Raw genomic sequence first — 56,880 nt, 5'->3', positions numbered from 1 at the left:
CCCGCAGGCGGCAGCGAGCGCCCCGCGGGCGAGGCAGACGGCGACGGATGACCAAGCGCGACGGCCCAGACGACGGCGACGGCCACCCACGGCCGTCCCGCTGGGCCGCGCGCAAGTGGCACGAGGACAGCGGCCGCCGCACGCCCAGCGGCAGGCCGACCGGATCGGCGGGCCGCTACCCCGGCCCGCGGCAGGACCCGGCCGACGGGGATCGGCGGGGAGCGGGGGGACGCGGAGTGAGCGGACGCGACGGCACCAGCGGCGGACCTGGCGCGGGTGAGGCCCGCGGCGCTGGTGGTTCGGCCGGTGAGGGGCCCGGTTCGGGCTCCGGACGTGGCCCTGGTGAGCGGCGCGGTGGGCCGGGTGGCGGTAGTGGGCGGCGCGGTGACGGGCGTGGTCAGAGTGGGTGGCGCGGTCCGGGCGGGGGCGGTGGGCGGCCTGTTCCTCCGTGGCGTGAGTCCGGGGAGCGCGCTGAGGACTACCGGCGTGGTGGGGCTGCCGGATGGATGGCTCCCGAAGGTCGGGCAGGTGGACGGCCGCAGGGCGGAGAGGCCCGGCGGGCGGGCGGTGGGCGTGGTGACGCGCCGTGGCGAAGCGGGGCGAGCGCGACCGGGCGTGGGGCGGCCGGGACTGGTGGACACGGGACTGGTGGACACGGGACGGGCGGGCGTGGGTCGGGTGGAAGCGGCGGGCGCGGGCCTGCTGGGGCCGGGCGTGGAGCGGGTGGAACCGGCGGGCGGGGGGCTGGTGCGCGGGCGGCCGGTGGGCGGTCTGGCGCGCTCAGGCCGGGGGACAGCTCTGGTGGGCGTGGGTCCGGTGGGCGCGGCGGGGCCGGGCACGGGGGAGCGGAGTCCGGAGTCGCGCCGGGGCGGATGCGGCGGGTGCGCAAGCGGGCGCAGGGGACCGACCACCGGGTTCGGGTGGTGGTCACCCGGTTCCTGCTGATCGGGGCGCTGCTGGCCGCTGGGCTCAAGTTGGTGCAGGTGCAGCTCTTCCAGGCCGAGGCGCTGGCGGAGAAGGCGCTGCGGCAGCGGGTGACGATCATCCCGATCCCCGCCGCGCGCGGGTCGATCGTGGACCGCAACGGGGTGGAGCTGGCCTTCAGCGTGGAGGCGCGGGCGCTGGCCTGGCAGCCGCGTGCCCAGCGCAAGGCGATCGCCGAGCACAACGCCAAGCAGGACGAGGCCGTCAAGGCGGGCAAGCAGGGGGCCGCGAAGCTCGACTACGACGCCGACACCGCCGAGCTGGCCAAGCTGATGGTCAAGGTGCTCGGCAGCCAGGTCGACGAGGCCGACCTGCTGGAGAAGCTGCGTTCGGACAAGGGTTACGTCTACCTCGTCAACAACGTCGAGCCCGGCAAGGCGCGCGTCATCAAGGACAGCTTCCCCGCGCTCATCGAGGAGTACCGCGCGCTGCGCGAGTACCCGGGCGGGGAGCTGGCCTCCAACGTCGTGGGCGTGGCGAACTGGCGTATGGAGGACCCGGTCCAGGCCAACCACAACCTGCACGGCCTCGTCGGCCTGGAACTGCTGCGCGACAACGCCCTGTCGGGCAGGCCGGGGTCGGTGACGGTGGAGACCAAGGAGGGCGGCAACGTCGTCATCCCGGGCAGCGAGCGCAACCAGCAGCCCGCTGTGGACGGCTCCGACATCGAGCTGACGATCGACGCCGACCTGCAGTACTTCCTGCAGCAGAAGTCCGCCGAGTACGGCAAGCGCAGCGGCGCGAAGTCGGTCAGCGCGGTGGTCCTCGACGCCAAGACCGGCGAGGTCTACGCGCTGGCCAACGATCGCACCTTCAACGCCTCCGGCAGCGGCTGGGACCCGAAGCTGATGCAGAACCCGGCGGTCACCACGCCCTACGAGCCGGGGTCGGTGAACAAGGTGGTCACCGCGATGGGCGCCATCGAGCACGGCATCACCACGCCGAAGGACGTCCACTCGGTGCCGGGCTCGATCCGCGTCGCCGACCGCACGATCAGCGACGCCTGGGCGCACGGTCGGCTGAACATGACCACCGCGGGCATCTTCGGCAAGTCGTCCAATGTGGGCACGCTGATGCTGGCCGAGCAGCTGGGCCCCGACCGCTTCGCCGACCTGCTCAAGAGGCTGGGCATCGGCCAGCGCACGGGGGTCGGCCTGCCGGGGGAGAGCCCGGGGTCGCTGCTGCCGCAGAGCCAGTGGTCGGGCAGCACGTTCGGCAACCTGCCGATCGGGCAGGGCCTGTCGATGACGGTCCTGCAGATGGCGGGCATCTACCAGACCATCGCCAACGGTGGCGTCCGCGTGCCGCCGCGCATCGTCAAGTCCGTCGTCGGCCCGGACGGCGAGCGCCAGGACGAGCCGCGCCCGGAGGGCGTGCGCGTGGTGTCGGAGAAGACGGCCCGCACCACTGTCGACATGTTCCGCGCGGTCGCCCAGGACGGCGAGGGCATGAACGACGGCACCGCTCCCAAGGCGGCCCTGGTCGGCCACCAGGTCTCCGGCAAGACGGGCACCGCCCAGCAGTTCGACCCGGAGATCGGCCGCTACAGCAACTCCAAGTACTGGATCACCTTCGCCGGGATCGTCCCCGCCGACAATCCCCGCTTCGTCGTCGGGATGGTCTACGACCAGCCGAAGTACGGCACCCCCGACGGCGTCTCGGCGGCCCCGTTCTTCCACGACGTGGCCTCGTTCCTGGCCCAGCACTACAACATCCCGCTGTCCAAGGAGCCCAGTCCCGTCGTGCCGCTCGTCGTGCCCTGACGGCTTCTACCCCATGGCGACGCCCGCCCCCCGGCCCAGGGGTGCTTCGGTAGCACTGCGTGCGCGGGTAGCCTCCCCGACGTGCCCGCCAAGCTCGTAGGCAAGGCTGTCACGGCGCCGCCTCGCCCCACTCGCATCCCGCCCGTCGCGCTGGCCGAACTGGCCTCCCGCGCCCACGCACGCCCGGACCCGGATCTTCCCGGGCTGTCCGATGTGGCCGTCACGGGCGCGACGCTGCGCGCCCAGCACGTGCTGCCCGGAGACGTCTTCGCCGCGCTCCCCGGCGCGCGCGTGCACGGGGCCGACTTCACCGCCGACGCCGTGACCGCCGGTGCCGTCGCCGTCCTGACCGACGCCGCCGGGGCGGCCCGACCCGCCGTGCGCGCGGCGAACGTGCCCGTCCTGGTGCACGAGGACCCGCGCGCCGCGCTCGGCCCGCTGGCCGCCCGTATCTACGGCGAGCCGTCCCTGGCTCTCAAGATCATCGGCGTGACCGGGACCTCGGGCAAGACCACCACCACCTACATGATCGACGCGGGCCTGGCCGCCGCGGACGTGACGACCGGCCTGATCGGCACCGTCGAGACCCGCATCGCGGGCCAGCGGCTGGCCAGCGCCTTCACCACCCCCGAGGCCCCCGACCTGCAGGCCCTGCTCGCCGTGATGCGCGAGCGCGGGATCACCCACGTGCCGATGGAGGTCTCCAGCCACGCCTTGGAGCTGGAGCGCGTCGGCGGGACGCACTTCACCGTCGGCGCGTTCACCAACCTCTCCCAGGACCACCTGGACTTCCACGCCGACATGGAGGAGTACTTCCAGGCCAAGGCCCGCCTCTTCGACGGCCGCTCGGACCGGGCCGTCATCTGCGTCGACGGCGACTGGGGCGTCCGCCTGGCCACCCCCGAGGCCGTCACCGTGGCGATGACCCGCGACGCCGACTGGACCGCCGCGGGCCTGACGACCTCCCGCTCCGGCGAGCAGTCCTTCCGCATCCGCACCCCGCACGGCACCGAGATCCCCGTCGTCCTGCCCATGCCCGGCCTGTTCAACGTGGCGAACGCCCTGCTGGCCGCCGCCTGCCTGAACGCCGCCGACATCGGTGACGAGGCGATCGGCGCGGGCCTCTCCCAGGTCCAGGTGCCCGGCCGCATGGAGCGGGTGGCCGTCGGCCAGGAGTTCACCGCGGTGGTCGACTACTCCCACAAGCCCGAGGCCGTCGCCCTCGCCCTGGACGCCGTCCGCGCCCGCACCGAGGGCAGGGTGATCATCGCCCTGGGCTGCGGCGGCGACCGCGACACCGCCAAGCGCCCGCTGATGGGCCAGGCCGCCGCCCGCCGCGCCGACCTGCTCGTCATCACCGACGACAACCCCCGCAGCGAGGACCCGGCCGCCATCCGCGCCGCGATGCGCGAGGGCGCGCTGAACACTTCCGGCCGCGGCGAGGTGGTCGAGGTCGGCGACCGGCGCGAGGCCATCGCCACCGCCGTGCGCGCCGCGCGGCCGGGCGACGTCGTCGTCATCGCGGGCAAGGGCCACGAGACCGGCCAGGAGATCGCCGGCGTCGTGCACCCCTTCTCCGACCGCGACGAGCTGGAAGCCGCCATCCGGGCCCACCTGGGAGAACAGGCATGATCCCGCTGACCCTCGCCGAGATCGCGCAAGCGACCGGCGGCAGGCTCCACCGCGCCGACGGCACCGAGGTCGTCTCCGGCCCGGTCGAGTTCGACACCCGGCAGCTGCGGCCCGGCGGGCTGTTCATCGCCATGCCGGGCAGCAAGGTCGACGGCCACGACTTCGCCGCCCAGGCGCTCGCCCAGGGCGCGGTCGCCGTGCTGGCCGCCCGCGAGGTCGACGCCCCCGCCGTCATCGTCCCGGCGGTGGACGAGGCGCACCGCCGCTCCGTGGCCCTGCTCGGCGACCGCGACGGCTCCGGCGCGGCCGTGCTCGCCGGGCTGGCCCGCCTGGCCCGGCACGTGGTCGACACGCTCGACGGCCTCACCGTCGTCGGCGTCACCGGCTCCTCCGGCAAGACCTCGACCAAGGACCTCATCGCCCAGGTCCTGACCCCCCTGGGCGCCACGGTCGCCCCGCCCGGCTCCTTCAACAACGAGCTGGGCCACCCCTGGACGGTGCTGCGCGCCGACGCCGACACCCGCTTCCTCGCGCTGGAGCTGTCCGCGCGCGGGCCGGGCCACATCGCCGCGCTCTGCGACACCGCCCCGCCGCGCATCGGCGTGGTGCTCAACGTCGGCACCGCGCACGTCGGCGAGTTCGGCTCCCGCGAGGCCATCGCCCAGACCAAGGGCGAGCTGGTGGAGAAGCTGCCCGCCGACGGCGTCGCGATCCTCAACGCCGACGACCCGCTGGTCGCCGCGATGGCAGCCCGCACCCAGGCGCGCGTGGTGCTGGTCGGCGAAGCCCTCCAGGCGCACGTGCGGGCCGTGGACGTCCACCTGGACGAGCAGGCCCGTCCGAGCTTCACCATGGTCACCCCCAACGGCTCGGCCGATGTGACCCTGGCTCTGCACGGCGCCCACCACGTGGGCAACGCGCTCGCCGCCGCCGCCGTCGCCATTGAACTCGGCGCGACCCCGCAGGAGGCGGCGGCGGCGCTCTCCGGCGCGCAGCGCGTTTCCGCGCGCCGCATGGAGGTCACCACCCGCGCCGACGGGGTGACCGTCCTCAACGACTCCTTCAACGCCAACCCCGAATCCATGCGCGCCGCGCTCAAAGCGCTGGCGACCATGGCGCGCGCGGGCAACCGCAGGCGGTCCTGGGCCGTCCTGGGGGTGATGGGCGAACTCGGTGACGAGTCCGTGGCCGCGCACGACGAGATCGGGCGGCTCGCCGTCAGATTGGACATCAACCGCCTGGTGGTGGTCGGCGAGCAGGCCGCGCCCATGCACCAGGGGGCGAGCCTGGAGGGCTCGTGGGGAGAGGAGTCGGTGCAGGTGCCCGATGTGGACGCCGCCGTCGCGCTGCTGCGCGCCGAGCTGGCCCCCGGTGACGTCGTGCTGGTGAAGGCTTCCAAGGCGGCGGCCCTGTGGCGGGTCGCCGACGCGCTGCTCGCGGAGGACACGCAGTGAAGTCCATCCTGATCGCCGCGGCGATCGCGCTCATGGCCTCGATCCTGATCACGCCGTACCTGATCAGGGTGTTCTCCCGGCAGGGTTTCGGCCAGGAGATCCGCGAGGAGGGCCCGGAGGGCCACAAGTCCAAGCGCGGCACCCCGACCATGGGCGGCGTCGCGATCATCCTGGCGATGTGGGTGGGCTACGGCTTCGCCCACATCTTCAACGCGATGAGCGACGACAACGCCAACCTGCCGACGGCATCGGGCCTGCTGGTGCTGGGCCTGGCCACCGGCCTGGGGATGGTCGGCTTCCTGGACGACTTCATCAAGATCCGCAAGCAGCGCAACCTCGGTCTGAACAAGACGGCCAAGCTGGTCGGCCAGCTCGCGGTGGCGATCATCTTCGCGGTCCTGGCGCTGCGCTACCCGGACGAGAACGGCCTGACGCCCGCCTCGGACCACCTGTCGTTCGTGCGCGACATCTCGATCGTCAGCTTCGGCACGATCGGCTTCATCGTCTTCTGCTACCTGGCGGTCTCGGCCTGGTCGAACGCGGTGAACTTCACCGACGGCCTGGACGGCCTGGCGGGCGGCTCCTCGGCGATGGTGCTCGGCACCTACGTCGTCATCTCGTTCTGGCAGTTCAGCCACGACTGCTCCCGGGTGACGGAAGCGGGCTGCTTCGACACCCGCGACCCGCTGGACCTCGCCGTCGTCGCCGCCGCGGCGATGGGCGCGTGCATCGGCTTCCTGTGGTGGAACGCGGCCCCGGCCAAGATCTTCATGGGCGACACCGGCTCGCTGGCCCTCGGCGGCCTGGTCGCCGGCCTGTCCATCGCGACCCGCACCGAGCTGCTGATGATCGTCATCGGCGGTCTGTTCGTGGTCGAGATGATGTCGGTGGTTCTCCAGATCGCGGTCTTCCGCACCACCCGCCGCAGGCTCTTCCGCATGGCGCCGTTCCATCACCACTTCGAGCTTGCCGGGTGGGCGGAAACCACGGTGATCATCAGATTCTGGCTGCTGGCCGGGGTCTGCGCGATGTTCGGCCTCGGTCTCTTCTACGCCGACTGGCTCGCCCTCGGCGGCGGTCAGTGACGCTCTTCGAGGGCCGGAAGGTCCTGGTGGCGGGTGCGGGTGTCGCCGGGACCGGTGTCGCCCGCGCCCTGCTGGGCCTGGGCGCGCGGGTCACCGTCGCCGACGGCAACGCCGAGCGCCTGGCCGCGCTCGACCTCGACGTGCGGACCGCGCACGCCATCACCGAGGTGCCCGAGGGCATCGACCTGGTGGTGACCAGCCCCGGCTGGCGTCCGGACAGCCCGCTGCTGGCGGGCTCGCCGGTCGAGGTCATCGGCGACGTGGAGCTGGCCTGGCGCATCGCCGAGACGCTGCCCGAGCCGCCGCTGTGGCTGGCGATCACCGGCACCAACGGCAAGACGACCACCGTCGGCATGCTGGAGTCGATCCTGCTCGCCGCCGGACTCGACGCCGTGGCCTGCGGCAACGTCGGCCTTCCGGTGGTCGACGCCGTCCTGGCCGGGCACAAGGTGCTGGCCGTGGAGCTGTCGAGCTTCCAGCTGCACTGGCAGTCCTCGCTGCGCGCGCACGCCGCCGCCGTCCTCAACATCGCCGAGGACCACATCGACTGGCACGGCTCCCTGGCCGAGTACGCCAAGGCCAAGGGCCGCATCTACACCGGGGTCAAGCACGCGGTCTACAACGCCGCCGACCCGCTCACCGAGGAGCTGGCCGCCGAGCACGAGACCCGGCGCGTGCCCTTCGGCCTGGACACCCCGCGCCCCGGCGGCCTCGGCCTGGTCGAGGACCTGCTCATCGACCGCGCCTTCACCGACGACCCGGTCAACGAGGCCGCCGAGCTGGCCACCCTGGCCGACGTGCGCCCACCCGGCCCGCACAACGTCGCCAACGCCCTGGCCGCCGCCGCGCTGGCCCGCGCCGCCGGGGTCTCCCCGGCCGACGTCCTCGCCGGGCTCACGGCGTTCACCCCCGGCCGCCACCGCGCCGAGGTCGTCGCCGAGGCGGGCGGGCTCACCTACGTCAACGACTCCAAGGCCACGAACCCGCACGCCGCGGGCGGCTCGCTGCGCGCGTTCGCCAAGGTCGTGTGGATCGCGGGCGGGCTGCTCAAGGGCGCCAGCGTCGACGGCCTGGCCCAGGAGGTGGCCGGGCGGCTGCGCGGGGTCGTCGTGCTGGGCGCGGACGGCGAGGCCATCGCCGCTTCGGTGGCGCGACACGCACCGGATGTCCCCGTCGAGCGGGTGCCGCCGGGAGACGATGAGCCCATGATCGCAGCGGTTCGCGCGGCACGCGCCCTGGCAGGCCCGGGCGACGTCGTGCTGCTCGCCCCCGCCGCGGCCTCCCTCGACATGTTCCGCGACTACGCCCACCGCGGCGACGCGTTCGTCGAAGCCGTGCGGCGGCTCACCGGGGAGGACGACGGCGGCACCGGGGCGACCTGATGTCCACCGAGGCGCCCGCCCCCGCGGCCAAGCCCAGGCCCAAGCGCGGCGTGCGCGCGGGCGGCAGGCTCGGCGCGGCCAGCACGGCGCTGACGGCGTGGCTGGGCAGGCCGCTGGCCTCCTTCCACCTCGTGCTCGCGGTGTTCGGCCTGCTGACGGTGCTGGGCCTGGTCATGGTGCTCTCGGCGTCGTCGGTGGTGTCCTTCGCCACCGGTGACGGCCTCTACACCGTCTTCCTCAAGCAGCTGATCTACGTGGTGGTCGGCTCGGTCGCGTTCTGGCTGGGCGTGCGGCTGCCGCTGGCGACGATCCGCTCGTGGAGCCCCGGCGCGATGGTCGGCAGCATCGTGCTGCTGATGCTGGTCATCACCCCGCTGGGCGCGAACATCAACGGCACCAGCAGCTGGTTCGTCGTCGGCCCGATCTCCTTCCAGCCGATCGAGGTCGCGAAGGTGGCGCTGGCCCTGTGGGGCGCGCACGTGCTGGTGGTGAAGAAGGCCGTCCTGCACCGCTACCGGCACCTGCTGGTCCCGGTGATGCCGGTCGCGCTGCTGATGTGCGCGCTGATCATGCTCCAGCCCGACCTCGGCGGCACGATCACGCTGGTCGTGGTCGTGGTGGCGCTGCTGTGGTTCGCGGGCGCGCCGCTGCGGCTCTTCGGCGCGCTGGCCCTGGGCGGGGCGGCGGGCATCGCGCTGCTGGCCGTGGGCACCGAGTACCGGCTCGACCGGGTGCTGGGCTTCCTCAACCCCGGCGACGACGCCCAGGGCAACAACTACCAGGCCGTCCAGGCGCAGCTGGCGATCGCCGACGGCGGACTGTTCGGCCGGGGCCTCGGGCAGGGCCCCTCGAAGTGGAGCTACCTGCCCAACGTCCACAACGACTTCATCTTCGCCCTGATCGCCGACGAGCTGGGCCTGCTCGGCTGCGCGCTGGTGCTCGGCCTGTTCGTGATGCTGGCGATCGTCGGCCTGCGCATCGCGACCCGCAATATCGACCCGTGGATCAGGATGGTCTCCGGCACGATGACGGTGTGGCTGGTCGCCCAGGCGGCCATCAACATCGGCTACGTGGTCGGCCTGCTGCCGGTCACCGGCATCACCCTGCCGATGATCTCCAGCGGCGGGACGTCGATCGTGGTGACCATGCTGGTGTTCGGCATCCTCGCCAACTGCGCGCGCAATGAGCCCGAAGCGGTCTCGGCGCTACGCTCTCAGGGGCCGGGCCGCTTCGGCCGGATCATGCGCCTCGCCGCGCCGGACCCGTACCAGCCGCCGAAGAAGCGCAGGCCCGCCCGCCCGAGCGCCCGACCCAAGGCGACGGGCAGGCCTGCGGGCGTCACCGCCAAGCGGGTGCCCCAGGCCAGGCAGAAGGCGAGCCGCGCCGCGCCCCGCGGCGCCAAAGGTGGAGGAGGACGTCGGTGAGTTCAGGGAGTCCCTGCGTAGTGGTCGCGGGTGGCGGGACGGCAGGGCACATCGAGCCCGCGCTGGCGCTCGCCGACGCGGTGCGCAGGCTGCGCCCGGACGTCCGGGTCGTGGCGCTCGGGACCGAGCGCGGCCTGGAGAAGACGATCATCCCGAACCGCGGCTACCCGCTGGAGATGATCCCCCCGGTCCCGATGCCGAGGAAGCCCAACGTCGACCTGCTCAAACTGCCGCTGCGCGTGCGCTCGGCGATCAAGCAGACCCGCGACGTGCTCGACCGCGTCGGCGCGGACGTGCTGGTCGGCTTCGGCGGCTACGTCGCGCTGCCCGCGTACCTGGCCGCGCGCGGCCGGATACCGATCATCGTGCACGACTCGAACGCGCGCGTCGGCCTGGCGAACAAGGTGGGAGCCCGCTTCGCCGACCGGGTCGCGGTCGCGGTGCCGGACTCCGGCCTGCCCAACGCCGAGGTCATCGGCATCCCGCTGCGCGAGTCGATCATCCGGCTGGACAGGGCGGCCCTGCGCGAGCAGGCCCGCCGCTTCTTCGGCCTGCACCCCGCCGCCCCGACGCTGCTGGTCTTCGGCGGCTCGCAGGGCGCGCGCTCGATCAACACGGCGGTCTCCGGCGCGGCGAAGGCCTTCGCCGAGGCGGGCGTCGGCGTGCTGCACGCGCACGGTCCCAAGAACACCCTGGCCGTGCAGGAGTTCCCCGGAGCGCCCCGGTACGCGTCGGTGCCGTACCTGGAGCGCATGGATCTGGCCTACGCCGCCGCGGACGCGGTGCTGTGCCGCTGCGGCGCGATGACGGTCGCCGAGGTCTCCGCCGTCGGGCTCCCGGCGGTGTACGTGCCGCTGCCGCACGGCAACGGCGAGCAGGCCCTCAACGCCGAGCCCGCCGTCCGCGCGGGCGCGGCCCTGATGATCCAGGACGACGCGCTCACCCCGGAGCGGGTCGCCTCCACGGTCGTGCCGATGCTGGCCGACCGCCAGCGCCTGGCCGCGATGTCGGCGGCGGCCTCGGGCAGCGGCCACCGCGAGGCGGCCGACATCCTGGCCCGCATGGTGCTCGACAGCCTCAAGGAAACCCGCGCGATCAAGGGCGGCGCATGAGCCTGGAGAGAGCCCACCTGGTGGGCATCGGCGGGGCGGGGATGAGCGGCATCGCGCGCATCCTGCTCGCCCGGGGCATGGCGGTCTCCGGCTCCGACGCGAAGGAGGCGCGGGCGTTCCTCGTGCTGCGCGCCCAAGGCGCGAAGATCGCCGTCGGCCAGGCGGCGGAGAACCTGGACCTGCTCGACGGCGCTCCGACGGCGGTCGTGGTGTCCACCGCGATCAAGGAGGACAACCCGGAGCTGGTGGCCGCGCGCGAGCGCGGGATTCCGGTCGTGCACCGCGCGCAAGCGCTTGCCGAGCTGATGGCGGGCCAGCGCGCGGCCTGCATCGCCGGGACGCACGGCAAGACCTCCACCACCTCCATGCTCACCGTCGCGTTGCAGCACTGCCGGTTGGACCCGTCGTTCGCCATCGGCGGCGACCTCAACGAGTCCGGCGCGAACGCCCACCACGGCACCGGCGGCGTCTTCGTCGCCGAGGCGGACGAGTCCGACGGCTCCTTCCTCGTCTACGCCCCGGCTGTCGCGGTGGTGACCAATGTGGAGGCCGACCACCTCGACCACCACGGCACGGTGGAGAAGTACACGGCCGTCTTCGACGAGTTCATCGCCCGCATCGAGCCCGGTGGCGTGCTCATCGCCTGCGCCGACGACCCGGGCTCGGCCGCCCTCGCCGAGCGCGCCGAGGCGCGGGGGATCAGGGTCCGCCGCTACGGCAGGCGGGCCGAGGACGCCACGATCCTGGACTACCGCCCCGAGGGCACCGGCAGCGTGGCGCGGGTGCGCGTCGGCGGCGAGGAGTTCGAGCTGCGGGTGGCCGTGCCCGGCGAGCACATGGCGGGCAACGCGCTCGCCGCGCTGCTGGCCGGCGAGGAGCTGGGCGCGCCGCGCGCGGAGCTGCTGGAGGGCATCGCCCTCTTCGGCGGGGTGCGCAGGCGCTTCGAGTTCAAGGGCCGCTCCGGCGGGGTCCTGGTCTACGACGACTACGCCCACCACCCCACCGAGGTCGACGCGCAGCTGCGCGCCGTGCGCCCGACGGTGGGCGACGGCCGCATCGTGGTGATCTTCCAGCCGCACATGTACTCCAGGACGGCGGCGTTCTCCACCGAGTTCGCCACCGCGCTCGGCCTGGCCGACGAGGTCGTCGTGCTGGACGTGTTCGGCGCGCGCGAGGAGCCGGTGCCGGGCGTCTCCGGCGCGCTCATCGCCGACGCGGTCCCGCTGGGCCCCGAGCACGTGCACTACGAGCCCGCCTTCGACAAGGTCATCGTGAAGGTCGCGGATCTGGTGCGCGACGGCGACCTGGTGATGACGATGGGCGCCGGCGACGTGACGTCGCTGGGCCCTGAGCTGCTGGCGGAACTGGACCGCCGTGCCTGAAGCCGTCCGGACCCGGCCGCGCCGCGCCCCGGCGCGGCCGGTCCGCCGACCCGTGGACCGCAAGTTCGTCCTGCGTCGGCTGACGGTCATCTCCGTGATGCTGGTGATCACGGCGGTGGTGTACATCGTCATGTTCACGCCCATGCTGGGGGTGAAGGAGGTCGCGGTCAGCGGCGCCAAGGACCTGACGGTGGAGGAAGTGCGCGCGGCGGCGGCGGTGGAGATGGAAGCCCCACTGGCCCGTGTGGACACCGCCGAGATCGCCGCGCGGGTGCTCGAACTGCCGCGCGTGGCCGAAGTGGACGTTCGCAGGTCGCTGCCGGGGACGGTGGAGATCGCGGTCGTGGAGCGCACCCCGGTGGCGTATGTGGTGGCACAGGACGGTTTCCACCTCGTGGACGGCGGGGGAGTCGACTACGCGGTGAAGAAGAAGGCCCCGCCCGGCTTGCCCACGCTGAAAGCGACCGACCAGCGCGCCGTCGAGGCTGCGGTGCAGGTGCTGGCGGCGGCTCCGGCGAAGCTGCGCGCGACGGTGAAGGCGGTCACCGCCGACACCGTCCACGACGTGCGGCTGACGTTGAAGAACGGCAAAGTCGTGAAGTGGGGCGGGGTTGAGGACTCCGCGCGCAAGGCCGCCGTGGTCGGCGTCCTGCTCACCCAGCCCGGCAAGGTGTACGACGTCGCCGCGCCGGAGTTTCCGACCATCGGGTGACCTGCCGATTTCCGCCTCCGCAATGCCCGGACGGTAGCCGGTTGGTTACGGCATGCTTGGGAAATGGGAGGCGAGCGCAGACCACCACAGGGCCGAGACCGGGCGATCGGCGCGCAACTGCGTGCGATTCGGTTGAAGTACACCGATCTGACCGCCGATCAGGCGGCCAAGAGAATGAGTTGGACCGGGCCGACGCTCAGCCGCACTGAGAACGGTAAGCGCCACATCACGAGCGAGGACGTCGCCGCTCTGCTGATGGTCTACAAGGTTCCGCGCAAGCTGCGCGAGCAGATGATCGAGAACGCCAAGATCGGCTGCCAGACCGGCTGGTGGTCGGCGGACATGCCCGGAGTGCTCCCCGACGCCGGTGCTCTCGCCAGCTACGAAGTCGACGCGCGGGCGATCACCGACTGGGCGTCCAACCTCGTTCCCGGTCTGCTCCAGACTCGCGAGTACTCGGTGGCGTACATGCTTGCCGATGGCGTGTCGCCCGATGATGTCGAACGTCGGTGGCAAGTTCGGGAGATGCGCCAGAGTCGGCTGTCGCACATCGATTACACCGCCTTCATCTACGAGCCAGTGCTACGCAAGCCCCTTGGTGGACGTGAGGCGTACCGAGAGCAGCTGAAACACCTCTGCAACGCGTATGACCGAGGCATCGGCGTGCGGATCGTTCGGGACATGAGCCCCGCGTTGCTCCATTCGTGGATGCTGCTTGAGTTCCCCCGGGCAACTCCCATGGTGCATGTCGAGCTGCTTCGCAGCAGCGTCTTTCTCTACGATCAAGAAGTTGGGCCCTATCTCGATGTCCATGCCAGAATGGCAAGCAAGGCGATGTCGTCCCTGGAGAGCAGGAACGCCATCAATGGCATCTTGGAGAGGTTGTAGGCATGGAGTGGCGCAAGTCCTCTCGGTCCGGCAGCACGAGCAACTGCGTTGAGCTGCGGCAGGACCTGTCCGCCATCCGCGACAGCAAGCGTCCGGATGTGGCCCTCCCGCTCTCCCGCTCGGCCGTCCGCCACCTCGTGACCACCCTGCGGTAGCCGCCCGCAACCTGGCGTCACCGTTCTTTGCGGTTGTGTGACGCCCTTTTCGAGCCCGCCTGCCCTCGGCCGCCAATCCGCCACAATCCCGCCGTGCGCACCAAGGCCGGCTTTCGCGGGATGGACCCCTGGCCGGTCGACGCCGGCATGGTCGAGTGCACCGGCACTGCCTTGGGCGACGTCGACCTGCACAGCGACTGCGCCGTCCTCCGCGTGTCCGTGGACCTGCACGCCCGCGCCTTCACCGTCCTGCTGCGCCACCTCCCCACCGGCCACCGCGCCCGCCTGCGCTTCACCGGCGCCAAGGTCGTGCGCATCGACACCGTCCCCGGCGGCGCCGAGGACACCCTGCACTCCATCGACCACTACCCCGACCCCCTCACCGCCCGCCCCACCTTCGCCCTGGACCTCGGCGCGGTCTGCGCCGTCCTGCGCGCCTCCACCGTCACCTTCGCCCTCCTCGCCCGCTGACCGCCGCGCCCGCGTGTCCACTAACCCGCACAGTCGGAAACGGTCGAGTCCACTTTCATTCCGGTAATCCCCGCCATTCACCGCGCAATAGGAAACCCGGGTTCACCTTTTCGGGGCACGACTCCTCTCTTTTCGGCTCGTACCGTGTTCACTGTCGAACATCGGGAGCAGGGGGAGATAATGCGCATGTCAACGAGAATCGGGTCCAGACGGTTAGCCAGGCTGGCCGTCCTCACCGCGACCACGTCCGCCATCAGCCTGGCCACGCCCGTGAGCAGCGCCCAAGCCGCCGCCGACGCGCTCGCCCCGGCGAAAGAACTCGCCCACCTCGCGCAGCAGTTCGTCGAACGGCGGACCCAGGCGCTCGTGGCGGGCGCGGCCCCGCAGATAGCCGCTCTCGACAACGGAACCGCCTACGAAACGCGCGCGGTGTACGCGGCGGAATCGGTGGGTGTGGAGAAACTCGCCGGATACCGCGACGCCCTGCGCGGCATCGGCGAAGCCTATGCGAAGCACGAATCGTCGGTCACCATTGTCGGCGTGGAGGTGTCCGGGCGCACGGCCGTCCTCACCGTCGATGAGGACTCCACGCTGCACTACGCCCGGATCAGGGGCGCCGAGCCCACCGTCACCTCCTGGCTGGCCCCGCGCGAGTTCACCTACGAGCAGCGCGGCGCGGGCTGGGCCCTGACCGGCCAGCGCCTCCTCGGCGGCGGCGTCCCCCCGGTCAACGACCCGCCCGCCGTCACCGCCGAGGAGGCCCGCAAGGCCCTCGCCGAGCTGCCCGCCGCCGACCTCGCCGAGCGCGCCGCCGTGCAGAGCGGCCCGGCGATCACCGGCACCTTCAACCGCTCAGCGGCGGCGGCCTACGCCACCCGGCACGCGAAGTCCTACAACACCGCCTACCGCCGCTTCTCCGACGTGGGCGGCGACTGCACCAACTTCGTCAGCCAGTCCATGCGCGCGGGCGGCTGGCCCAACGACCTCGGCTGGTACCGGGACGCCACGAACTGGTGGTACAACGCCGGCGGCGAGACCTGGTCGTGGGTGAACGTCGCCCACTGGCACTCCTTCGCCGCCGTCCACAGCAAGCGCACGACCCTCATGAGCGGCGCCCGCAGCCTGGTCGCGGGCGAGGTGCTGCAAGCCGACTTCACCAACAACGGCAGCAAGGATCACAGCATGATGGTCACGCTCAGGCAGAACGGCGAGGTCTACCTGTCGTATCACACCACCGACACCCTGAACCGCAGCTACGCCAGCATCGCCGCCGCCTACCCCCGCGCCCGCTGGCTCCCCCACTTCGTGAAGACGACCTACTGATGCCACCGACACCCCGCCGGATGACCCCCAAGGCACGGCGAGCGCTGGGGATCACCCTGGCGCTCGCCGCCGTGGCCACCCTCGCCGCCCTCGCCCTCACCACCACCTGGCGCACACCCCCGCCCCGCCCCGACGACCCCGGCCCCGCCGCCGCCGAGCAGTACGCCCGCGACTACATCACCGCCCTCAACACCGGCGACCCCACCACCCTCGCCACCCTCATCGGCCGAGCCCCCGACTCCCCCGAAGTGACCACCCTCCTCACCACCCACGGCAACCGCTCCCTGACCGACGTCGCCATCCGCGTCAAAGAGGAGTTCCGCAACGTCTACCTGGTCTGGATAGACGCCACGACCTCCACCGGCGAACCCGTCCACCTCTACGAACAACTCGAATGGGACCGCGACCGCTGGTGGCTCGCCCCACCCGCCACCCCCTGACACCGCCGGTTCCGCCCGTCGCGGGCGGGCTGACCGTCGCCTTGTCTTCCGCCCCCCGCCCCGCCCGGCAGCTACCTCGTCTCGATCAGCGCGACCGCCGAGGACGAGCAGATCCAGTTCCTTGAGGTGCTGGAGTGGAGCCAGGACCGCTGGTGGCTCGTCACCCGCGGATAGGTGAACTCGCCGCAAGCGCTGTCCCCCGCACGTCATCAGTCCTTGGTGACGATGCGCTCGGCCTCGTCGTAGGCGTCGCCGCCCGGAGGTGAGGTGCGGGTGATATTGAGGCGGATCACCCGGTTGTCGGTGCACCTGATCTCGATGTCCTCGAGACCGCTGTTGATCGTGTAGCTGCCGACGCTGGCGATACCAGGGTGCCCGCTGTTGGCGAGAAGGTCGCGCACGTGTTCCACAAAGCGTTCGCGGCGCATTCAGATCACCGATTCGGGGATCTCGTAGGGGTGATGGTTGGGCACGCCGGGTCCGCTCACTTCACGAATCGTGATCGTGGCGACCGCGCCACTGGCGAACTCGACGCGAACACGGCTGTGCTGCTTGTCGAGCGGGACCACCTTGGCGATCTCCGGATGATCGTGACTCAGTAGATCAACTAGAAGTTGATCCAGTTCGCGGATCTGCACCGGGCCATCATGCCCTCCCGCTCAGGCGCGGCGCAGGCAGACTGCCGTCACTCTGCCGCTACCAGGTCAACCGGGGATCGAGGTCTGTCCGACACCGGAGCATGGGTTGCGGGTACCCGGCTCCTGATGGGGGCCGACCGTCTGGCCGGCGGAAGACGTGGCGCGAGCACCACACACGGGGCAACACCCTCCACCAGTCATGGTCAAGAACTCCTCTGGATGGAATGTCCGGGGCGCCAACTGGTCATCGCGTGCGCATCCATCGTACGTCTTGTCACAGCCCCGACCGCCGAATAACCCGGTGCGCTTGTCGGTCCTCCTTGCCACACTCCGCACCCATGACTGCCGCCACCCGCACAGACCCGCCCTACACCGGCTCCGAGCTGGCCCAAGCCGAAGGCTTCCTCGACTACCTCCGCGCCACCGTCGTCATGAAGGCCGCCGACCTCTCCGAGGACGACGCCCACCGCTCCGTCCTCCCCTCGGAGCTGATGACCATCGCGGGCCTCCTCTCCCACCTGCGCTGGGTCGAGGCCTACTGGTTCCGCACCGTCCTCTGCGGCGAGCCCGACAAGGCCCCCTACAGCAAGGAGCGCCCCGACGGCGAGTTCGAGGACGCCGCGCACCTGCCCACCGCCCAGCTCATCGCCGAGTACGAGGCCGAGTGCGCCAACTCCCGGGCCGTCACCGCGCGCCTGCCGATCGACCACGCCGTGCCCTTCCGCAACGGCGGCGACGTCAATGTCCGGTGGGTCGTGCTGCACATGATCGAGGAGACCGGGCGGCACGCGGGGCACCTGGATATCATCCGGGAGTTGCTCGACGGGACGACCGGGGAATGACCCCGGCCCCGCTCACGCCGGGTGACGAACATCCGGTTGCTTTCTCGGCGTGGCGGCTGGATCGGTCGTCGGACTGTGCCTACCGTCAACAGACGTAGGTCCGGGGTTGACACAGCTCTGACTCTCTGGTTGAGGTCGAGGGTTTCGCCGGGCGGTAGTGCAGGTCCAGCGAACAGGAAGGCGGCTCCATGACGCCCCCGCACAACTACCTCGCCGTGATAAAGGTCGTCGGCATCGGTGGCGGCGGCGTGAACGCCGTCAACCGCATGATCGAGGTCGGGCTGAAGGGCGTCGAGTTCATCGCCGTCAACACCGACGCCCAAGCGCTGCTCATGTCCGACGCGGACGTGAAGCTCGACATCGGCCGCGAGCTGACCAGGGGCCTCGGCGCGGGCGCCAACCCCGAGGTCGGCCACAAGGCCGCCGAGGACCACCGCGAGGAGATCGAGGAGGTCCTCAAGGGGGCCGACATGGTCTTCGTCACCGCAGGTGAGGGCGGCGGCACCGGCACCGGCGGCGCGCCCGTCGTGGCCTCGATCGCCCGCAAGCTCGGCGCGCTGACCATCGGCGTGGTCACCCGGCCGTTCTCCTTCGAGGGCAAGCGCCGCGCGAAGCAGGCCGAGGACGGCATCCAGCAGCTGCGCAACGAGTGCGACACCCTCATCGTCATCCCCAACGACCGGCTGCTCCAGCTCGGCGACGTGGGCGTCTCCCTCATGGACGCCTTCCGCTCCGCCGACGAGGTGCTGCTCTCCGGTGTCCAGGGCATCACCGACCTGATCACCACCCCCGGTCTGATCAACCTCGACTTCGCCGACGTCAAGTCCGTCATGTCCGGCGCGGGCTCCGCGCTCATGGGCATCGGGTCGGCGCGCGGTGAGGGCCGGGCGGTGCAGGCCGCGCAGAAGGCGATCAACTCGCCGCTGCTGGAGGCCAGCATGGACGGCGCGCACGGCGTGCTGCTGGCCATCGCGGGCGGCTCCGACCTCGGCCTCTTCGAGATCAACGAGTCCGCCTCGCTGGTCCAGGAGGCCGCGCACCCCGAGGCCAACATCATCTTCGGCACGGTGATCGACGACTCCCTCGGCGACGAGGTCCGCGTCACCGTCATCGCCGCGGGCTTCGACGGCGGCACACCCACGCACAAGAAGCTGGACCCGACCGCGCTCTCCTCGGCGAAGGCCGCCGCCCCGACGGCGACGGCCTCGGCCACCGCGGGCGAGGTCCACCGGCCCGCCGAGCCCGAGCCGACCCCGCCGCCGGTCACCTACGCCCCGCCCCCGGTCAGCACCCCGACTCCGCCGCCCGCCGAGCCGCAGACGAGCGCGTACCCCGGTGGCTACCAGAGCGCCACCTACCCGCCGCGCACCCCGAGCAGCCCCGGCTACCCCAGCTCCGCGGCCCGGCCCGCGCCCACCTCGGGCTCGCTGCCCGGCCGGGTCACCCCGGTCGGCGAGGACCCCGACGACGAGGTCGACGTGCCGCCGTTCATGCGTCGGTAGGGTTCACCGCGTGCGGATACGTCGCGTGGTGACCACGCGTGCAGGTGGGGCCTCGAAGGCCCCGTACGACTCGTTCAACCTCGGCGACCACGTCGGCGACGACCCGGGGGCGGTCGCGGCCAACCGCGCCCGCCTCGCGGGCGAGCTGGGCCTGGGCTCCGGCAGCGCCGATCGAGTGGTGTGGATGGAGCAGGTGCACGGGCGGACGGTCGCGACCGTCGACGGCCCGCGCGCCCAGCCCGTCGAGGCCACCGACGCCCTCGTCACCGCCGAGCCCGGCCTCGCCGTCGCCGCCCTCGTGGCCGACTGCGTCCCGGTGCTCCTCGGCGACCCGGAGGCCGGCGTCGTGGCCGCCGTGCACGCCGGGCGGGTCGGCGCGCGCGTCGGCGTCGTCCCGGCCGCGCTGGCCGCCATGGTCGAGCTGGGCGCCGAGCCGGCCCGCGTGGAGGTGCTGCTGGGGCCCTCGGTCTGCGGCGAGTGCTACGAGGTGCCCGCCGCCATGCGCGAGGACATGGAGGCCCGCCTGCCCGGCAGCGCCTGCAAGACCCGATCCGGCACCCCGGGCGTCGACCTGCGCGCCGGGCTCTGGCGCCAGCTCGCCGACGCGGGCGTCGGCCGCATCGGCGTCGACCCCCGGTGCACGGTCGAGGACAAGACCCTGTTCAGCCACCGCAGGGACGGCACCACCGGGCGATTGGCCGGGCTGACCTGGATCGAGCGGTGAGCGCCGAGCGCGAGGCCGAGATCGCGGCCAACCTCGCCGACGTCCGCGCCCGCATCGCCGCCGCCTGCCGCGCCTCCGGGCGTGACGAGGCCGACGTGCGGCTGCTGGCCGTCACCAAGACCTTCCCGGCCTCCGACGCCGCCATCCTCGCCGGCCTCGGCGTGCGCGACTTCGCCGAGAACCGCGACCAGGAGGCCGCCGAGAAGGCCCCCCAGGTCGAGGCCCGCTGGCACATGGTCGGCCGTCTCCAGCGCAACAAGGCCCGCTCGGTGGTCCGCTGGGCCGACGAGGTCCAGTCCGTCGACTCCGTGCGCCTGGCCGACGCCCTCGCCAAGGCCGTCCGCGCCGCCCGCGACGCGGGGGAGCGCACCGAGCCCCTCGACGTCCTCCTCCAGGCGAGCATCGACGGCGATCCGGCCCGAGGCGGATGTCCGCTGGACGCGCTTGCCGACCTGGCTTACGGGGTAACTCGTTCGAGTGATCTTCAACTCTGCGGAATCATGGCCGTGGCACCGCTCGGGATGGAACCCGGGCATGCCTTTGATCGTCTTGCCAGTGTGGCGGGAGATCTGAGGGCCGAGTTTCCCACGGCCCGTGAGCTTTCCTGCGGCATGAGTAACGATCTGGAGGAAGCGATCGACTATGGGTCGACATGCGTGCGTGTCGGAACGGCGCTGCTGGGAAGCCGAGGTCTAGCCTCCGGATAGAGAAGTTCCGGTTGCCATAACCCCGGGGAGTGGTTGAGTCGGGCTGGAACGTGGTAGGTCGACGCAGGTCGGGAGCAGTCGGACCACGCTCGGGGAGTCGCGGAGGAACGCCATGAGCACACTTCAGAAGCTGAAGGCCTACTTCGGCATGGTCCCCGCCGACGAGTTCGACGACTACGAGTCCGAGGACTACGAGCGGCGCGGGTCCTACCGGCGACCGGAGTACCTGGACGAGGAGTTCGACGAATACCCGCCCGGCCGCCGCCGCTGGATGGGCGGTCAGCGCGACTACGCCGACGACTTCGAGCCCGAGCGCCCCGTGCGCGCGGCCTGGTCGCCGCGCACGGACGCCGAGCCGACCACGCACGGCGCGCTGGCCGTGGAGGCGCGCCGCGAGCCCGCCCCCCGGCTGCGCACGGTGGAGGCGGCGGCTCCCGGCGCCTACCCGCTCGGCAGGGTCATCACCCTGCACCCGAGCAGCTACAACGAGGCGCGCACCATCGGCGAGCACTACCGCGACGGCCGCCCGGTCATCATGAACCTGACCGAGATGGACGACGCGGACGCCAAGCGCCTGGTCGACTTCGCAGCCGGACTCGCGTTCGCGCTGCGGGGCTCGATCGACAAGGTCACGAACAAGGTGTTCTTGATCTCACCGCCCAACATCGACCCCACCGCCGAGGACAAGCGCCGCCTCGTCGAGGGCGGGTTCGACCGGCGCGGCTGAGAGATGGCACAGTGGTGTAGTGGAACTGGTGCTCATCGTCGCCTTCTGGGTGCTCTTCGCCTTCTGGCTGCTGCTGACCGCCCGCGTGGTGGTCGAACTCGTCCGCACGTTCGCGCGCGGTTGGCGACCTGCCGGCGGGGTTGCGGTGACGCTGGAGACCATCTACACAGTGACCGATCCTCCGGTGCGATTGGTTCGTCGGATCATTCCGACGGTCCGTATCGGAGGCGTGGGCCTGGACCTATCGATTATGGTGCTGCTGCTGGTCGTGTTCATCCTGATGCGGCTGGCGTATCCCGGGTGACGGGGAACCTGGGACATCGCAGCCCTGGAGTGCGTGAGGTGATCAGATGTCGTTGACCCCCGCTGACGTGCACAACGTGGCGTTCAGCAAGCCTCCGATTGGCAAGCGGGGCTACAACGAGGACGAGGTGGACGCGTTCCTCGACCTGGTCGAGGTGGAGCTGTCCCGCCTGATCGAGGAGAACAACGACCTGCGCGCGCAGGTCGAGCAGCTCGACGCCCAGCTGGAGTCCACCCGCGCCGACCTGGACGAGGCCCGCTCCGGCGCGGCCCCGGTCCGGGAGGAGCCGCGCCGGCTTCAGCCGGTCCCCCCGCCGAGCCCCATGGAGCAGACCAGCCCCGGCAGTGGTGACCACCACGTGCAGGCGGCCAAGGTCCTGGGCCTGGCCCAGGAGATGGCCGACCGCCTGACCGGCGAGGCCAAGGCCGAGGCCGACGGCATGCTGGCCGAGGCGCGGACGAAGTCCGAGCAGCTGCTCTCCGAGGCCAGGACCAAGTCCGACACCATGGTCAACGAGGCGCGCACGCGCGCCGAGACCATGCTGAACGAGGCGAGGACCCGGTCGGAGACCCTGGAGCGGCAGGCCCGCGACAAGGCCACGACGCTGGAGCGCGACGCCCAGCGGCAGCACGCGGAGATCATCGGCGCGGTGCAGACCGAGCGCACCGCGCTGGAGAAGAAGATCGACGAGCTGCGCACGTTCGAGCGCGAGTACCGCACCCGCCTGAAGTCCCTCCTGGAGTCCAGCCTGCGCGAGCTGAGCGACCGGGGCCCAGCGGCCCCCGCCGACGGCACCCGTGCGGCCGGGCAGCAGAGCGGCTACTCCTTCGGCCCCCGGGCCGAAGCGGGCTGATCCCTGACGACCGGTCGGGACGCGCCGTGATGGCGTGTCCCGGCCGGTAAAGGCAGCATCGGTGCTGTACATCGTTCTCGGGCTGGTCCTGGCCGCGCTGGGCCTGCTCGTCGCCGCGCTGAGCACGGCGACCACACTCTGGGCGTGGCTGTCCATCGTGATCAGCCTCGCGGGTGCGGGCCTGCTGTTCTACGACTGGACCCGCAACCGCCGCGCCAAGGCCGCTCCGGCCGCGCCTGCTTCACCCGATCCGGTTGATTCCGCTGATTCGCCCGACGGCTACCCCGACGACTACTCCGACGACTACTCCGACGACGAGGTCGTGCCCGACGACGAGCCGGACGACGTCCCACCACCGGTCGAGGCCGCTCCCGCGGCGGACCCGGTAGTCGACCGCGCGGACGACGAGCCCGCCGAGGAGCCGACCGACGCCGCCGACCTGCTGGTCGTGGCCGGTCTCTCCGACGAGGTCCGGGTCGTGGACGAGCGCCCGCGCTACCACCTGGGCCGCTGCACCTGGCTGCTCGGCAGGCCGACGCTCGCCCTGCCGGTCTCCGAGGCCAGGCAGCTGGGATTCACCCCGTGCGCGGTGTGCGGCCCGGACGCCGTCCTCGCCCAGCGCCACCGGGACAAGAAGCAGCGCTAGGGGGATCGTGGAGTTCCAGGACGTCGTGCGCCGCAGGCGCATGGTGCGCAAGTTCACCGACGAGCCGGTCTCGCCCGAGTCGCTCCAGCGCATCCTGCGCAACGCCCACCGAGGCCCGTCGGCAGGCTTCTCCCAGGGCCAGGCCTTCCTGGTCCTGCAGGGCGAGGACCTGCACGAGTTCTGGGAGTTCGGCGCGCAGTGGAGCGTGGAATCGGTCACCACGGCCCCACTGGTGATCATCCCGCTCGCCGTGAAACAGCACTACCTGGACCGCTACGCCCGCGCCGACAAGGGCTGGACCGACAAGTCCGAATCCCATTGGCCCGTCCCGTTCTGGCATATCGACACCGGCATGGCCGTCCTGCTGATCCTGCAGACAGCCGTAGACGAGGGCCTGGGCGCCCTCTACTACGGCCTCGGCCCAGCGGCCACCACCCGCCTACGCACCGACTTCGGCGTCCCGGAGACCCACGAGCCCATCGGCGCCATCGCCATCGGCCACAGCGACGAACCCGAGATCTCCCCGGACGCCTCCCCTCGCCGCATCGCCCGCCGCGACCAGTCAGAGACCGTCCGATACGGGCGCTGGTAGACAGCTCGGCAACACTGGAGAATTCGACTCGCCTGGGGGGCGATGTGTCGCGCGTTCATGCCGCGTGGGTGCGGCGTTGGGGCTTTGTCGTGTTCGCTGTCGCCGCGGCGGCGCACGCGCTCACCGTCAAGATCTGGCCGGACGCCCTGTTCCACCAGATCGACCTGGAGGTCTACCGCGACGCCGTCCGCGCACCGTCGCTCTACGGCAGCGGGGTGACCGGCGAGCTGAAGTTCGTCTACCCACCGTTCGCCGCGCTGCTGTTCTCCCCGTTCGCCGCCCTGTCGATGGACGCGCTGCGGATCGTCTGGACGCTGGTCAACGCCGCTTTGCTGATCGCGGTCGTGCGCTGGTGCCTGCTGCGCCTGCGCGGCACGGCCCCGCTGCCCGCGCTGGCCCTGCTGACCGGCGTCGTCTTCTGGCTCGACCCGGTGCGGGTGACCTTCTACCTCGGCCAGGTCAACCTCGTGCTGCTGGCGCTGGTGGTGTGGGACCTGCTGCGCAACGACGGCAAGCGCTGGCAGGGCGTGGGCGTGGGGATCGCGGCGGCCATCAAGCTGACTCCGCTGCTGTTCGTGGTGTACCTGCTGCTGACCAGGCGGTTCCGGGCGGCCGGGGTAGCGCTGGGGGCGTTCGCGGCCTGCGTCGGCCTCGGCTTCGCCCTGCGGCCCTCGGACTCGGCCCGGTTCTGGTTCGCCGGGACGTTCTTCGACATCGGCCGCATCAACCCGGTCGACTCCACCGGCAACCACTCCCTGCGCGGCCTCACGGCCCGGCTGCTCGGCGACGGGCTCCTCGGCAAGGGGCTGTGGGTGGCCGGGTGCCTGGTGGTGCTGGTCGCGCTGGTGGCCGTCGTCCGGCGCGGCCACGAGGTCCAGGCGGTCGCCCTGTGCGGGATGGCGGGAGCGGCGGTGTCGCCCTACTCGTGGACCCACCACTGGGTGTGGCTGGTGCCGTTCGTCGTGTACTGCTCCCACATGGTGCTGGTCCGGGGCGACCGGATCGCCTGGGCCTCGGGCGCGCTGGCGGTCCTGGTCCCCTTCGGCTTCCTGACGACGTGGCCGGACCCGGCGTCGGGACTGATCCCGTCCTCCAGCCTGGCCTCACTGGAGTCGGCGCGGCTGCTGGTCGGCAACATCTACGTGCTGCTGTTCGCGGTGCTGGTGGTCCTGGCGCTAAAGGTCCGCGACAAGGAGGCGGTACCCGCCGTCGTACTCCGCCATGGTCAGCAGGTCCGCGTGCGTGGCCTGCCAAGCCCCTGAGTCCAGGTCCGCGCGCAGGCGGGCCAGGCCGGGGCGCAGGGCCTCCTCACCGGGCTGGGCCAGGCCGGACGCCCCGGCGCGGACCACCGGGTCCAGGTACGCCGCCGGACGCCGCCAGTAGGCGGCCAGGAAGCCGTCGGTGCAGTCGTGGGGGACCGGGACGGTCTCCACGCGGGCGCCGAGGCGGGTGGCGATGGTCTCGACCGGGATCGCGCGCTTGTCGTCGAAGGCGGCGGCCTCCGGGAAGTACTCGCGCAGCAGCCAGAACTCCCTGGTCACCGACTGGTCCCAGGTCATCAGCACGATCCGCCGCCGGGCCACCCGCAGCAGCTCCGAGAGCCCCGCCTCGACGTCGGTCCAGTGGTGCACGGTCAGCACCGCCAGGGCGGCCTCGACCGAGGCGTCGGCCAGCGGCAGGGACTCGGCGACGGCCCGGACGGCGGGGGCCGCTCCCGCCGGGCGCTGGGCGATCATGGTCGCGCTCGGCTCCACGGCGAGCACCGTCGTGGGCGGCTCGTACCCGCCGGTGCCCGCGCCGACGTTGACCACCGAGCCGACCTCGCCGAGGGCCGCGGTGATACGGGCGGCGATGCGCGGGTCCGGCTTGCGGGTCGCCCCGTAGGTCGCGCCGAGCGTGTCGTAGACGGCCATGTCCCCATCCTCTCCGAGCGAACTCCGTGGACGCGCACCCTGAGCGTGTGGTCACATCGCGGCATGGGGGTCAGCACCGATCGGCCGCGCCTGGGCCGGGACTTCGGCAGGCTGTGGACGGCCACCGCCGCCACCAACATCGGCGACGGCATCGCCATGGCCGCCGGGCCGCTGCTGATCTCCTCGCTCACCAACGACCCGCGCCTGGTCGCTCTCGCCGTCTTCGCCCAGCAGCTCCCGTGGGTGCTGTTCTCCCTGGTCAGCGGCGCCTGGGTGGACCGCCTGGACCGGCGGAAGGTCATCGCCTCGGTCAACGTCTTCCGCGGCCTGGTCATCGGTGGGCTCGCCACCGCCATCTGGGCCGACGCGGCCACCGTCTGGCTGGTCTACGCCGCCTTCTTCCTCATCGGCACCGGCGAGACCCTGGCCGACACCGCCTCCAGCGCGATGCTGCCCGCCATCGTCGCCCCCGACCTGCTCCCCAAGGCCAACGCCCGCCTCACCGCCGTGCTCTACGTCGGCAACCAGTTCGCCGCCCCGCCCGTCGGGGCCGCGCTGTTCGTCCTCGGCGCGGCGCTGCCCTTCGGGGTGAACGCGGCCATGTTCCTGCTGGCCGCGCTGGTCGTGCTCGGCATCCGGCACCGACCCCCGCCGCGCGAGCCCGACCCCGACCGCCACCTCGGGCGGGAGATCCGCGAAGGGGTCCGCTGGCTCTTCGCCCACCGCCTGATCCGCACGATCGCCATCTGCCTCGGCTTGATGAACGTCCTGCTGATGGCCGCTTTCGCCATCTTCGTCCTCTACGCCAAGGAGCGCCTCGGCCTCGGCGACATCGGCTTCGGCGTGCTGCTCACCGCGGGCGCGGTCGGCGGGCTCATCGGCACCGGCCTGGTCGCGCCGCTGCGCCGCCGCTTCGGCGACAGCACCCTGCTGCGGGTGGGGCTGCTCGTGGAGACCGCCACCCACGTCGGGCTCGCGCTGGCCACCGACGCCTGGGTGGCGGGCGCGACGATGGTCGTCTTCGGCGTGCACGGCGCGATCTGGGGCGTCGTCGGCACCTCGATCCGCCAGCGCCTCGTGCCCGACGAGCTGCGCGGGCGCGTCGGCAGCGTGGTCTACCTGCTGGTCATCGGCGGCTCGGCCGTGGGCGCGCCGCTGGGCGGTCTGCTCGCCGTCTGGCTGGGCGTCACCGGGCCGTTCTGGGTCGGGGCGGGGGCGATGGCGGTCCTCACAGCGGTTGTTTGGCGGCGGTTCGGCAAAGCGGCCTTCGCCGTCTGATAGGGATGGGCCATGCCGGTCGACGCGTACTGCGAGCGCACGGGCCCGGAGTTCTGGGCCGAGCCGATCAACGCCATCACGAACCTGGCGTTCCTCATCGCCGCGGTCGCCGCCTACGCGCTGGTGGCCCGCCAGCGCCCGCAGCCGCCGATCGTCGTCGCGCTGGTCGTGCTGCTGGTGGCCATCGGCCTGGGCAGCTTCACCTTCCACACCGTCGCCACCGAGTGGGCCGCGCTGCTGGACACCACGCCGATCACGCTGTTCATCCTCACCTACGTCGTCGCCTTCACCCACCTGTTCGCCGGGGCCCCGCTGAAGTGGGCGTGGATCGCCGCCCCGGTGTTCCTCGGCTTCTCCCTCGCCGTCAACGCCGTCGCCGGGCTCGGCGGCTACCTGCCCGCCCTGCTCGGCCTGGCCGGGCTCGCCGCGGTCATGGTCTTCTACCGCGAGTACGGCTACGCCCGCCGCTTCGCGGGCATCGGCCTGCTCTTCGCCGTCTCCCTGACCCTGCGCACGGTGGACGAGCCGTGGTGCTCGGCGATCCCGGTCGGCACCCACTTCCTCTGGCACGTCCTCAACGCCACCGTGCTCTACCTGCTGATCCGCGTCGCCGCCGACCGGGCCGGAAACCGGCTTTACGCGGCGGGCTATCCTGGGTAGCACAGGCGCCGATCCGGCCATCACCGGGGAGCCTCCGGAAGAACGGGCGCGAGCCCCAGTAGAACCGGACGGGACGGCCCGTCACAGCCGACCAGTGAGAGGTCGCCGGGTGTCCGGCGGCAAGCGGGGTGGTACCGCGGCGCGCGAGCGTCGTCCCCGTGCGGAGACACGACCGTACGAGGAGCCACCGCGATGTACCCCCGCGCACACCACGGCGACACCGCCGACGTCCCGGCCCAGCCGAAGTTCCCCGACCTGGAGCAGGCCGTCCTCGCCTACTGGGACGCCGACCGCACCTTCCAGGCCACTGTGGACGCCCGCCCGGCCGGCGACAACGGCGCCAACGAGTTCGTCTTCTACGACGGCCCGCCCTTCGCCAACGGCCTGCCCCACTACGGCCACCTGCTGACCGGCTACGTCAAGGACGTCGTCCCGCGCTACCAGACGATGCTGGGCAAGCACGTCGAACGCCGCTTCGGCTGGGACACCCACGGCCTGCCCGCCGAGGTCGAGGCCGAGAAGCAGCTCGGCTTCAGCGCCAAGAGCGAGATCGAAGAGTTCGGCATCGAGAAGTTCAACGAGGCCTGCCGGACCTCGGTGCTCCAGTACACGGGCGCGTGGCGCGACTACGTGACCCGCCAGGCCCGCTGGGTCGACTTCGACAACGACTACAAGACCCTCGACCTGGACTACATGGAAAGCGTCATGTGGGCCTTCAAGTCCCTGTGGGACAAGGGATTGGTCTACGAGGGCTTCCGGGTGCTCTGGTACTGCTGGCGCTGCGAGACGCCGCTGTCCAACACCGAAACCAAAATGGACGACACCTACCGCAACCGCCAGGACCCGGCGGTCACGGTGTCGCTGCGCCTGGACGCCCCCGGCACCGAACTCGACGGCGTGCACGCCCTGGTCTGGACGACGACCCCGTGGACGCTGCCGTCGAACCTCGCCGCCGCCGTGCACCCCGAGGTCGACTACGTCGTGGTCGAGGCCTTCGACCACCCCGAGCGCCGCTACCTGCTCGCCGAGGCCCGCGTGTCGGCCTATGCCCGCGAGCTGGGCGACGAGCCGACCGTGGTCAGCCGCCACACCGGCGCCGACCTGCTGGGCACCCGCTACCGGCCGCCCTTCGACTTCTTCGTCGGCCGGGAGAACGCCCACCAGGTGCTGGCCGCCGACTACGTCACCACCGAGGACGGCACGGGCATCGTGCACATCGCCCCCGCCTTCGGTGAGGAGGACAAGGTCGTCACCGACGCGGCGGGCATCGAGGTCGTCCTGCCGGTCGACCCGCACGGCCGCTTCACCGCCGAGGTCGCCCCCTACCAGGGCCTTCAGGTCTTCGAGGCGAACAAGCCGATCATCCGCGACCTCAAGGACGCGGGCCTGCTGCTGCGCCACGAGACCTACGACCACCCCTACCCGCACTGCTGGCGCTGCGGCAACGCGCTCATCCAGCGCGCGGTGTCGTCGTGGTTCGTGGCGGTCAGCCGGTTCAAGGACCGCATGGTGGAGCTGAACCAGCAGATCAACTGGGTGCCCGGCCACATCAAGGACGGCCAGTTCGGCAAGTGGCTGGAGAACGCGCGCGACTGGAACATCAGCCGCAACCGGTTCTGGGGCTCGCCGATCCCGGTGTGGGTCTCCGATGACCCGGAGTACCCGCGCACGGACGTCTACGGCTCGCTGGAGGAGCTGGAGCGCGACTTCGGCGTGCGCCCGAGCGACCTGCACCGGCCCTCGATCGATGAGCTGACCCGGCCCAACCCCGACGACCCGACCGGGAAGTCGACCATGCGCCGGGTGCCCGAGGTGCTGGACTGCTGGTTCGAGTCCGGCTCGATGTCCTTCGCCCAGGTGCACTACCCGTTCGAGAACCGCGAGTGGTTCGAGGACCACTACCCGGGCGACTTCATCGTCGAGTACAACGGCCAGACGCGCGGCTGGTTCTACACCATGCACGTGCTCGCCACGGCGCTGTTCGACCGCCCGGCGTTCACCAACTGCATGGCGCACGGGATCGTCCTCGGCGACGACGGGCAGAAGATGTCCAAGTCGCTGAAGAACTACCCGGACGTCAACGAGGTGTTCGACCGCGACGGCTCGGACGCGATGCGCTGGTTCCTCATGGCCTCGCCGATCCTGCGCGGCGGCGACCTCGTCGTCACCGAGCGCGGCATCCGCGACGCCGTGCGCCAGGCCGTGCTGCCGCTGTGGAACTCGTACTACTTCCTCGCGCTGTACGCCAACGCGGAGAACAAGGCGGGTGTCTTCCGGGTCGACTCGCCGCACGTGCTGGACCGTTACGCGCTGGCCAAGACCCGGCAGCTGGTCGAGTCGGTCACCGCGGCGATGGACGCCTACGACATCTCCGGGGCGTGCCAGTCGGTGCGCGAGTTCCTCGAGGTGCTGACGAACTGGTACGTCCGCCGCTCGCGCGAGCGGTTCTGGTCCGGCGACACCGACGCCGTCGACACCCTGCACACCGTGCTGGAGGTCGTCTGCCGCGTCGCCGCGCCGCTGCTGCCGCTGACCGCCGAGGTCGTCTGGCGGGGCCTGACCGGCGAGCGGTCGGTGCACCTGGCGGACTGGCCGTCGGCCGAGGCGCTGCCGCAGGACGACGCCCTGGTCGCGGGCATGGACCGGGTCCGGCAGGTGTGCTCATCGGCGCTGGCGCTGCGCAAGGCCAACAAGCTGCGCGTGCGGCTGCCGCTGGCCTCGCTGCTGGTCGCCGCCGAGGACGTCGCGGTGCTGGAGCCGTTCGTGGAGCTGATCCGCGACGAGGTCAACGTCAAGGCGGTCGAGCTGACCACCGACGTCGCCGCGCACGGCCGCTTCGAGCTGGTGGTCAACGCCCGTGCCTGCGGCCCACGCCTGGGCAAGGACGTGCAGAAGGTCATCAAGGCCGTCAAGGCCGGCGAGTGGACGACCGACGAGTCCGGCGCGGTCGTGGCGGCCGGCCTGACGCTGCTGGAGGGCGAGTACGAGCGCCGCCTGGTGGCCGTCGACCCGGGGGCGACCGCCGAGCTGCCGGGCGGCCTGGTGGTGCTCGACACCACCGTCACCGCCGAACTGGCGGCCGAGGGCGTGGCCCGCGACCTGGTCCGCGTCGTGCAGCAGGCGCGCCGCGACGCCGGGCTCGCGGTGTCCGACCGCATCGCGCTGACCGTGGACGCCCCCGCCGAGGTCGTGGCGGCGGTCTCGGCGCACGAGGCGTTCATCGCCGGGGAGACCCTGGCCGACACGCTCACCCACGCCGCCGTCGACGGCGGCTCGGCGGGCACCGTCGGCGAGGGCGTCGAGGTGAAGGTGGCCGTCGTCCGGCGGTAGTGGTGCTCGGCCGTTAGAGGTGCTTTGTCGAGAAGCGGCTCCCCAGGGAGCCGCTTCTCTGGCATCCTGGCCGGGAACTTGGGGGTTCAGCCGTGTCCGAACGCACGAAGCGTCTTGTGCTGCTCATCGCGTCGCTGGCGGTCGTCGTGATCGCCGTCGCCGCCTACCTCGGCCTGACGTCGAGCGACCCGCCGCGCCCGGTGGAGGAGGCCGCGGGCACGGGCGCGCCGAGCGCCACCGCGCAGGACATCGGCGAGGCCTTCGTCGACGCCTGGTCCCGCGGCGACCACGCCGCCGCCGCGTCCCGGACCGACCAGCCCGCCGCCGCCGCGAGCACCCTGGACACCACCCGCGACACCCTGACCCCCGCCTCCTTCGACGCGGCCCTGACCGGCGCGGTGACCGAGTCCGGCGACAAGGCGACCGGCAAGCTCAAGGTCACCTGGACCCTGGACGAGGCCCGCGCCTGGACGTACACGAGTGCGATCACCCTGTTCCGGGCGCAGGGGGAGTGGTCTGTCCGCTGGTCCCCGGTCATCGTCCACCCGAAGATGACCGCGGGCCTCACGCTGGCCAGGAAGCCGCCGCTGGACATCAGCGTGGTCGACCGCTCCGGCGAACCCCTGGTCCGCGACGGCCAGTCCCTGCCCGCCGCGGGCACCATCCTGGGCCCCGGCATGTCCCGCGTGGCCGCGGGACGCACCAAGGGCGAGGACGCGATCATCCTGGTCGACGGCACAGGCGCGGAGAAGGCCCGCCTGCTCAAGCCGTCGGCCGACGTCGGTCAGCCAGTGAAGTCCACTCTGGACATCGGCGTGCAGGCAGCGGCCCAGGCCGCCGTGGATTCGGTCGAGAACCCCGCCTACCTGGTCGCCATCCACGCCCCCACCGGCGGAATCCTGGCCGTCGCCCAGAACGCCGCCACGGAGGGAAGCCCCCGCGCCCTCAACGGCCTCTTCCCGCCCGGCTCCACCTTCAAGGTCGTCACCACCGCCGCCGCCCTGGCGACGGGCACCACCCCCACCACAGTCCTCCCGTGTCCCGCCCAGACCACGGCGGGCACCCGAACCATCCCCAACGACAACAACTTCACCCTGGGCGACGTCCCCCTCCACACCGCCTTCGCCCGCTCCTGCAACACCACCTTCGCCACCCTCGCCGCCGACCTCCCGGCCGACGCCCTCTCCACCGCAGCGAGCCAGTTCGGCCTGAGCGCGGACTTCGAGATCCCCGGCATCACCACCCAGACGGGCAAGGTCCAACCCGCCGAAAGCACACCACAGCAAGTGGAGAACGCCATCGGCCAAGGCACAGTCCAAGCAAGCCCCTTCGGCCTGGCCCTGATGTCAGCCACCGTCGCCAACGGCGCACCCGTCACCCCCAAGCTCTACAGCAACCTGGCAACCCGGGTGATCACCGCCTACGACTCCCCACCACCAGCCACCACCTCCGCCCTGCGCACGATGATGCGCCGCACGGTCACCTCAGGCACAGCCTCAAACCTGGCCGGATACGGCCCGGTGGCGGGAAAGACCGGCACAGCCCAATACGGCGACGGCTCAACGTCCCACGGCTGGTTCACCGGCTACCGCAACGACGTGGCCTTCGCGGTCCTGGTGGAAGCCGCAGGCACGTCTACCCCAGCCCTGACCGTCTCCGCGAAGTTCTTGTCCGCCACCGGCGGCTGACCCGCCACCACCAACGCCCCATCACCCAAGAACGCCACGGCACCATCGGACCACCCCGCCAAGCCGCGGATCACACCATCTCCCGCGCGTAATGGTTCAGGAACGCGCACTGCCGACACCGGAACGCCTCGATCACGTACTTGTCCCGCCCCATCAACTTCGCCCCACCGAACAACCCCCGCTCCAACGCCCCCGCGACCCACGCCGTGAACCCCCGAGCCGACTGCCCGCTGTCCATCACGAACCCAGGCTCAAGATCCAGACACCCGCACGCCGCACACTTGATCCGCATACCCGGCAACCTAACAGCGAATCAGTCCCCCAACCGCAGAACCACCTCGAACGGCTCGAACCCCTGAGCCCGGTAGAACGCGATGGCCCCGGCGTTGGCCGCATACGCGGACACGGTGAAGCGCGTCGCCCCCTCACCCCTGGCCCACCCGAGGAAGTCCGCGACCAACGCCGTCCCCACACCCCCGCGCCGCCCGCCATCGGCCACCCGCATGCTCTCCAACACCCCCACCACCAACCCGGGATGCAGCTCATCCTTCCGGACCCGCCCCACGAGGTGCCCCACCACCGCACCCCCGTCCCGCGCCAACGAACACAACGCCGAGTCAGAGCCGATCAACCCGCCGTAGTACTCCGAACCCTCCCGAGCAGGCCACCCGGTATCCATGTACGGATCACGCGTCCCCCCATCCTCGGCGAACAGCGCAGCAGCCGATTCCACAAGCGCAGGAAGGTCAGCCGGAACAGCCCGCGCGATGTCAACCATGCCGGCGAGCCTAGAACACCCACACCACCAAAGTCGCCACCGCAGTAGTAGCCGCCAGCGCCACAGTCGGCTTCCGATGCGGATACACCAACGCGTGCCGCCCCACCCGAGCCCGGTGCATCACCCCGCACTCCACAGCCCCCACCAACAACAACGCCACAAACGGCACAGCCAACACCGCCGCCGACCCACCCAGCTGATCCGACGTGGCCGCGACCGCCAACAACGCGATCACCCCCATCGCCAACGGCCGCAACCGAAACGAGAACAACGCCCCCACCGAAGCGAACACCCCCGCTGCCGCCAACACCGGATCAAGCCCCAACCACTCCGACAACCCAGGAGCGGAAGCCGAACTGAGATCGGTGGAAGTCCACCCCAACCCCACCCCCAACGCGAACAACGACCCCACCATCAGCGACAGCCGCCGCCGCCTCCGCCGCCACACCAGATACGCCGCCGTGGGGACCAGCGCCAACGCGATGGGCGCCGTCAACACCGCCACCACGAGGAACAACGTCGCCCACAGATCCGGAGCGAGCCTCCGGTGCCGGTGCGGCGTCCACAGCAGGACCAGCGCCGCCACCGCCCACATGGCCGCCAGGTTCTCCGGCCGCACCCCGATCTGCGCCGTCACCGCCAACGGCGACACCGCCGTCAGCCCGACCGCCGCCCCCGCCGTCCACCGGCTCAACCCCATCCGCCGGGCCATCCACCAGATCCCCACGGCCACCGCCACCGCCGCCAGCACCACCGGCTCGCGAACCGCCGCCAACCCGGTCTCATGCCGCCCGAAGGCCCCTGTGACCGTCGTGTAGACGCCCAGCTGCAACAGCGCGAGGATCGACGCGCCCCCCGGGTCCGTGCCCAGCCGGTCGAGCGCGTGGACGCTCACCACGTGATCCGCCTCGCCCGCCTGTGTCGGATCAGCCAACGACGCGATCCGCACGAGCACCGCCAGCCCCGCCAGCACGACGAGCGACCCCCGCGCGATCACGGTGGCCCGCGGCGCGAGCGGCCGGGGCAGCGTGACCAGCGACCCCCGCGCGATCACCCCCGCCCGGGAAGCGAGCCGACGGGCCCGGCCGGGCCGGGTCCCGGCCCGGGGCCGCGCCGCAGGCCCGGCCAGGGCTGGGGGACCGGAGAGGGCAGGGCGATCGGGGAGCACGGGGGGACCGGAGAGGGCAGGGGGGGCGAGGGGGGACTCGGCGCCGAGGTGGGGAGTCAGGTGGGCGAGGGGGGCGGACTGCGGCGGGATCACGGAGCGTTCGGTGGTCATCGGCGTCCGCGCGACCTCCGTTCCTTGGCGTCGGTTCGGCTTATGCTAGTCGGCCTTTCGGCCCCTTGCGTACTGCAACTTTCTGTGCCCGGCACCCGCGTCCAGGCGGGTGATCGACTGGGCAGTTCCTTGCTCTGAACGGGGGATCGGTCCATTCGCGTGCAATGCTCACCCGGTGCGGTTCGGGATTCGGGTGAAACCGGGGGCGCGGCGCACCGCCGTCGGGGGGACCCACGGCGACGCGCTCGTCGTCGCCGTCTCCGCGCCCGCTGTGGAGGGCAAGGCCAACGAGGCCGTGCGCCGGGCGCTCGCCGAGGCGCTCGGCGTGCGGGCACGGGACGTGGCGATCGTGGCGGGGGAGCGCGGCAGGGACAAGGTCGTGGAAGTCGACGGCGACCACGCAGCCGCGCTGGAGCGGCTGCGCGCCGGGTGATCATGATGACAAGATCGCCGGGAACGCCCCTCCGGCGGGCATTGCGGGGGCTGTCGGGTCGCTGACCTCGCCCTGTCCACTTCGTGAGTGCCCGGTCGTGGGGAAGAATGCCCCCGGGGTTCGGACGGGAGGGTGCGGGTGGGCGAGTTGACCTTGGGGCTCGGCGTCGGCGCGGCCGTGCTCCTGGTCGCGGTGCTGGCGGTGCGGGTGTCCGTCCGATTGGGACTCCCGTCGCTGCTGCTGTACCTCGGCATGGGCGTGCTGCTCGGCGAGGCCGGGCTCGGCATCGAGTTCTCCGACGCGAGCCTCACCCAGGCCCTCGGCCTCGCCGCGCTGGTGCTCATCCTCGTCGAGGGTGGTCTGACGACCCGGTGGTCGGACGTCAAACCCGCCGTCGGCGCGGGTCTGGCCCTGTCCACAGTGGGCGTCTTGATCAGCATCGGCATCGCGGGCGTCGCCCTGCACTACCTGCTGGGCCTGGACTGGCGCACCGCGCTGCTCTGGGGCGCGGTCCTCGCCTCCACCGACGCCGCCGCCGTGTTCAGCGTGCTGCGCACCCTGCCCATCACGCGCAGGCTCGCGGGCTCGCTGGAGCTGGAGTCCGGCATCAACGACGCGCCCTGCTACATCGCCGTCGTCCTGCTCGTCGGCACCGCCCCCATCGGCTGGGACGCGGCGCTGCTGCTGGTCTACGAACTGCTCACCGGCGCGATCGTCGGCGTCGCGCTCGGCTGGCTCGGCGCGCACGCCCTGCGCCGCGCCGCGCTGCCTGCCACCGGCCTCTACCCGCTGGCCACCGTCGCGGTGTGCGTGCTCGCCTTCGCGGGCGGCCAGGCCCTGCACGCCTCCGGCCTGCTCGCCGCCTACCTCTGCGGCCTGGTCCTCGGCAACGCCAAGCTGCCCCACCGCGCCGACACGCTCTCCTTCGCCGAGGGCCTCGGCTGGCTGGCCCAGATCGGGCTGTTCGTGCTGCTCGGCCTGTTCGCCAGCCCCGCCCGCCTGCTGGACGCGATCATCCCGGGCCTGGTCGCGGGCGCGGTCATCACCTTCCTCGCCAGACCGCTGTCGGTGGCGCTGTCGGCGTCCTGGTTCGGCATGCCCTGGCGGGAGCAGATCTTCCTCTCCTGGGCCGGGCTGCGCGGCGCGGTGCCCGTCGTGCTCGCCATGATCCCGCTGACCGAGGGCAGACCCGGCGCCGAACAGCTGGTCGACGCCGTCTTCGTGCTCGTCGTGGTCCTGACCCTGCTCCAGGGCACCACGCTGAAACCGCTGGCCAGACTCCTGCGCCTGGACGCGGGCGCCCAGCCCCGTGAGGTGCAGGTCGACGTCGCCTCCCTCGACGAGCTGGACGCCAGCCTGCTCCAGGTCGCCATCCCCAAGGGCTCCAAGCTGCACGGCGTCTACATCAGCGAGCTGCGGCTGCCGCCCGGGGCGACGGTCAGCCTCGTCACCCGCTCGCACAGCGCGTTCACCCCCGGCCCCACCACCCGCCTGCAGGAGGACGACCACCTCCTCATCGTCACCACCGAGGACGTCCGCGACGCCACCGAGGCCAGGATGCGCGCCATCGACCGCGCGGGCCGCTACGCCCGCTGGCACGGCGAGACCGGCCTCGGCTGAGCGCCCGCGCCACCCCGACCGCGCCCCGGGCGACCCCGCACGTGGACAATGGCCCGGTGAGCAGCGAGCAACCGATCGAGACCGACCCGCAGGAGCCCGCACCCGACCCCGTCCTGCCGTGGCGCGGCCTGTGGCTGATCGCGGCCGCTGTCGTCGTGTACTCCCTCGACGTCGTCACCAAGGTCCTCGCCGTGGCGAAGCTGGAGAACCGCGAGCCCGTCGAACTGCTGGGCGGCGCGCTCTACCTGCAGCTCATCCGCAACCCGGGCGCCGCGTTCTCCATGGCGACGGGCATGACGTGGCTGTTCACCATCGTCGCGGCCGGCGTCACCATCGCCATCATCTGGATCCTGCCGAAGCTGCGCTCCACCGGCTGGGCCATCGGCCTGGGCCTGGTGCTGGCAGGCGCGATGGGCAACCTCACCGACCGCCTGTTCCGCGCGCCCGGCGTCTTCGAGGGCCACGTGGTCGACATGATCTCGGTCTTCGCCCCCAACGGCGACTTCTTCCCGGTGTTCAACGTCGCCGACATGGGCATCAGCTGCGGCGGCGTGCTCATCGTCGTGATGACCCTCTTCGGCCGCGACTACGACGGCAAGATCGTCAAGTCGGGCAAGGCGGCCAAGGCCGAGCAGGCCGACAAGGCGGAGAAGGGCGGCTCCGAGTGAGGGACTCACGCACCCTGCCCGTGCCCGACGGCCTCGACGGCATGCGCGTCGACGCCGGGATCGCCAAGCTCCTCGGCCTGTCCAGGACCGTCGTCGCCGCGCTCACCGACGCGGGCGACGTCCTGGTCGACGGCCGCGCCGCGGGCAAGTCCGACCGGCTCATGGCGGGCTCGTGGCTGGAGGTCACCCTCCCCGAGCCCGAGCGCCCCATCGAGGTCCAGGCCATCCCGGTCGACGGCCTGGAGCTGCTGTTCGAGGACGACGACATCGCCGTGGTCGACAAGCCCGTCGGCGTCGCCGCGCACCCCAGCCCCGGCTGGACCGGCCCCACCGTCATCGGCGGCCTCGCCGCCGCGGGCGTGCGGGTCTCCACCTCCGGCGCCGCCGAGCGCCAGGGCGTCGTGCACCGCCTCGACGTCGGCACGACCGGCGCCATGGTGGTCGCCAAGAGCGAGCACGCCTACACGGTGCTCAAGCGCGCGTTCAAGGAGCGCACGGTCGAGAAGCGCTACCACGCGCTGGTCCAGGGCCACCCCGACCCGAGCCTCGGCACCATCGACGCGCCCATCGACCGCCACCCCCGCCACGACTACAAGTGGGCCGTCGTCGCGGGCGGCAAGCCCAGCATCACCCACTACGAGACCATCGAGGCCTTCCGCGCCGCGTCACTGCTCGACGTCAAGCTGGAGACCGGCCGCACCCACCAGATCCGGGTGCACTTCTCCGCCCTGCGCCACCCGTGCGTCGGCGACCTCACCTACGGCGCGGACCCGGCGCTGGCCAAGCGCCTGACCCTCTCCCGCCAGTGGCTGCACGCCCGCTCGCTCGGCTTCCACCACCCCGCCGACGGCCAGTGGGTCGAGTTCACCAGCGAGTACCCGGCCGATCTCGCCGCCGCGCTGGAGCTGCTGAGCGCCGAATCCTGACCCCGGAGCCCCGGTTCGAGTAAGTTGACGGGTGAACCAGGTCCCCGGCTGGGAGGTCGGCATGCCCCACGGCACCACCCGAGACGACGACCCGTTCGCCTCCGGCGGCCACGGCCGCTTCCTGGAGAACGGCGTCGCCCCGCCGGTCATCGGCGCACTCCCCGACCACCCCGACGTCGAGGAGACCATCCGCACCGAACCACAGGGCGCACGCCGCTACGACCGCGAACCCCCGACCTCCCCGATCCCGGCGCAGACCGCCGAGCCGGAGAAGAAGCCGGGGTTCTTCAGCAAGCTCTTCGGCCGCTAGGCGGGGTCGCCGCCGCTCACCGGAGACGTCTTCGACCGCGACAGCCGCTCATCGTTTAGCTTCGTTCTGGTGAATGTCAAAGACCGCGCACGAAGCAGAACTGTCTGGGTTGTGGCGCGGGTCCGCTGCGAGTGCTCGAAAATGGCAAGCTCCCGTCGCACAATTCGACGAACGGGAAACGATGCGAGCCGTGCCTGCTCGTGCGAAGTCAGTTCTCGATCGCCCAGGTGAGGGTTCGGGACTCCTCGTCCGGGCGCGGGCTCCAGCGCACCGACGTCAGCACGGTCTCCTCCGGCACCACGTACACGGTGTGTCCGCCTGCGGTCTCCCCAGGAGCCACCCCGATGCGGTGCGGCGGCCGTGAGGACAGCGACACCGGGGCCTTGGTGATCTCCCGGCCGTCGTCGGTGACCAGCACCAGGTACAGGTCCGGCAGCGTGCCGAACTTCACCGCGCCGCGGTTGACCAGCTCGGTGTGCACGACGATCGAGCGCTCGCCCTCCTGGAGCCGGTAGCCCGCCGCGGTGAACAGGTAGTCGGCCGGGTCGACGACCTCGATCAGCTTGATCGAGAGGCGCTCGCCCTCCAGGCCCTCGGTCTCCAGGGCCTCGCCCGCCTTGCCGGTGCGGCGGTGGGGCCGCGCCGCGGGCTGGGTGCGGTCCATGCTCCCGGCCAGGGTGCCGCCGGGCGGCTGGTCGCCGCGCGCCCAGGTGGAGGACTGCGGCGGGCCCCAGACGTTGATGGGGTCGCCCGGGTCCGGCGGCGGGAGCTGCTGCTGCGGGGGCTGCTGGGCGGGGAAGGGCTGGCTCGGCGGACCGACGCGCACCGCGTGCTGGCCGCTCGGCGGCGCGACCTGGTGCGGGCCGCTCGGGCCGCCCTGGGGCGGGCCCTGGTACGGGTACGCCCCGTACTGGGCGGGCTGCTGCTGGACGGGTTGCTGCTGGACGGGTTGCTGCTGGTAACCGGGGGGATAGCCGTAGCCGGGCTGGGGCTGCATGCGGGCCAGCGCCGCCCGCACGCCGTTCGGGTCGCACTCGACGCCGACCAGCAGCGGCACCCCGGACGCCGAGAGCGCCACCAGCCGCGACGCGGCCTCGCGCGGGTCCATCCCCAGCCGCGCCGCCACCTCGTGCACGGCCGCCCGACCCATCTCGGCGACCACGCCGAGAAGGCGGGCGTCAACAGCATCCGTCACGGTCCGCACGCTACCGGGTCACCCCCGCCACCGCGTCGGAAGCCGATGATCGACACGGCGGTGAACCCGGTCGGTGATCATCCCGTCGCGCTCAGCCGCAGGGCGGGCCTGCGCGGGTCGTCCACCCTGGCGGCGACGTCGGCGGTGCTCAGCGGGTCGACCTCGGCCTCGTAGCGGGCGTAGGCGGGCAGCGCCCACGGCTCCGCCGAGCGTCGGGCCAGCGCGGCGGGGGTGAGCGAGAGGTGCACGGACAGCTCGTGCGGCAGGCCCCGGCCGAGCAGCAGCTCCCCGTCGACCAGCACCACGCCGCCTTCGGGCAGCGCGACGTACCCCACCCGGGTGGCGCGGTCGGTGACGGCGTCCCAGAGCGATGGCAACACCCGCCCGGGGATCACCGGATCGAGCACTTCGCGGTGCAGCGCGCCGGAGTCCAGCCACCCCTCGTAGCGGGCGTCGGGGTCCTCCCGGCCGCGCTCGAAGCGCAGCGACGCGGGCCGCAGGAAGTCGCCGGCGCGCACCCGCACGACCGGTCTGCCCAGCACGCGCAGCCGCTCGGCGACGGCGTCGGCGAGGTCGCCGGGAGCCGTCGGCGGAGCCCCGTCGACGAGCACGCGCGACCACGGCCGGTGACTGTCGCGAATGATCAACTCGGCGACGTCATCGGCGAGTTTCTCTTGTGTGGTCGGGAGAAATCGCACGTCGGCATCATTCCCGGCGCGCCTGGCGCACCCACTTCCGGGGCTGGTCTAGGCTGCCCCGGTGGCCGCTGAATCCTTCGCTCATCTGCACGTGCACACCGAGTACTCGATGCTCGACGGAGCGGCCAAGCTCAAGGACATGTTCGCCGAGTGCGAGCGCTTGGGGATGTCCGCCGTGGCGATCACCGACCACGGCCACACCAACGGCATCTACGACTTCTACAAGCAGGCCACCGCCGCCGGGATCAAGCCCATTCTCGGCATCGAGGCCTACCTCGCGCCCGCCTCGCGCTTCACCAAGGACCGCATCCGCTGGGGCGACCCGTCGCAGAAGGGCGACGACGTCTCCGGCTCCGGCGCCTACACCCACCAGACGATCTGGGCCCGCAACGCCGCCGGTCTGACCAACCTGATGAAGCTCTCCAGCCGCGCCTCGCTGGAGGGCCAGCTCGGCAAGTGGCCGCGCATGGACCGCGAGCTGATCGCCGAGCACGCCGACGGCCTGATGGCCACCACCGGCTGCCCCTCCGGGGAGGTCCAGACCCGCCTGCGCCTCGGCCAGCCCGACGAGGCCCTGGAAGCCGCCGCGGCCTATCGCGACATCTACGGCAAGGACAACTTCTTCGTCGAGCTGATGGACCACGGCATCGAGATCGAGAGCCGCGTCCGCTCCGGCCTGGTCGAGGTCGCCCGCAAGCTCGACATCCCCTTCGTCGTCACCAACGACTCGCACTACACCTACCGCAGCGACCGCGACGCCCACGACGCGCTGCTCTGCGTGCAGACGGCCAGCACCCTGCAGGACCCGACCCGCTTCCGCTTCGACGGCGACGGCTACTACCTGAAGTCGCCCGACGAGATGCGCGCCGTCGACTCCTCCGACCCGTGGCAGGAGGGCTGCCGCAACACCCTGCTGATCGCCGACAAGGTCGACCCGGCGGGGATGTTCCAGTTCCAGAACCTGATGCCGCGGTTCCCGATCCCCGACGGCAAGACCGAGGACGAGTACTTCCGCGAGCAGGTCTGGGAGGGCATGCACCGCCGCTTCCCCGGCGGCATCGATGAGGAGCACCGCAAGCAGGTCGAGTTCGAGATCGGCGTCATCCTGCAGATGGGGTTCCCGGCGTACTTCCTGGTTGTCGCCGACCTCATCCTCTGGGCCAAGAACAACGGCATCCGGGTCGGCCCCGGCCGCGGCTCGGCCGCGGGCGCGCTGATCGCCTACGCCATGGGCATCACCGACCTCGACCCGCTGGCCCACGGGCTGATCTTCGAGCGGTTCCTCAACCCCGACCGCGTCAGCCCCCCCGACATCGACATCGACTTCGACGAGCGCCGCCGCGGCGACGTCATCCGCTACACCACCGAGAAGTGGGGCGCGGAGAAGGTCGCCCAGGTCATCACCTTCGGCACGATCAAGGCCAAGGCCGCGATCAAGGACTCCGCGCGGGTGCTGTTCGGCCAGCCCGGCTACTCCATCGCCGACCGCATCTCCAAGGCCTACCCGCCCGCGGTCATGGCCAAGGACATCCCGCTCAACAGCCTGTTCGACCCGCAGCACAAGCGCTACGCCGAGGCCACCGAGATCCGCGAGCTGTACGGCAGCGACCCGCAGGTCAAGGAGATCATCGACACCGGCCGCGGCCTGGAGGGCCTGATCCGCAACGCGGGCGTGCACGCCTGCGCGGTCATCCTCTCAGCCGAACCGCTGATGGAGTCGATCCCGCTGTGGAAGCGGCCCCAGGACGGCTCGATCATCACGCAGTTCGACTACCCGACCTGTGAATCGCTCGGCCTGCTGAAGATGGACTTCCTGGGCCTGCGCAACCTCACGGTGATGGACGACGCTCTGCGCAACATCAAGAGCAACGGCAAGAAACTCGTCTACGACGGCGAGGAATACGACGACATCGCGCTGATCGGCCTGGAAGACAAGAAGACCTTCGAGCTGCTTTCCCGCGGTGACACGCTCGGGGTGTTCCAGCTCGACGGCGGCCCCATGCGCGACCTGCTGCGCCTCATGCGCCCCGACAACTTCGAGGACATCTCCGCCGTCGGCGCGCTCTACCGCCCCGGCCCGATGGGCGCGAAGTCGCACACCAACTACGCGCTGCGCAAGAACAAGCAGCAGGAGATCACCCCCATTCACCCGGCGCTCGCCGAAGCGCTGGAGGAGACCCTCGGCACCACCTACGGCCTGATCGTCTACCAAGAGCAGGTCATGGCCATCGCCCAGAAGCTCGCCGGGTACACGCTCGGACAAGCGGACCTGCTCCGCCGGGCCATGGGCAAGAAGAAGAAAGAGGTCCTGGACGCCGAGTTCGTCAACTTCTCGGCGGGCATGGAGAAGAACGGGTATCCGAAGGACGCGATCAAAACGCTGTGGGACATCCTCGTCCCCTTCGCCGACTACGCGTTCAACAAGGCCCACTCGGCCGCCTACGGCCTCATCTCCTACTGGACCGCGTTCCTCAAGGCGAACTACCCGGCCGAGTACATGGCCGCGCTGCTCACCTCGGTGCGTGACGACAAGGACAAGGCGGCCGTCTACCTGTCGGAATGCCGCAAGATGGGCATCACCGTCCTTCCGCCGGATGTCAACGAATCGGCGAAGGACTTCGCCCCGGTGGGGGAGGACATCCGCTTCGGCCTCGGCGCGATCCGCAACGTCGGCGCCAACGTGGTGGAGTCGATCATCCGGGCGCGCACCGAGAAGGGCGAGTTCACCGACTTCTCCGACTTCCTGCGCAAGGTCGACGCCTCGGCCTGCAACAAGAAGGTCGTGGAATCGCTGATCAAGTCCGGCGCCTTCGACTCGCTCAAGCACCCCCGCAAGGGCCTGTTCCTGGTGCACACCGACGCCATCGACGCGATCATGGAGACGAAGAAGGCCGAGGCCGTCGGGCAGTTCGACCTCTTCGGCGCGGGCGGCGACGGCGACGAGGACGTGAGCAGCGTCTTCGACGTCCGGGTGCCCGACGACGTGTGGGAGTCCAAGCACCAACTCGCCCTGGAGCGGGAGATGCTGGGCCTCTACGTCTCCGGCCACCCGCTCGACGGCGTCGAGCACATCCTCGCCTCGCAGTCCGACACCGCCATCGCGGCGATCCTGGAAGGCGGCATCGCCGACGGCACCCAGGTCACCCTGGGCGGCATCCTGGCCTCGGTCAACCGCAGGGTGAACAAGAACGGCGAGCCGTGGGCCTCGGCCCAGCTGGAGGACCTCAACGGCGGCATGGAGGTGCTGTTCTTCCCCAAGACCTACGGGGTGATCGGCATGAGCGTTCTGGAGGACGCGATCGTGCTGGTCAAGGCCAGGGTCGCCAAGCGCGAGGACCGCATCTCCCTGATCGCCAACGACCTCGCCGTCCCCGACCTCTCCGTCACCGACATGCCGTTCCGGCTCAGCATGGCGGCCACCAAGTGCACCCCGTCGCTGGTCGGCCAGCTCAAGGACGTCCTCACCGCCCACCCCGGGCGCACGGTGGTGCACCTGAAGCTGATCAACGGCCACCGCCAGACCCTCCTCAAGCTGGACGAAGGCCTGCGCGTCACGCCGTCGCCGTCGCTGATGGGGGACCTCAAGGCGCTGCTGGGCCCGAGCTGTCTCGCCTGACGGCGTGATCTTCGGCTACCCTGGGGTCGGCGGGAGCTGACCCCAGGGGAGGGGCAAGTGTCCATTTCGGATCGTCCGGCGGCGCTGCACATCGAGCCCGACTTCATGCAGGACCCGTACAGCCTCTACGCCGCGTTGCGCGAGTCCGCGCCGGTGCGGCGCGTGGAGATGCCGAGCCACTTCTACGGCTGGCTGGTCACCCGCTACGCCGACGTGCGCACCGCGCTCGCCGATCCCTCGGTGAGCAAGGACTTCGACGGCGCGGTGAAACTGGCCGAGCGCCACCGCAGCGAGGGCGTCGAACCCGGCGAGTTCGCCGCCGAACTCGCCGCCCACATGCTCAACACCGACCCGCCCGACCACACCCGCCTGCGCAAACTCGTCAACCGCGCCTTCACCGTCCGCCGCGTGGAATCCCTGCGCCCCCGCATCCAGCAGATCACCACCGACCTGCTCGACACCATGTCCGGTGACGTGGACCTGTTGTCCGCCTTGGCCTTCCCCCTCCCGATGACGGTGATCTGCGAAGTCCTCGGCGTCCCCGACGGCGACCGCGACGACTTTCGCCGCTGGTCAGCAACCCTGCTGTCCGCCGCCCCTCCAGAGGAGATGCGCGCAGCGGGCGAGTCCATGGTCGCCTACCTGCTCCACCTGATCACCGCCAAACGCGCCAACCCCGCCGACGACCTCCTGACAGCCCTCATCCAAGCCAGCGAAGACAACGACCGCCTCACCGAGCCCGAACTCATCTCGATGGCGTTCCTCCTGCTGGTCGCAGGCCACGAAACCACCGTCAACCTCATCGGCAACGGCGTCCTGGCCCTGCTCACCCACCCCGACCAACTAGCGGCCCTCCGCGCCGACCCGAGCCTGCTCCCCAGCGCGGTGGAGGAGTTCCTGCGCTACGACAGCCCGGTAAACCTGGCCACCCTCCGCTACACCACCCAACCCCTCACCCTCGGCGACAACACCATCCCCGAAGGCGAGTTCCTCCTGATCTCCCTGGGCAGCGCCAACCGCGACCCCGCCCGCTTCCCCGCCGCAGACTCCCTGGACATCACCCGATCCCACTCCAGCCACATGGCCTTCGGCCACGGCATCCACTACTGCGTGGGCGCTCCCCTGGCGAGGATGGAAGCCGAAACAGCCATCGGCTACTTGCTGGCCCGCTTCCCCAACCTGCACCTGTCGGTGGCCCCCACCGACCTGCGCTACCGCCACAGCCCCCTACTACGCGGCCTGGAAGAACTCCCAGTCCGCCTGGCGTAGCCCCTCGCCTCTCTCCCCATCGGACACCGCCCGCCCGACCCGCGTCCCGCCGAACCACCACCCGAACCGCGAACCAGAACCACCCGCCCCCCCGGTGTGGCGCACCACCATCGTGGTCCACCCGGGGTACGGTACAGCCGATGCGGGGGCAGGACGAGTCAACTTCCAAGGTGGTGACCGCGCGACTGAGGCGCGTGCGCATCCACCTCACCGTGGTGACCCTCCTGGGCCCGCTCATCACCACCGCCGTGATCCTCGCGACCGCCGCCCCGCTCCCCTTCCTCACCATGCCCGCCGCCCTGGCCGCCGCGGGCATCGCCTGGTTCCGAGCGATCCGCTTCTGCCCCCGCCGCTGGCCCCTCCGCGCCGCCACCCTCGGAACCTTGTCCGGAACCGCGCTGGGAATCGCCACCTACCCCTGGTCGGCCCCCATGGCCGCGGTAGCCCTGGGCGCCCTCGGCTGGTGGATCGCCGACAAGGCCCGCGCCGCTGTCCTGGAGCCCTACACCCCGGAACTGGCCGACTCCCCGGTCGAGGTCCCCTGGCAGGCCCGCGGCGCCCGCGGCCTGGAACTCGTCATCGGCACCGACCGCATCTCCCTGGCAGGCGCCCGCTTCCGCACCGTCCGCCCCGCCGTCGCGCTGTCCGGCGTGGGCACCATCGAACAGGTCATGGTCGCCCGCCGCGCCACCCTGCCGGTCCCCGGCGTGGGCGAGGTCCGCGTCACCGTCACCCCCGGCCCCGCCGTCCGCATCACCGTGCCCCCGGGCGAGTGGATCGTCCCCACTGACCACGGCCGCGAGATCGCCCGCCTGGTCGCTCGCCGCAAGGTGATCGCCGGGGTCGACTAGCCTCCGCACGTGTCCCCCGACGAGCTGCTAGCCGCCGACCGCGCCCACGTCTGGCACCCGTACGCCCCCATGCCGGGCACCCACGACCCGCTCGTCGTCCGCGAGGCCGAGGGGGTCCGCCTGACCCTGGCCGACGGCAGGCAGCTCATCGACGGCATGTCCTCCTGGTGGGCGGCGATCCACGGCTACCGCAACCCCGTCCTCGACGCCGCGGTCACCGACCAGCTCTCCCGGATGAGCCACGTCATGTTCGGCGGCCTCACCCACGAGCCCGCCGTCCGCCTGGCCACCACCCTGGTCGACATCACCCCCGACCCGCTGCGGCACGTCTTCCTCTGCGACTCCGGCTCGGTCTCCGTCGAGGTCGCGGTGAAGATGTGCTTGCAGTACTGGCGCTCAACCGACCGCCCCGCCAAGTCCAAGCTCCTCACCTGGCGCGGCGGCTACCACGGCGACACCTTCCAGCCGATGAGCGTCTGCGACCCCGACGGCGGCATGCACTCCCTCTGGCGCGGCGTCCTCCCCGAGCAGATCTTCGCCGACCCCCCGCCCGCCGCCTTCGAGCACGACTACGTCGCCCACCTGGCCGCCCTCATCGAAGACCACGCCGACGAACTCGCCGCCGTCATCGTGGAACCGGTCGTGCAGGGCGCGGGCGGCATGCGCTTCCACGACCCCCGCTACCTGCACGTCCTGCGCGAGCTGACCCTGGCCAACGACGTCCTGCTGATCTTCGACGAGATCGCCACCGGCTTCGCCCGCACCGGCGAGCTCTTCGCCGCCGACCACGCGGGCATCAGCCCGGACGTGATGTGCCTCGGCAAGGCCCTCACCGGCGGCTACCTGAGCCTCGCCGCGACCCTGTGCACCCCCCGCGTCGCCGACGGCATCTCCCGAGGCGAACTCCCCGTCCTCGCCCACGGCCCCACCTTCATGGGCAACCCCCTGGCGACGGCCGTCGCCTCCGCCTCCATCGACCTGCTGCTGGCGGGCGACTGGCGGGGAACGGTCAAACGCATCGAGTCCGAGCTGACCGCGGGCCTGGCCCCGGCCCGCGACGTCCCCGGCGTCCGCGACGTGCGCGTCCTGGGCGCGATCGGCGTCGTGCAGCTCGACCACCCCGTCGACATGGCCGCCGCCACCAAGGCCGCCGTCGACGCGGGCGTCTGGCTGCGCCCCTTCCGCGACCTCATCTACACGATGCCGCCCTTCATCAGCACCAGTGACGACGTCGCCGCGATCACGGCGGGAATCGTGGCGGCCGCCCGCGCCTAAGCTGAGCGGGTGTCGGCAGCAGTCATCACCGCGAGCGCCAGCATCGTGGTCGCGGTGCTCGTGTTCCTCCTCAACCAGCGCGCCCAGCTCAGGCAGGAGCGCCGCCAAGCCCGCCTGACCAGGATCAACAGCCAACTCAGGGAGCTGTACGGCCCGCTGAACGCCCTGGTCGAGGTCAACGAGCGCATCTGGGAGGCCCTGCGCGCCTCAACCCTGCCCGCCAAGGCGGACCGAACCGCCGACGCGGCCACCGACGACTGGCGCCGCTGGCGCGACCAGGCGCTGAACCCGCTGAACCACCAGATGCGCGACATCATCGTCAACCACGCCGACCTCCTGGCCGAGCCCGAGCTGCCCCCACCCCTGCGCGACTTCTGCGCCCACGTCGCCGCGGTGGAGATCGTCCTGTCCGCCGAGTCCGACGGCGTGCACCAGCCCGCCCTGGTCCGCCACCCCGGAGCGGCCTACGTGACCTACGTGCGCGAGTCGTTCGCCCGCCTCAAGCAGGAACAGCAGCGTCTGCTGAGCACGTCCCCGAGGGTGCGCTGAGGTTGTTCCGACCGCGACCGGCAGGAGGCAGGCCCGCAGACGTCAGGGAAGGGCGGGAACGGTCAGCGGGATGGCCTCGCGGAGGCTGATCCTCGCCCCGCCCAGCTGCCCCTCGTCATTGGCACCCCACGCCAGCGCCGTCCCGTTCGCCAGCACCGCGAACCCGGAGGCGTCCCCGGCCGACACCTCCACCGCGCCCCGAACCCCAGCGATCCGCACCGGCTTCGCCGACCGCCCCGCCGCGAGCCCTCCGAGCTGCGCCCGGTCATTGCGACCCCACGACCACACAGTCCCGTCCGCCCGCAGCGCGTACCGAGCCTCAGCCCCCGCCGCGATCGCCACGACGTCACCCAACCCGGTGACCACCGCGGGCGTCAGCGTCGATCCCCCGAACGACCCGTTCCCCAGCTCCCCGTCCCGGTTGTCCCCCCACGCCCACACCCGCCCCTCCACCAGCGCGTACCCCGTTCCAGCCGACGCCGCGATTCGCTCAACCCCCACCAGCCCCGGCACCTGCGCGGCCGCGTTGATCCCCCGCGACCACACGGTTCCGTCCTGCCGCAGCACGTAGTCCCCAGCCACCCCGACGCCCCCCACCGGGCACTCCGCGCACGACGGCTCGGCCGCGACCACCGGCGCGGCTCCGCTGGGCACGAGCAACGTCGCCGACACCACCGCCGCCGCGGCGATCGCCGCGGCCAGCTTCGGAATGTGGGACACGCAACCCCCAGGGTGAGTTTGGCCCCGGGAGACTACCTCCCGGGTGTCACCCGTTCGTGAGCGCCGTCGCCAGTTCTGTGTTAGTCGGCTCGACCAGCACCGCGCCGTCCGGGAGAACCACCACCGGGATGTTGCGCCTGCCGCCCGCCAGATCGATCGCCGCCGTCCGGGCCTGTTCGTCGTGTTCGACGTCGACCTCGGTGAACGCGACTCCGGCTCTGCGCAGCCACGCCTTCGCTCTGCGGCAGTCGCCGCACCAGTCAGCGCCGTAGAGGATCACGTTGTCCACCCGACCGACGATAACCGCCGGGTAGCCCTGTGTAGGTCCATACCAATTACCAGGTCTAGCCTGGTGCGCCGTGAGCGTGCTCGTGATCTCCGGTACCGGTACCGGCGTCGGCAAGACGGTCGTCACCGCCGCGGTCGCCGCCATCGCGGTCGCCCAGGGCAGGCGGGTCGCGGTGCTCAAACCGGCGCAGACCGGGGTCGCTCCCGAGGAGCCCGGCGACGTCGACGTCGTGGCCGCGCTGGCGGGGGAGATCACCGCCGCCGAGTTGCGCCGCTTCCCCGATCCGCTCGCCCCCGACACCGCCGCCCGCCGGGTCGGCATGCCGCCGGTGCGGCCCTCCGAGGTCGCCGCCGCCGCCTCCGAGCTCGCCCAGACGCACGACCTCGTGCTGATCGAGGGTGCAGGCGGCCTGCTCGTGCGCCTGGACCCCGACGGCGGCACGCTCGCCGACGTCGCCTGGTCGCTCGGCGCGCCGGTGCTCGTCGTCGCCGAGGCGGGCCTGGGCACGCTCAACGCGACCGCGCTGACCGGTGAGGCGCTGCGCACCCGGGGGGTGGCGGGCGCGGGCATCGTCATCGGCTCCTGGCCCGAGGAGCCGGACCTGGCCGCGCGCTGCAACCTCGAAGACCTGCCCTCGGTGGCCAACGCCCCCCTGGTCGGGGCCGTCCCCGCGGGCGCGGGCGTGCTCCCCGCCGCCGAGTTCGCCCAGGTCGCGCGCCGTGCGCTGGCCCCGTCCCTGGGCGGGGAGTTCGACGCCAAGGAGTTCACCGGACGCTTCCCGGCGTGAGAAACATCGCCTGCCCGCGTCAGCGGGATTTGGCAGACTGACGCGCTGAACGCCGTAGGCCGATCGAGGAGGACCACCGTGACGGCAGCCGCCGAGCGCACCACCACCGACGTGCTGTCCGAGGCGCGTGAGCAGGTGCTGGGGCGCGGTGTGGGCCTTGACGAGGCCCAGGTGCTGCGGGTGCTGCGGCTGCCCGACGACCGCATGGAGGAGCTGCTCGCCCTGGCGCACGAGGTGCGCATGAAGTGGTGCGGCCCCGAGGTCGAGGTCGAGGGCATCATCTCCCTCAAGACCGGCGGCTGCCCCGAGGACTGCCACTTCTGCTCGCAGTCCGGCCGCTTCCCGACGCCGGTCCGCTCGGCCTGGCTGGACATCCCCGGCCTGGTCAAGGCCGCCGAGCAGACCCGCGCCACCGGCGCCACCGAGTTCTGCATCGTCGCCGCCGTCCGCGGCCCCGACGCCCGCCTGCTCTCCCAGGTCCGCGACGGCATCAAGGCCATCCGCGAGTCCGGCAACGACATCCAGATCGCCTGCTCGCTCGGCATGCTCACCCAGGAGCAGGTCGACGAGCTGGTCGCCATGGGCGTGCACCGCTACAACCACAACCTGGAGACCGCGCGCTCGCACTTCCCGCAGGTCGTCACCACCCACACCTGGGAAGAGCGCTGGGACACCCTGCGCATGGTGCGCGAGGCGGGCATGGAGGTCTGCTCCGGCGGCATCGTCGGCATGGGCGAGACCGACGAGCAGCGCGCCGAGTTCGCCGTGCAGCTGGCCGAGCTGGACCCGCACGAGGTCCCGATGAACTTCCTCATCCCGCAGCCCGGCACCCCGTACGAGCACTACGAGCCCATCGAGGGCCGCGCTGCCCTGCGCGTCGTCGCCGCCTTCCGGCTCGCCCTGCCCCGCACGATGCTGCGCTTCGCGGGTGGCCGCGAGCTGACCCTGGGCGACCTGGGCGCCGAGCAGGGCATGCTGGGCGGCGTCAACGCGATCATCGTCGGCAACTACCTGACCAACCTGGGCCGCCCCGCCCAGCGCGACCTGGACATGCTGACCGACCTGAAGATGCCCATCAAGGCGCTCAGCGAGAGCCTGTAGCCATGTTCTGCGTGCACTGCGGCAAGCCGCCGTCGGAGGGCTCGCACACCCCGTGCGCGAGCCCCCGCGCGGCCCTGGAGCCCCCCCGCTTCTGCTCGGCCTGCGCCCGCCGCATGGTCGTCCAGGTGACCCCGGTCGGCTGGACCGCCCGGTGCAGCAGGCACGGCGAGATCACTCCCGCGTAGTCTTCCCTGGACGGGAAGGGGCGCGGAGTTGACTCAGCAGCAGGACACCGGTCGTCACCGGGCGGTCGAGCCGTACCTGCCCTGGCCGAGCCCGGAACCCCCGCGCGTGGTGATCAAGAAAGATCTGCTGCCCGCCGTCAGCGTCACCTCGACGGTGGCCCTGTTCGGCATGCTGGTGGGCTGGCTGTGGTCGCGCCTGGCCCCCGAACAGCTCTCAGCGGTGGTGGAGGGCGGCACGTTCGTCCCCCTGCGCAGCGAGAGCTACCACCGCTTCGAGGACCTGGCCCTGTTCCTCCTGCTGTCCCTGGCAGCAGGCCTGATCACCGGCGTCGCGGTCTGGCTGATGCGCGAACGCCGCGGCCCGGTCATGCTCATCGCCGCGACCGGCGGCTCGGCCCTGGCCGCCTGGCTGGCGGCTCAGGTCGGGGTGTCCTGGGCGGAGTCCCGCTTCACCATCGAGAGCACTCCCGCCCTGGGCGACGTCATCGCCTTGGCCCCGCGCCTGGAATCCCCGTGGACGATCCTCGCCTGGCCCCTGGCGACCGCCCTGGTCTACACGGTCGCCGCCGCCTGGAACAACGAAACCGACCTGGGCCGCCGCCTCGGCTGATCAGTTCAGGCTGATCGGCGTGGTGAACTCCGACGGCGGGGCGGGAACGGCGCGCAAGGTCTTCAGCAGGCCGGTCTCCCGGTTCAGGAGTCGCACGACCATGCGCAAGCGGTGCAGAGGCCGGGTCTCCTCCAGCAGCCGCTGCCGATCGTCCATCGTCAACAAGCAGTCCGCCGCGATCACATGCGCCAGCTGGCACACATCGAGATCAGCGTCCGGCTCCGACCAGTCCTCATCCTGCCAAGCCGTCTCGCAGTACCGCCGATGCGCCGCCCGCGCCGTCTCCGACAGCGAGACCACCGACGGTCCAGGCGCCTGGTCGACGTCCGGCAGCCACTCCACCGTCCCGATCAAGTACGGCGCGCTCCGGGCGTCCAGGTCCAAGAGCCGGAACCGTCGACCCCCGGTCGTGATGATGTCGTAGCGTCCGTCCGGCAGCCGCTTGGCCTGGCGGAGCGCGGCCGTGCACCCGACCTCCCGCAGCTGCGACACCGAGGTCACCTCGTGGTCGTTCGCCGGGCGCATCGCCACCACCCCGAACTCGCGGCCGGGGACGGTGCCGGTGACCAGGTCGACGGTCAGCTGGCGGTAGCGGGGCTCGAAGATGTGCAAGGGCAGGCTCGCGCCCGGCAGCAGGACCGCCTGGAGGGGAAACAGCGGAAGCGTCTCGGGCACGCGACAACGCTACGACGTGGGGGCGTCATCCGCCGTTCGTGCTCAGTTGGGCGATGTGCCGGTTCTGCCGGTCGAGGGGGGCTTGAGCACGGCGAACGGGTCGGTTACCACCATTGCGGTCTCGGCAAACCGGAACTGGGCGGCGGGTCGTCCGCCGCTGCGGCCGGGCTTGGTCGTCTCGCCGGTGGCCTCCAGCAGACCGCGCCGAGCGAGGACGCGTTGCAAGTTCGTGGCCGAAACCCGGTATCCGAGAGCAGCTGAGTACAGCTCTCGCAATGCTGAGATCGTGAACACCGGCGGGGCGAGGGCGAAGCCGACGTTGGTGTAGGACATCTTCGCCCGCAGCCGGTCGCGGGCGCGCAGGACGATCGCGCCGTGGTCGAAGGCGGTGCGGGGGAGCGCCTCGACGCCGTGCCAGGCGGTGTCGCCGGGCAGTTCGGGGTCCAGGTGCGAGGGCACCAGGCACAGGAACGCCGTGGCGATCACGCGCGGGGGGCCGGGGACGCGGTCGGGTGCGCTGAAGACCGCCAGCTGCTCGACGTGGCTGACCTGGCGGACGTCCACCTTCTCCGCGAGCTGGCGCCGGATCGAGGCCTCGACGTCCTCATCGATCCCCAGCCTGCCGCCCGGCAGTGACCAACGGTGCGCGTGCGGCTCCCGAGCGCGTTCCCACAGCACCGCGCGCAGTGATCCCTGCCTCACCTGTAGTACCGCGGCCAGAACTTCGTGGTCCTGCGCGTGGTGGGGGGTGGTAGCATCAGCCATGTTTTCGATCCTAAGGCGAAAACCTCGGGAACGGAAACTGGACAACTCGGATGGAGGGCCACATGACCGCCGAACTGCTCGACCTGACCCCCTACGGCGGGGTGGAGGCGGACTCGGCTTGGCGCGACGAGGTGCGCAGGCTCGTCCGCGAGCGCGACGCCGTGCTGCTGGCGCACAACTACCAGCTGCCGGAGATCCAGGACATCGCCGACCACACCGGCGACTCCCTGGCCCTCTCGCGCATCGCGGCCCAGTCGCAGGCCTCGACCATCGTCTTCTGCGGCGTGCACTTCATGGCCGAGACCGCGAAGATCCTCAGCCCGGACAAGACCGTCCTCATCCCGGACGAGCGCGCGGGCTGCTCGCTGGCCGACTCCATCACCGCCGACGAGCTGCGCGCCTGGAAGGCCGAGCACCCGGGCGCGGTCGTCGTCTCCTACGTCAACACCACCGCCGAGGTGAAGGCCGAGACCGACATCTGCTGCACCTCCTCCAACGCCGTCGACGTGGTCGCCTCGATCCCGGCCGACCGCGAGGTGCTGTTCCTGCCCGACCAGTTCCTCGGCGCGCACGTCAAGCGGGTCACCGGGCGGGAGAACCTGCACATCTGGGCGGGCGAGTGCCACGTGCACGCCGGCATCAACGGTCCCGAGCTGGCCGAGCGCGCCGCCGCCAATCCCGAGGCCGACCTCTACATCCACCCCGAGTGCGGCTGCGCCACCTCGGCGCTCTACCTCGCGGGCGAGGGCATCGTCCCCGCCGAGCAGGTCAAGATCCTCTCCACCGGCGACATGGTCGGCCAGGCCAAGGCGAGCCAGGCCAAGACCGTGCTGGTGGCCACCGAGATCGGCATGCTGCACCAGCTGCGCAAGGCCGCCCCCGGAGTGGACTTCCAGGCCGTCAACGACCGCGCCTCCTGCCGCTACATGAAGATGATCACCCCGGCGGCCCTGCTGCGCGGCCTGCGCGAGAACGCCGACGAGGTGCACGTCGACCCCGAGATCGCCGCCCGCGCCCGCGGCGCGGTGCAGCGGATGATCGAGATCGGCCAGCCCGGCGGTGGCGAGTGAGCACCCGCTGGGCGGCGCGCGCCGACCTGGTCGTCGTCGGCACCGGCGTCGCCGGGCTCACCGCGGCGCTGCGCGCCCGTGAGCTGGGACTGCGGGTGCTGGTGGTCACCAAGGCCGCCGCCGTCGACGGGAACACCCGCTGGGCGCAGGGCGGCGTCGCCGTCGTCCTGCCGGGGGAGCACGACGCGGGCGACTCCGTGGAGCGCCACATCGCCGACACCCTCACCGCGGGCGCGGGGCTGTGCGACGAGGCCGCCGTGCGGGCGATCGTCTCCGGCGGCCCGGCCGCGGTGTCGCGGCTGATGGCGCGCGGCGCGGTGTTCGACAGCGCCCCCGACGGCAGGCTGGCCCGCACCCGCGAAGGCGGCCACAGCGCCTTCCGCGTCGTGCACGCCGGCGGCGACGCCACCGGCGCGGAGGTCGAGCGCGCGCTGCTCGCCGCGACCCGCGACGGGCGGATTCCCGTCCTGGAGGACCACGTCGCCGTCGACGCCGTGCGCACCGCGTCCGGCGCGGTGGCCGGGCTTGTCGTGCTGGACGGCTCCGGGGTGCCGGGCGTCCTCGGCGCGCAGGCCGTGCTGCTGGCCTCCGGCGGGCTCGGCCAGCTCTACCAGGCCACCTCCAACCCCGATGTCGCCACCGGCGACGGTGTCGCGCTGGCGCTGCGCGCGGGCGCGCCGGTCGCCGACATCGAGTTCGTGCAGTTCCACCCGACCGTGCTCTACACCGGCGCCGGGGCCCGCGGCCGCTGCCCGCTGGTCACCGAGGCGGTGCGCGGCGAGGGCGCGGTCCTGGTCGACGCGCTCGGCGACCGGGTGATGGCCGGGGTGCACCCGCTGGCCGACCTCGCCCCGCGCGACGTCGTCGCCGCGGCGATCACCCGGCGCCTGTTGTCCGCCCCGGGGGGTGTGGACGACCACGTGTTCCTGGACGCGACGCACCTGCCCGCCGCCGCGTTCGCCGCGCGGTTCCCGACGGTGCACGCCGCCTGCCTCGCCGAAGGCGTCGACCCGGCGGTGTCGCCGATCCCGGTCGCCCCGGCCGCGCACTTCGCCTGCGGCGGCGTCGTAGCCACTGTGGACGGACGCACTCCGGTCGTCGGCCTCTACGCGGCGGGCGAGGTGGCGAGCACGGGCCTGCACGGCGCGAACCGGCTGGCCTCCAACAGCCTGCTGGAAGGTCTGGTCGTCGGCTCGCGCGCCGCCGAGGCCGTCGCCGCCGACATCGCCGCCGGCCTGCTCGCGCGCCCGGCCGCCGACGGCGAGCTGCCCGTCGCCCCGGTCGCCGCGCGGGACTCCCTGCAGCGGGTGATGAGCCGCTACGCGGGCATCGGCCGCGACGCCGAGGGCCTGGCCGTCGTCGGCTCGGTGCTCGATGTGTCCTCTGTGGATCGCCTGCTGGACAGCAGGGCCGCCGTCGAGGACGCCGCGCTCACGGTGGTGGCCCGCGCGCTGATCGCCGCGGCCTCGGCGCGCACCGAGTCGCGCGGCTGCCACGTCCGCACCGACCACCCCGGCCGCGACGAGGTCGCGCGCCGCCTGCACATCAGGACCACCCCCTCCGGCCAGCCGGTGTTGGCGGGCCCGCTGAGCCTGGTAGGAGCGGCATGACCCTCGACAAGGCCGACCTGGACCGCGTCATCACCACCGCCCTGGAGGAAGACCTCCGCTACGGACCCGACGCCACCACCGAGGCCACCGTCCCCGCCGACGCGGTCGCCGTCGCCGAGCTGACCCCGCGCAAGCCCGGCGTCCTCGCGGGCGTCCCGGTCGCCCGCGCGGTGTTCGAGCGCGTCGTGCCCGACCTGTCCGTCCTCTCCGCAGCCGAGGACGGCACCCGAGCGGTGCCGGGACAGCCCGCCCTCGTCGTCCGCGGCTCCACCCGCGCCCTGCTCACCGCCGAGCGCACCGCCCTCAACCTGCTCTGCCACCTCTCCGGCGTCGCGACCGCCACCGCCGCCTGGGTCGAAGCGGTGGCGGGCACCGGCGCGGCCGTGCGCGACTCCCGCAAAACCCTGCCCGGCCTGCGCCTGCTGGAGAAGTACGCCGTCCGGTGCGGGGGCGGCGTCAACCACCGCCTCGGCCTCGGCGACGCGATCCTGATCAAGGACAACCACGTCGTCGCGGCGGGCTCGGTCGCCAAGGCCCTCGCCGCCGCCCGCGCGCACGCGCCGCACCTGCCGTGCGAGGTGGAGGTGGACAGCCTGGAGCAACTGGACGAGGCCCTCGCCGAGAACGCCGAACTGGTCCTGCTGGACAACTTCACCCCCGAGCAGTGCGCCGAGGCCGTGCGCAGGGCCAAGGGCACCGGCACCCGCCTGGAAGCCTCCGGCGGCCTGACCGTCGATGTCGCCCGTGCCTATGCCGAGACCGGCGTCGACTACCTCGCCGTCGGCGGCCTCACACACTCCTCGCCCGCGCTGGACCTGGGGATGGACCTGCGCTGATCGAGTGCGCCGCCGGATCTCACCTCCGCGGCGGGTGCGCAGGGTCCAAGACGGCTTTCGGGGCATTGGCTTCCCGCCTCAGTGGAGCGACCCTTTGTGCGCACGGCGACCGCGCCGCCGCGCCCGCCAGGCACTCGTCGACCACCGAGGTGAC

At 71.9% G+C, this 56,880-nt stretch carries 58 protein-coding genes (1 of these 58 running past the window's edge); 46 read left to right on the top strand and 12 right to left on the bottom strand.

Features of this window, described 5'->3' with window-relative positions; all coding sequences use genetic code 11:
* From ftsL to ACFPM7_RS19390, 15 genes are all read left to right on the top strand, one after another.
* On the top strand, positions 1-51 hold the final stretch of the coding sequence (ftsL, locus tag ACFPM7_RS19460) for a cell division protein FtsL (protein ID WP_378249080.1). Its footprint begins 843 nt before the window's first position; only the last 51 of its 894 coding nucleotides appear in the window; the start codon falls outside the window, past its left edge; the stop codon is at positions 49-51.
* 821 nt (positions 52-872) lie between these two features.
* Positions 873-2,747 (top strand): peptidoglycan D,D-transpeptidase FtsI family protein, encoded by a 1,875-nt coding sequence (locus ACFPM7_RS19455; RefSeq protein ID WP_378249079.1) that lies wholly within the window; start codon positions 873-875, stop codon positions 2,745-2,747.
* An 81-nt stretch (positions 2,748-2,828) separates the two neighbouring features.
* Positions 2,829-4,379, top strand: a complete 1,551-nt coding sequence (locus ACFPM7_RS19450; protein WP_378249078.1) for a UDP-N-acetylmuramoyl-L-alanyl-D-glutamate--2,6-diaminopimelate ligase — start codon at positions 2,829-2,831, stop codon at positions 4,377-4,379.
* Entirely contained in the window at positions 4,376-5,833 is a 1,458-nt protein-coding gene (locus ACFPM7_RS19445) for a UDP-N-acetylmuramoyl-tripeptide--D-alanyl-D-alanine ligase (RefSeq protein ID WP_378249077.1), read from the top strand. Before ACFPM7_RS19450 ends, ACFPM7_RS19445 begins: the two co-directional genes overlap by 4 nt.
* Positions 5,830-6,918, top strand: coding sequence for a phospho-N-acetylmuramoyl-pentapeptide-transferase (gene mraY, locus ACFPM7_RS19440; RefSeq protein WP_378249076.1), 1,089 nt, complete (start codon positions 5,830-5,832; stop codon positions 6,916-6,918). Before ACFPM7_RS19445 ends, mraY begins: the two co-directional genes overlap by 4 nt.
* Positions 6,915-8,300, top strand: coding sequence for a UDP-N-acetylmuramoyl-L-alanine--D-glutamate ligase (gene murD / locus ACFPM7_RS19435; RefSeq protein WP_378249075.1), 1,386 nt, complete (start codon positions 6,915-6,917; stop codon positions 8,298-8,300). The genes mraY and murD overlap by 4 nt, the downstream gene beginning before the upstream one ends.
* Positions 8,300-9,724: a putative lipid II flippase FtsW gene (ftsW, locus tag ACFPM7_RS19430; RefSeq protein WP_378249074.1), complete on the top strand. Its 1,425-nt coding sequence runs from the start codon at positions 8,300-8,302 to the stop codon at positions 9,722-9,724. The genes murD and ftsW overlap by 1 nt, the downstream gene beginning before the upstream one ends.
* Positions 9,721-10,836 carry an undecaprenyldiphospho-muramoylpentapeptide beta-N-acetylglucosaminyltransferase gene (gene murG, locus ACFPM7_RS19425; protein ID WP_378249073.1) on the top strand — a complete coding sequence of 372 codons (1,116 nt, stop codon included), beginning with the start codon at positions 9,721-9,723 and terminating at the stop codon, positions 10,834-10,836. Before ftsW ends, murG begins: the two co-directional genes overlap by 4 nt.
* Complete coding sequence (gene murC / locus ACFPM7_RS19420; RefSeq protein WP_378249072.1) at positions 10,833-12,218, top strand: UDP-N-acetylmuramate--L-alanine ligase; 1,386 nt, start codon at positions 10,833-10,835, stop codon at positions 12,216-12,218. The genes murG and murC overlap by 4 nt, the downstream gene beginning before the upstream one ends.
* A 52-nt stretch (positions 12,219-12,270) precedes the next feature.
* Positions 12,271-12,930 carry a cell division protein FtsQ/DivIB gene (locus ACFPM7_RS19415; protein ID WP_378249071.1) on the top strand — a complete coding sequence of 220 codons (660 nt, stop codon included), beginning with the start codon at positions 12,271-12,273 and terminating at the stop codon, positions 12,928-12,930.
* Positions 12,931-12,993: 63 nt separating this feature from the next.
* A complete protein-coding gene (locus tag ACFPM7_RS19410; RefSeq protein WP_378249070.1) occupies positions 12,994-13,818 on the top strand; it encodes a helix-turn-helix domain-containing protein in 825 nt (274 codons plus the stop codon).
* Positions 13,819-13,820: 2 nt separating this feature from the next.
* The gene (locus ACFPM7_RS19405) at positions 13,821-13,973 is read left to right on the top strand and encodes a DUF397 domain-containing protein (protein WP_378249069.1); all 153 of its coding nucleotides are present in this window, start codon (positions 13,821-13,823) and stop codon (positions 13,971-13,973) included.
* A gap of 93 nt (positions 13,974-14,066) precedes the next feature.
* Positions 14,067-14,444: a hypothetical protein gene (locus ACFPM7_RS19400; RefSeq protein ID WP_378249068.1), complete on the top strand. Its 378-nt coding sequence runs from the start codon at positions 14,067-14,069 to the stop codon at positions 14,442-14,444.
* A 270-nt stretch (positions 14,445-14,714) separates the two neighbouring features.
* Positions 14,715-15,767 carry an amidase domain-containing protein gene (locus ACFPM7_RS19395; protein WP_378249067.1) on the top strand — a complete coding sequence of 351 codons (1,053 nt, stop codon included), beginning with the start codon at positions 14,715-14,717 and terminating at the stop codon, positions 15,765-15,767.
* Between the two features lie 20 nt (positions 15,768-15,787).
* On the top strand, positions 15,788-16,207 hold the full coding sequence (locus ACFPM7_RS19390) for a hypothetical protein (protein ID WP_378249066.1): 420 nt from the start codon (positions 15,788-15,790) through the stop codon (positions 16,205-16,207).
* A 209-nt stretch (positions 16,208-16,416) separates the two neighbouring features.
* Here ACFPM7_RS19390 and ACFPM7_RS19385 read toward each other — a convergent pair whose 3' ends face one another.
* Positions 16,417-16,635, bottom strand: coding sequence for a hypothetical protein (locus ACFPM7_RS19385; RefSeq protein ID WP_378249065.1), 219 nt, complete (start codon positions 16,633-16,635; stop codon positions 16,417-16,419).
* Complete coding sequence (locus ACFPM7_RS19380; protein WP_378249064.1) at positions 16,636-16,845, bottom strand: hypothetical protein; 210 nt, start codon at positions 16,843-16,845, stop codon at positions 16,636-16,638.
* Between the two features lie 338 nt (positions 16,846-17,183).
* On the opposite strand from ACFPM7_RS19380, the gene ACFPM7_RS19375 reads away from it, so the two are divergent.
* The 10 genes from ACFPM7_RS19375 to ACFPM7_RS19330 all read left to right on the top strand — a co-directional run bounded on the left by ACFPM7_RS19375 (position 17,184) and on the right by ACFPM7_RS19330 (position 25,004).
* Complete coding sequence (locus ACFPM7_RS19375; protein WP_378249063.1) at positions 17,184-17,687, top strand: DinB family protein; 504 nt, start codon at positions 17,184-17,186, stop codon at positions 17,685-17,687.
* A 188-nt stretch (positions 17,688-17,875) separates the two neighbouring features.
* The gene (gene ftsZ, locus ACFPM7_RS19370; protein WP_378249062.1) at positions 17,876-19,189 is read left to right on the top strand and encodes a cell division protein FtsZ; all 1,314 of its coding nucleotides are present in this window, start codon (positions 17,876-17,878) and stop codon (positions 19,187-19,189) included.
* 10 nt (positions 19,190-19,199) lie between these two features.
* Positions 19,200-19,913, top strand: coding sequence for a peptidoglycan editing factor PgeF (gene pgeF / locus ACFPM7_RS19365; RefSeq protein ID WP_378249061.1), 714 nt, complete (start codon positions 19,200-19,202; stop codon positions 19,911-19,913).
* A complete protein-coding gene (locus ACFPM7_RS19360) occupies positions 19,910-20,620 on the top strand; it encodes a YggS family pyridoxal phosphate-dependent enzyme (protein WP_378249060.1) in 711 nt (236 codons plus the stop codon). The genes pgeF and ACFPM7_RS19360 overlap by 4 nt, the downstream gene beginning before the upstream one ends.
* Positions 20,621-20,732: 112 nt before the next feature.
* Entirely contained in the window at positions 20,733-21,347 is a 615-nt protein-coding gene (locus ACFPM7_RS19355) for a cell division protein SepF (RefSeq protein WP_378249059.1), read from the top strand.
* A 19-nt stretch (positions 21,348-21,366) separates the two neighbouring features.
* Entirely contained in the window at positions 21,367-21,651 is a 285-nt protein-coding gene (locus ACFPM7_RS19350) for a YggT family protein (RefSeq protein WP_378249058.1), read from the top strand.
* A gap of 46 nt (positions 21,652-21,697) precedes the next feature.
* Positions 21,698-22,504 carry a DivIVA-like cell division protein Wag31 gene (gene wag31, locus ACFPM7_RS19345; RefSeq protein ID WP_378249057.1) on the top strand — a complete coding sequence of 269 codons (807 nt, stop codon included), beginning with the start codon at positions 21,698-21,700 and terminating at the stop codon, positions 22,502-22,504.
* A gap of 61 nt (positions 22,505-22,565) precedes the next feature.
* Positions 22,566-23,150 (top strand): hypothetical protein, encoded by a 585-nt coding sequence (locus tag ACFPM7_RS19340; protein WP_378249056.1) that lies wholly within the window; start codon positions 22,566-22,568, stop codon positions 23,148-23,150.
* A 7-nt stretch (positions 23,151-23,157) separates the two neighbouring features.
* Complete coding sequence (locus ACFPM7_RS19335) at positions 23,158-23,742, top strand: nitroreductase family protein (protein ID WP_378249055.1); 585 nt, start codon at positions 23,158-23,160, stop codon at positions 23,740-23,742.
* Between the two features lie 89 nt (positions 23,743-23,831).
* On the top strand, positions 23,832-25,004 hold the full coding sequence (locus ACFPM7_RS19330; RefSeq protein ID WP_378249054.1) for a glycosyltransferase 87 family protein: 1,173 nt from the start codon (positions 23,832-23,834) through the stop codon (positions 25,002-25,004).
* Here ACFPM7_RS19330 and ACFPM7_RS19325 read toward each other — a convergent pair.
* Entirely contained in the window at positions 24,918-25,655 is a 738-nt protein-coding gene (locus ACFPM7_RS19325; RefSeq protein ID WP_378249053.1) for a class I SAM-dependent methyltransferase, read from the bottom strand. The genes ACFPM7_RS19330 and ACFPM7_RS19325 overlap by 87 nt on opposite strands.
* A 63-nt stretch (positions 25,656-25,718) precedes the next feature.
* Here ACFPM7_RS19325 and ACFPM7_RS19320 point away from each other — a divergent pair, with 63 nt between their 5' ends.
* The 4 genes from ACFPM7_RS19320 (at position 25,719) to ACFPM7_RS19305 (ending at position 32,611) form a co-directional block, all read left to right on the top strand.
* Positions 25,719-26,933, top strand: a complete 1,215-nt coding sequence (locus ACFPM7_RS19320; protein WP_378249052.1) for an MFS transporter — start codon at positions 25,719-25,721, stop codon at positions 26,931-26,933.
* Positions 26,934-26,945: 12 nt separating this feature from the next.
* Positions 26,946-27,593, top strand: a complete 648-nt coding sequence (locus tag ACFPM7_RS19315; protein WP_378249051.1) for a ceramidase domain-containing protein — start codon at positions 26,946-26,948, stop codon at positions 27,591-27,593.
* A gap of 192 nt (positions 27,594-27,785) precedes the next feature.
* On the top strand, positions 27,786-30,923 hold the full coding sequence (ileS, locus tag ACFPM7_RS19310) for an isoleucine--tRNA ligase (protein WP_378249050.1): 3,138 nt from the start codon (positions 27,786-27,788) through the stop codon (positions 30,921-30,923).
* Between the two features lie 92 nt (positions 30,924-31,015).
* Positions 31,016-32,611, top strand: coding sequence for a penicillin-binding transpeptidase domain-containing protein (locus tag ACFPM7_RS19305; RefSeq protein ID WP_378249049.1), 1,596 nt, complete (start codon positions 31,016-31,018; stop codon positions 32,609-32,611).
* A 70-nt stretch (positions 32,612-32,681) separates the two neighbouring features.
* On the opposite strand, the gene ACFPM7_RS19300 is transcribed toward ACFPM7_RS19305, so the two are convergent.
* The 3 genes from ACFPM7_RS19300 to ACFPM7_RS19290 are packed head-to-tail and all read right to left on the bottom strand — an operon-like array spanning position 32,682 to position 34,443.
* The gene (locus ACFPM7_RS19300) at positions 32,682-32,903 is read right to left on the bottom strand and encodes a hypothetical protein (protein WP_378249048.1); all 222 of its coding nucleotides are present in this window, start codon (positions 32,901-32,903) and stop codon (positions 32,682-32,684) included.
* A 21-nt stretch (positions 32,904-32,924) separates the two neighbouring features.
* On the bottom strand, positions 32,925-33,389 hold the full coding sequence (locus tag ACFPM7_RS19295; RefSeq protein WP_378249047.1) for a GNAT family N-acetyltransferase: 465 nt from the start codon (positions 33,387-33,389) through the stop codon (positions 32,925-32,927).
* 10 nt (positions 33,390-33,399) lie between these two features.
* Complete coding sequence (locus tag ACFPM7_RS19290) at positions 33,400-34,443, bottom strand: glycosyltransferase family 39 protein (protein WP_378249046.1); 1,044 nt, start codon at positions 34,441-34,443, stop codon at positions 33,400-33,402.
* Between the two features lie 400 nt (positions 34,444-34,843).
* On the opposite strand from ACFPM7_RS19290, the gene ACFPM7_RS19285 reads away from it, so the two are divergent.
* From ACFPM7_RS19285 to ACFPM7_RS19265, 5 genes are all read left to right on the top strand, one after another.
* Positions 34,844-35,101, top strand: a complete 258-nt coding sequence (locus ACFPM7_RS19285) for a DUF167 domain-containing protein (RefSeq protein WP_378249045.1) — start codon at positions 34,844-34,846, stop codon at positions 35,099-35,101.
* 138 nt (positions 35,102-35,239) lie between these two features.
* Positions 35,240-36,721, top strand: a complete 1,482-nt coding sequence (locus ACFPM7_RS19280) for a potassium/proton antiporter (RefSeq protein WP_378249044.1) — start codon at positions 35,240-35,242, stop codon at positions 36,719-36,721.
* A 56-nt stretch (positions 36,722-36,777) separates the two neighbouring features.
* A complete protein-coding gene (gene lspA, locus ACFPM7_RS19275; RefSeq protein WP_378249043.1) occupies positions 36,778-37,389 on the top strand; it encodes a signal peptidase II in 612 nt (203 codons plus the stop codon).
* Between the two features lie 41 nt (positions 37,390-37,430).
* Complete coding sequence (locus ACFPM7_RS19270; protein ID WP_378249221.1) at positions 37,431-38,315, top strand: RluA family pseudouridine synthase; 885 nt, start codon at positions 37,431-37,433, stop codon at positions 38,313-38,315.
* 31 nt (positions 38,316-38,346) lie between these two features.
* The gene (locus ACFPM7_RS19265) at positions 38,347-38,625 is read left to right on the top strand and encodes a hypothetical protein (RefSeq protein ID WP_378249042.1); all 279 of its coding nucleotides are present in this window, start codon (positions 38,347-38,349) and stop codon (positions 38,623-38,625) included.
* A gap of 208 nt (positions 38,626-38,833) precedes the next feature.
* On the opposite strand, the gene ACFPM7_RS19260 is transcribed toward ACFPM7_RS19265, so the two are convergent.
* Together ACFPM7_RS19260 and ACFPM7_RS19255 are read right to left on the bottom strand one after the other, a co-directional pair.
* Positions 38,834-39,820 (bottom strand): AsnC family protein, encoded by a 987-nt coding sequence (locus tag ACFPM7_RS19260; RefSeq protein ID WP_378249041.1) that lies wholly within the window; start codon positions 39,818-39,820, stop codon positions 38,834-38,836.
* A 77-nt stretch (positions 39,821-39,897) separates the two neighbouring features.
* The gene (locus tag ACFPM7_RS19255) at positions 39,898-40,518 is read right to left on the bottom strand and encodes a nucleoside/nucleotide kinase family protein (RefSeq protein WP_378249040.1); all 621 of its coding nucleotides are present in this window, start codon (positions 40,516-40,518) and stop codon (positions 39,898-39,900) included.
* Positions 40,519-40,579: 61 nt separating this feature from the next.
* Between ACFPM7_RS19255 and dnaE the strand changes: the two genes are divergently transcribed.
* The 5 genes from dnaE (at position 40,580) to ACFPM7_RS19230 (ending at position 48,078) form a co-directional block, all read left to right on the top strand.
* The gene (gene dnaE, locus ACFPM7_RS19250) at positions 40,580-44,134 is read left to right on the top strand and encodes a DNA polymerase III subunit alpha (protein ID WP_378249039.1); all 3,555 of its coding nucleotides are present in this window, start codon (positions 40,580-40,582) and stop codon (positions 44,132-44,134) included.
* Positions 44,135-44,191: 57 nt separating this feature from the next.
* The gene (locus ACFPM7_RS19245) at positions 44,192-45,403 is read left to right on the top strand and encodes a cytochrome P450 family protein (RefSeq protein ID WP_378249038.1); all 1,212 of its coding nucleotides are present in this window, start codon (positions 44,192-44,194) and stop codon (positions 45,401-45,403) included.
* A gap of 173 nt (positions 45,404-45,576) precedes the next feature.
* Entirely contained in the window at positions 45,577-46,254 is a 678-nt protein-coding gene (locus ACFPM7_RS19240; RefSeq protein WP_378249037.1) for a hypothetical protein, read from the top strand.
* Between the two features lie 9 nt (positions 46,255-46,263).
* A complete protein-coding gene (locus ACFPM7_RS19235) occupies positions 46,264-47,529 on the top strand; it encodes an adenosylmethionine--8-amino-7-oxononanoate transaminase (protein ID WP_378249036.1) in 1,266 nt (421 codons plus the stop codon).
* A 9-nt stretch (positions 47,530-47,538) separates the two neighbouring features.
* Complete coding sequence (locus tag ACFPM7_RS19230) at positions 47,539-48,078, top strand: hypothetical protein (RefSeq protein WP_378249035.1); 540 nt, start codon at positions 47,539-47,541, stop codon at positions 48,076-48,078.
* Positions 48,079-48,120: 42 nt separating this feature from the next.
* Here ACFPM7_RS19230 and ACFPM7_RS19225 read toward each other — a convergent pair whose 3' ends face one another.
* A complete protein-coding gene (locus ACFPM7_RS19225; RefSeq protein ID WP_378249034.1) occupies positions 48,121-48,798 on the bottom strand; it encodes an RCC1 domain-containing protein in 678 nt (225 codons plus the stop codon).
* Between the two features lie 46 nt (positions 48,799-48,844).
* A complete protein-coding gene (locus ACFPM7_RS19220) occupies positions 48,845-49,087 on the bottom strand; it encodes a glutaredoxin family protein (protein WP_378249033.1) in 243 nt (80 codons plus the stop codon).
* 70 nt (positions 49,088-49,157) lie between these two features.
* On the opposite strand from ACFPM7_RS19220, the gene bioD reads away from it, so the two are divergent.
* The 4 genes from bioD to ACFPM7_RS19200 all read left to right on the top strand — a co-directional run bounded on the left by bioD (position 49,158) and on the right by ACFPM7_RS19200 (position 51,770).
* On the top strand, positions 49,158-49,874 hold the full coding sequence (bioD, locus tag ACFPM7_RS19215) for a dethiobiotin synthase (protein WP_378249032.1): 717 nt from the start codon (positions 49,158-49,160) through the stop codon (positions 49,872-49,874).
* Between the two features lie 78 nt (positions 49,875-49,952).
* Positions 49,953-50,975 carry a biotin synthase BioB gene (bioB, locus tag ACFPM7_RS19210; protein ID WP_378249031.1) on the top strand — a complete coding sequence of 341 codons (1,023 nt, stop codon included), beginning with the start codon at positions 49,953-49,955 and terminating at the stop codon, positions 50,973-50,975.
* A 2-nt stretch (positions 50,976-50,977) separates the two neighbouring features.
* Positions 50,978-51,160: a biotin synthase auxiliary protein BsaP gene (gene bsaP / locus ACFPM7_RS19205; RefSeq protein WP_378249030.1), complete on the top strand. Its 183-nt coding sequence runs from the start codon at positions 50,978-50,980 to the stop codon at positions 51,158-51,160.
* A 28-nt stretch (positions 51,161-51,188) separates the two neighbouring features.
* Entirely contained in the window at positions 51,189-51,770 is a 582-nt protein-coding gene (locus tag ACFPM7_RS19200) for a DUF2567 domain-containing protein (RefSeq protein ID WP_378249029.1), read from the top strand.
* Here ACFPM7_RS19200 and ACFPM7_RS19195 read toward each other — a convergent pair whose 3' ends face one another.
* Together ACFPM7_RS19195 and ACFPM7_RS19190 are read right to left on the bottom strand one after the other, a co-directional pair.
* Positions 51,771-52,445: an LON peptidase substrate-binding domain-containing protein gene (locus tag ACFPM7_RS19195; protein WP_378249028.1), complete on the bottom strand. Its 675-nt coding sequence runs from the start codon at positions 52,443-52,445 to the stop codon at positions 51,771-51,773. It abuts the gene before it with no gap.
* A 42-nt stretch (positions 52,446-52,487) separates the two neighbouring features.
* Positions 52,488-53,210, bottom strand: coding sequence for an NUDIX hydrolase (locus ACFPM7_RS19190; protein ID WP_378249027.1), 723 nt, complete (start codon positions 53,208-53,210; stop codon positions 52,488-52,490).
* Between the two features lie 62 nt (positions 53,211-53,272).
* Here ACFPM7_RS19190 and nadA point away from each other — a divergent pair, with 62 nt between their 5' ends.
* From nadA to nadC, 3 genes are read left to right on the top strand one after another with little or no spacing between them, the layout of a single operon-like run.
* Positions 53,273-54,280, top strand: a complete 1,008-nt coding sequence (gene nadA, locus ACFPM7_RS19185) for a quinolinate synthase NadA (RefSeq protein WP_378249026.1) — start codon at positions 53,273-53,275, stop codon at positions 54,278-54,280.
* A complete protein-coding gene (locus ACFPM7_RS19180) occupies positions 54,277-55,890 on the top strand; it encodes an L-aspartate oxidase (protein WP_378249025.1) in 1,614 nt (537 codons plus the stop codon). Before nadA ends, ACFPM7_RS19180 begins: the two co-directional genes overlap by 4 nt.
* On the top strand, positions 55,887-56,726 hold the full coding sequence (nadC, locus tag ACFPM7_RS19175; RefSeq protein WP_378249024.1) for a carboxylating nicotinate-nucleotide diphosphorylase: 840 nt from the start codon (positions 55,887-55,889) through the stop codon (positions 56,724-56,726). The genes ACFPM7_RS19180 and nadC overlap by 4 nt, the downstream gene beginning before the upstream one ends.
* The last annotated feature ends 154 nt before the right edge of the window (positions 56,727-56,880 follow it).

Source organism: Actinokineospora guangxiensis, assembly GCF_042657845.1.
In the GTDB taxonomy this organism is placed as follows: domain Bacteria; phylum Actinomycetota; class Actinomycetes; order Mycobacteriales; family Pseudonocardiaceae; genus Actinokineospora; species Actinokineospora guangxiensis.
Note: the sequence above shows the minus strand (reverse complement) of the source record. Positions and strands in the feature narration are given on the sequence as shown.

Excerpts from the sequence above, each read along its gene's own strand:
- bsaP (WP_378249030.1), top strand. The coding sequence starts at position 50,978 with ATGTTCTGCGTGCACTGCGGCAAGCCGCCGTCGGAGGGCTCGCACACC.
- wag31 (WP_378249057.1), top strand. The coding sequence starts at position 21,698 with ATGTCGTTGACCCCCGCTGACGTGCACAACGTGGCGTTCAGCAAGCCT.
- ACFPM7_RS19385 (WP_378249065.1), bottom strand. The coding sequence starts at position 16,635 with ATGCGCCGCGAACGCTTTGTGGAACACGTGCGCGACCTTCTCGCCAAC.
- ACFPM7_RS19355 (WP_378249059.1), top strand. The coding sequence starts at position 20,733 with ATGAGCACACTTCAGAAGCTGAAGGCCTACTTCGGCATGGTCCCCGCC.
- ftsW (WP_378249074.1), top strand. The coding sequence starts at position 8,300 with ATGTCCACCGAGGCGCCCGCCCCCGCGGCCAAGCCCAGGCCCAAGCGC.
- ftsZ (WP_378249062.1), top strand. The coding sequence starts at position 17,876 with ATGACGCCCCCGCACAACTACCTCGCCGTGATAAAGGTCGTCGGCATC.
- murC (WP_378249072.1), top strand. The coding sequence starts at position 10,833 with ATGAGCCTGGAGAGAGCCCACCTGGTGGGCATCGGCGGGGCGGGGATG.
- ACFPM7_RS19315 (WP_378249051.1), top strand. The coding sequence starts at position 26,946 with ATGCCGGTCGACGCGTACTGCGAGCGCACGGGCCCGGAGTTCTGGGCC.
- ACFPM7_RS19375 (WP_378249063.1), top strand. The coding sequence starts at position 17,184 with ATGACTGCCGCCACCCGCACAGACCCGCCCTACACCGGCTCCGAGCTG.
- ACFPM7_RS19295 (WP_378249047.1), bottom strand. The coding sequence starts at position 33,389 with ATGGTTGACATCGCGCGGGCTGTTCCGGCTGACCTTCCTGCGCTTGTG.
- ACFPM7_RS19270 (WP_378249221.1), top strand. The coding sequence starts at position 37,431 with ATGCGCGTCGACGCCGGGATCGCCAAGCTCCTCGGCCTGTCCAGGACC.
- ileS (WP_378249050.1), top strand. The coding sequence starts at position 27,786 with ATGTACCCCCGCGCACACCACGGCGACACCGCCGACGTCCCGGCCCAG.
- ACFPM7_RS19325 (WP_378249053.1), bottom strand. The coding sequence starts at position 25,655 with ATGGCCGTCTACGACACGCTCGGCGCGACCTACGGGGCGACCCGCAAG.
- ACFPM7_RS19405 (WP_378249069.1), top strand. The coding sequence starts at position 13,821 with ATGGAGTGGCGCAAGTCCTCTCGGTCCGGCAGCACGAGCAACTGCGTT.
- ACFPM7_RS19390 (WP_378249066.1), top strand. The coding sequence starts at position 15,788 with ATGACCCCCAAGGCACGGCGAGCGCTGGGGATCACCCTGGCGCTCGCC.
- nadC (WP_378249024.1), top strand. The coding sequence starts at position 55,887 with ATGACCCTCGACAAGGCCGACCTGGACCGCGTCATCACCACCGCCCTG.
- ACFPM7_RS19320 (WP_378249052.1), top strand. The coding sequence starts at position 25,719 with ATGGGGGTCAGCACCGATCGGCCGCGCCTGGGCCGGGACTTCGGCAGG.
- ACFPM7_RS19190 (WP_378249027.1), bottom strand. The coding sequence starts at position 53,210 with ATGGCTGATGCTACCACCCCCCACCACGCGCAGGACCACGAAGTTCTG.
- ACFPM7_RS19455 (WP_378249079.1), top strand. The coding sequence starts at position 873 with ATGCGGCGGGTGCGCAAGCGGGCGCAGGGGACCGACCACCGGGTTCGG.
- ACFPM7_RS19445 (WP_378249077.1), top strand. The coding sequence starts at position 4,376 with ATGATCCCGCTGACCCTCGCCGAGATCGCGCAAGCGACCGGCGGCAGG.
- nadA (WP_378249026.1), top strand. The coding sequence starts at position 53,273 with ATGACCGCCGAACTGCTCGACCTGACCCCCTACGGCGGGGTGGAGGCG.
- ACFPM7_RS19410 (WP_378249070.1), top strand. The coding sequence starts at position 12,994 with ATGGGAGGCGAGCGCAGACCACCACAGGGCCGAGACCGGGCGATCGGC.
- ACFPM7_RS19300 (WP_378249048.1), bottom strand. The coding sequence starts at position 32,903 with ATGCGGATCAAGTGTGCGGCGTGCGGGTGTCTGGATCTTGAGCCTGGG.